This window comes from Methylophilus sp. YYY-1, from assembly GCF_029132825.1.
In the GTDB taxonomy this organism is placed as follows: Bacteria; Pseudomonadota; Gammaproteobacteria; order Burkholderiales; family Methylophilaceae; genus Methylophilus; species Methylophilus glucosoxydans.
The window spans coordinates 57672-115342 of record NZ_WOVG01000003.1 but is presented as its reverse complement, the minus strand read 5'-3'; the positions used below and the strand labels follow the sequence as shown (position 1 = coordinate 115342).

Below are 57671 nucleotides of genomic sequence, written 5' to 3'. Positions count from 1 at the left end.
CTGGGCCAATGCGGCCGGTACGTCTAGCTGGGTGATTCCCAAAGAAGCCAAGCTGGGCAACTATATGGTGACCATGATGGTGGAGGGCATGGAGGTAACGATGGGGCATTTCCGGGTTGAGCAATACCGCGTGCCCTTAATGCATGCCAGCCTCAAACCGCCCGCTGCACCGGTGGTTAACCAGCGTCAATTACAGGTGGATGTGCAACTCAACTATCTGGCGGGCGGGCCTGCGGCTGGCTTGCCGGTCAAGTTCCGTAGCCGGCTAGAGCCTTATACCATGCAGTTTGCGCAGTATGAGGCGTTTCGTTTTGGCGGTGAGCGGCCACAGGAAGGGCTGCACGCCATACAACCTTTTTCTTATGACCCGGAAGAAGGCTGGAGTGATGGGCAATCCTCGGATCCAGCATCTGCTGACAGTGACAAGCGCTACCCGCCCCGCACACAGGCAGTGACGCTGGATGGCAGTGGCGGCGCGCGTGTCACGTTTGACCGTTTACCTGATGTACGTACCCCCCATGCCTTGCAGGTGGAGATGGAATATGCCGACCCCAACGGCCAGATATTGACGGCAGCCACACAAGCACTGCTGCTGCCTTCGGCTGTGAATCTCGGCATTAAAATGGATAGCTATTTTGCGACGCAACAGAGTCTGGCGTTCAAGGTGCTAGCGCTGGATAGCACAGGCAAACCGCTGGTGCGGCAACCGGTAGCCGTCGAGGCCTACCAGCGGCATACCTATGCTTACCGCAAACGGTTGCTGGGCGGGTTTTATGCCTATGAACAAACCGCTGAGGTGAAACATGTGGGTGCGGTGTGCGACGGGCAAACCGATGGCCAGGGTTTGCTCAGTTGCAAGGGGGAGGCTCCGGCCAGTGGCGAACTGATTCTGGTGGCAACCACTAAAGACAGCAAAAAGCAGCCTGCCATCGCCAGCCAGGAAGTGTATGTCGCCGATGAAGACGGCTGGTATAGCGCAGGCGCCAGCGACCGCATTGATATTTTGGCTGACAAGCGCGAGTATGCCCCGGGCGAAACGGCGCAGTTTGAAGTGCGCATGCCTTTCCGCGAAGCGACGGCGCTGGTGACGGTGGAGCGCGAAGGCGTACTGGCCTCGTATGTCAGCAAAATCAGCATGCAGTCGCCCATCGTCAAGGTGCCGATCGCTGCCGAGTATGGGCCTAATGCCTATGTGTCGGTGATGGTGGTGCGTGGCCGTGTCGATCCGCAAGCGCCCGGACGCTTTGCCTGGCTCAAGCGCATGGTCTATCAGGTGGGCCAGTTTTTAGGCCTGGTCGATCATTTGCCGGTCGAGGTGGATACGCGGCCAACGGCCCTGGTGGATTTAAGCAAGCCTGCCTTCAAGCTGGGCATGACGCAAATCAAGGTGGGCTGGCAAGGCTATGCCCTCAAGGTCAAGGTGGACCCTGAACGCACGGTTTACCGAGTGCGTGAACAGGCCAGGGTCAAGCTGACGGTGACAGACCCGGCGGGCAAGCCGCTCTCGAATGCCGAGGTGGCGCTGGCTGCGGTGGATGAAGGCTTGCTGCAACTGGCCAAGCCTGATTCCTGGCAGTTGCTGGAGGCCATGATGCAGCGCCGGCCGATAGAGGTATATACCTCAACGGCACAGTCGCAAGTGATTGGTAAACGCCATTTTGGTAAAAAAGCCGTCGCCCCTGGCGGCGGTGGCGGGCAGGGCGCCAACGCGCGTGAACTGTTTGATACCTTGCTGCTGTGGAAGCCCGTGATCAAGTTGGATAAACACGGCCAGGCCAGTGTCAGCATCCCGCTCAATGATGCCTTGACCAGTTTCCGCATTGCCGCCATTGCCCATGCCGGTGCAGCGCGCTTTGGTTCTGGCAGTGCGCTGATCCGCACCACGCAAGACCTGATGCTGTTTTCTGGGCTGCCGCCGTTTGTGCGTGAAGGCGATCAGCTGCAGGCCATGGTGACCGTGCGCAATGCTAGCCAGCGACCCCTCACCACGCAAGTGACCGCCACCCCACTGGGCGTGGAGACCCCGCTTAAACCTCAGCGCGTCAAGCTAGCTGCTGGCCAGGCCGCGACCCTGGCGTTCCCGCTACGCGTGCCTTACAACGTGACCGGCCTGGATTGGCAAATAGATGCGGCGGTGGTCGGGGAGTCTACCGCGCAACCCCCAACTCGTTTGCAGATTAAAGACCGTTTAAAAGTGCACCAGCAGGTCGGTGCGGCTTATCCGGTTCGTGTCTACCAGCAGACCATACAGCAATTGCAAGCCGGTCAGCCCTGGCAGATGACGGTACAAGCGCCAGCGCAGGCGGTGCCGGGCCGGGGTGGCATAGACGTGCGGCTTAACCGCTCACTGGTCGGTAGTCTGGGCAGCGTGCGCGAATGGATGCAGCGCTATCCCTATATCTGCCTGGAACAGCGCGCCTCGGTGGCGGTGACGCTGGAGGATCAGGCCCGCTGGAATAGCGTGATGCTCAGTCTGGGCCAGCACCTCGATGGCGATGGCCTGGCGCGTTATTTCCCCATGGATTGGCTGCAAGGGGATGACAGCCTCACCAGTTATTTATTGCAAATTGCCGATGCTGCAGGCTATGACATCCCGGACACGGCACGTGAGCGCATGCTCAAAGGGCTGGAGGATTTTGTCGCTGGCCGCATTCACCGCTATGGCAGCATCCAAACGGCAGATGTCGTGTTGCGCAAGCTGGCGGCGATTGACGCCCTGGCACGCTATGACCATGCCAGACCAGAAATGCTGGATGCGCTGGAGATTCGTCCCGAGCTGTGGCCGACCTCAGGCGTGATTGACTGGTTATCCATACTCAAACGCATGCCAGCGCTGCCAGAGGCTGAGCAAAAGCGCGCCCAGGCCATGCAGGTGCTGCAATCGCGCTGGATGGTTTCAGGCACGCAGTTCACGTTTTCGACCGAGAAACAGGATGACCTGTGGTGGTTGATGGTGTCGCCCGACGTGAATGCGGCGCGTACGCTGGACTTGCTGGCGGCAGACCCGCAATTGCCTGCCGAGGATGCGGGCCGTCTCGCACGTGGCTTGTTGTCGCGACAACAGGCCGGCCATTGGCGGACCACCTTGGCCAATGCCTGGGGCGTGCTGGCGTTGCGGCATTTCCAGAAAGCCCATGAACAGGCTGCGGTGACTGGCCAGGTCGAGCTTAGCCTGGCCGGGCAAAGCCAGCATTTGCCTTGGTCACGTGCCGCCATTGCCAAGCCTGCTAAAGCAATGACTAGCGCCACCCAGCCCGCGCCTTGGACCGAAGCGGGGGGATTGCTGACGCAGTATGCCTGGCCGCAGGCGGCAGCTCCGCTGCAAATCCAGCAACAGGGTGAAGGCAAGCCTTGGGCATTTGTCACCGCCAAAGCGTCCTTACCGTTGCAAGCCCCGCTGTTTGCCGGCTATCGCTTGCAACGTGAGGTCACACCGGTGTCGCAAAAAACGGCTGGCCGCTGGCAACGGGGCGATGTCTACCGCGTCCGCCTTACGGTTGAGGCGCAAGCCGATATGACCTGGGTGGTCATCAATGACCCGGTGCCCAGTGGCGCGACCATCCTCGGCAGTGGCCTGGGCGGTGACAGCCAGCAACTGACGCAAAACGAGCAACGCCTGGGCTGGCAACGCCCGGCCTATGAAGAGCGCGCACTGGATGGTTTCAGGGCTTATTATGCCTACGCGCCCAAGGGTAAATTCACGGTCGAATATACGGTCAGACTCAATCAGCCCGGCCAGTTCAGCCTGCCTGGCAGCCGGGTGGAGGCCATGTATGCGCCAGAAGTGTTTGCCGAGCTGCCGGTGCCTGCCATGCAGGTACAGTGAGCGTGATGCGACGTTTCTTCCTGCCATTGTGGGTCAGTCTGCGCAGTCGTCCGTGGCTTTGCGTAGTGCTGGCCCTGCTGGCCGGAATCTGCCTGCTGATCCTGTGGGTGGCGACAGTGAAGGTGCCAGACTTCGGCCAGTTTAAGCAACACAGCCAGAGTTCAGAGGCCTGGCTGCTGGATCGACATGGCGCACCGCTGCAACGCTTGCGCCTGAATCATGATTACCGCAGGCTGGACTGGGTGCCGCTGGCACAGATTTCCCCACGCTTGCAGCAGGCCATGCTGGTGGCCGAGGACAAGCGCTTTTATCAGCATGCGGGGGTGGATCCGTGGGCCCTGTTGTCTGCCATTTGGGATAACCTGCATCGCCCGCATCGACGCGGCGGGAGTACATTGACCATGCAGTTAGCCAAATTATGGCTGCAAGACACCCAGCCTGGCTTTTCACACACCTCGCCATGGCGCTTCAAGCTGGCACAAATTCGCCTGGCACTGGCCATTGATCATGATTGGCAGAAAAACCAGATTCTGGAGGCGTATTTAAATCGGGTGACGTTTCGTGGCGAACTGGTGGGCATCGATGCGGCCGCGCGTGGCTTGCTGGCCAAAGGCCCGGCGGCACTGGATCGTCTGGATGCGGCCTTGCTGGCAGCACTGGTGCGGGCGCCAGCCGCCAGTGCTTCGCGTCTGGCCGGGCGCGCTTGCGATGTGCTGGCGCATACGCACACGCAGGATGCACGCAAAGACTGCGAGCGCTTGTGGATACGCGCCGCCTTGTTGCCGAAACGGCCTTTCCCCATGGCCGGGCAGGATGATGCGCCTCATGTGGCCAGGCGGTTGCTCACACAGGCCGGACAGCGTGACCGCAGCAGCTTGGATGCCAGTGTGCAACGTTTTGCCCGGCAAACATTGCAAACCCATCTGGCTCAACTGGCCAGCCAGCATGTGACCGACGGCGCGGTGCTGGTGCTTGACAATACCAGTGGCGAGGTACTGGCCTATGTTGGCTCCAGCGGCGATTTATCCGGGGCTGCAGCGGTGGATGGCGTGGCCGCGTTGCGGCAGCCAGGGTCTACGCTCAAGCCTTTTTTGTATGCACTGGCGATAGATCAGGGCTGGTTGCAAGCCGACTCAGTGCTGGATGACTCGCCACTGGCACTGACCACGCCCAGCGGCTTGTATATTCCACAAGACTATGACCGCCATTTTCATGGCGCGGTCAGTGTGCGCACGGCGCTCGCCTCATCGTTAAATGTACCTGCCGTACGCGCGTTAACCCTGGTGGGTGTGGACCGTTTTTTACACACCCTGCAACAGCTGGGCTTACAGGATTTGAAGCAGGACGCCGATTTTTATGGTTTTGGCCTTGCTCTGGGCGGTGCCGAAACCAGCTTGCTCCAGCTCACCAATGCTTTCCGGGCACTGGCCAATGGGGGCCATTGGCAGCCAATCCGTTTTCACACAGGCACCAAGCCTTTGTCCCCATCACGCCAGGTGTTCACTCCGCAAACCAGCTTTATCATCGGTGATATTTTGTCTGACCCGGTGGCACGCAGTATGACTTTTGGCTTGTCCAGCCCATTATCGACGCGGGGATGGGCGGCGGTGAAAACCGGCACCAGCAAAGGCATGCGTGACAACTGGGCGATCGGCTACAGCCAGCGCTATACGGTAGGGGTTTGGGTCGGTAACTTTTCTGGCGAGCCAATGTGGGATGTGTCAGGCGTGACAGGCGCAGCGCCGGTGTGGCGTGACATCATGGAATATCTGCACCGGGACAGCGCGTCTACGCCGCCTGTGCCGCCAGCCGGTGTCGTGGCGCAAACCGTGCATTATGTGCCAGCCATCGAGGCCCCCCGGCAAGAGTGGGTGCTAGGCAATGCGCCACTGCCAGCTACAACCACCCTTCGTCTGGCACCGCTACAAGCACAGCTGATTGCGCCACCGGCGGGGGCGGTGATTGCGCCAGATCCGGATATTCCCGACCGCAAACAAGCCTTGCTGGTGCAAGCCGCCTGGAGCGGGCAGGCTTGTCTGTATCTGGATCAGCACTTGATCAACCAATGCCGTTTGCCACAACTGACGATTCCTTTGCCGCCCCCAGGCAAACATGTCTTAAGCCTGCGGGACAAGCACGGCCAGCTATTGGATCAGCACCCGTTTGAAGTGCGGGCGATAGCCCTTAAAGCCCCGGCTTAAGTCTAGGGCCAGGCGGCCACAAGGCAAACTGTTCGCCATGACAATAAATATGGCTGTACAAGTGATTTATCCCTTATGATTCAGCCATACAATTCATCATTTACGGAAGAGCAGGATTTTAAACATGCGTGTATTAAAGTGGCTGTTATGGTTATTGTTGCCGGTGGCCTTGTTTGCACTCTATACCTGGGCTAGCTTGAGTTGGGTGTATTCATCGGGGGACCGGGTCGGCTATGTGCAAAAACTCTCGAATAAAGGCTGGTTGTGCAAAACCTGGGAGGGTGAGCTGGTGCTGGTCACCGTGCCCGGCACCCAGGCCGAGAAGTTTTACTTTACCGTGCGCGATCCGGCCGTGATTCCCAAAATCAATGCCTTGTCTGGTGAGCGCGTCCGGTTGCAATATGAAGAGCACAAGGGCGTGCCGTCAAGCTGCTTTGGTGAGACTAGTTACTATGTTTATAACGTGTTAAAGGTGAATGACGATTACAATTAACCGTGAAGCATAAAAAATGCGCCCAAGACGGGCGCATTTTTTATGCCTGGGGCTAGGCAAGCTTCAGGCACTTAAGCGCCACGTCTGTTGTGGCAGGGCGAGTGTTTCTTCTGGTGTTGCCTCCAGTTTGAACTGATTGACGGAGGCCACCAGGGTGTGCACCTGTTCCAGCATGCTTTCTGCGGCCGCGGCAGCTTCTTCTACCAAGGCGGCATTTTGCTGCGTGGTCTCGTCGATGGCGGTCATGGAGGCATAAATCTGCTGCATGCCGTCACTTTGCTGACCGGCTGCCTCGGAGATAGCGCCTATGCTACTGGAGACCTGTTGCACGGCCAGCACAATGTCCTGCATGGTGCGGCCGGCTTGCCCCACTTGTTTGGCACTGACATTGGTTTGGCTGACCGAGGTGGCAATCAATTCCTTGATCTCTTTGGCTGAAGCGGCCGAGCGGGTGGCCAGGTTGCGCACTTCGCCTGCCACCACGGCAAAGCCACGGCCAGCTTCACCGGCACGCGCAGCTTCTACCGCTGCATTCAGCGCCAGGATGTTGGTCTGGAAGGCAATACTGTCAATCACGCTGGTGATTTGGGCAATCTGGTCCGAGGTCTCATTGATACCTTGCATGGTGGTCGACAGTGCTTTAAAGGCATCGCCGCCTTGCAAGGCCATCTGGTTGGCTTGACTGGCCTGCTGGCGGGCCTGACGCGCATGGTCGGCCGTTTGCTTGATATGGCTGGTCAGGGTTTCCAGACTGGCTGATGTTTCTTGCAGGGCATTGGCTTGCGTCTCGGTGCGACGTGACAGGTCGTTATTACCTTTTTCAATTTCTGCGGCAGCCACCTGTATGGTTTCTGCCGCTTGCTTGACGGTTTCTATCGGCGCCACCATGCGTTGCAGAATCTCTTGTGAGCCTTGCAAGGCCAGCCTGAAATCGCCAGCATGCGCCGTCACATCCACCAGGCTATACAGTTGGCCTTGCTGGGCTTCATCGGCAATCTGGCGCGTATCGGCTACCAGTCGCTTCACGGACAGGATGCAGGTGTTCAGGTTGTTGATCAGCACCTTGAAGTCGCCATGGTACTGGTTATTGATAGGGGCGGGCAGATCTCCAGCCGCAATGCGTTTAACGCAGTCTGCCGCCACATGCAGTGGCGAGACCACCGCGTCCAGGGTCTGGTTGATGCCCTGGATAATCTGACGGAAATCCCCGGCGTGTGCTTCTACGTCTACCCGTGTATCCAGTTTGCCCTGTTGCGCGTCCGAGGCCAGGTGATGAACATCGCTGATCAGCTGGTGAATCGCCTGTGCGCAGTGTTGCAGGCTGGTTTGCATCAGGTTAAAGTCACCGGCAAACTGGGTGTCAATGCGGGTCGGAATATTGCCTGCCGCCATTTGATCCAGATAATGCGCCGTGGTCTGCAAGGGCGTGACCACGGCATCCAGCGTCTGGTTAAAGCCGGCCACAATCTGCCTGAATTCACCCTGATGACGTGATTCATCCACGCGTGTGGAGAGCTGGCCCTGTTCCGCGGCGGCTGACAGCGTATGCACATCTTCCATTAAGCGGTTGAAGTTTTGGCGCACCTGCTCAATGCTCTGGTTGATATAGCTGCGTTGACCAGGGAAAGCCGCCAGTGGCTGGTTGAAATCCCCTTCGCCAAAGGCTGTGACCACCTGCAAAGACTGGCTCTGCGCCTCAATATGCTCCTCGACCATCTGGTTAATGCCTGAAGTCAGTTGCTGATAGGCGCCCGCAAATTGGCTGCTGTCTATGCGGTAATCAATCATGCCGGCCCGGTGCTGGCTGGACATTTCATTCAGGGATTGCACGATGTTCTGAATATTGGCTTGCATGCGCTGCATTTCGTTTAATAGTTGGGCAGTTTCGTCGCTCCCTTGTACCGCTGCCTGCACAATAAACTGACCATTGGCGATATGCTGCGACATGCTCAGTGCCTGATCGAGCGGTCTGGTGATGGAGTGGGTCATTTTCCAGGCGATGAGCATGGCCATGACTATCGCTACCAGTAATGCGATTTCGATCTGCTTGTTCGCGCTGGCAATGGTGGATGCAAATTGCGCAGAAGCATCCGACACGCCTGCAGTGTTCATATCCATCAGCAGCCTGAGAGAATGATTTAATGGCTTGTCTGCGCCTTTGACTGTCGCATCAATCTCAGTCACGCCCATGCCTTCGTTTTTGAGCGCTTCGCAGCGTTTCATGGCGTCACGATAAGTGGTCAGGGCGAGGGTGATATTACCTAAAATCTCTTTTTCCTGGGCATTGAGCGCGCCGGTCGCGGCATAGGCTTGCATGGCTTGTTCAATATCGGTGAGGCCTTGTTCAAATTTGCGGGCTTCGCGGCCGCCTCTGAGGATGTAATTTTTAAAGTGATGTACCGCATCTCCAAGGCCTTTGCTGGCGTTTTCGATCTGGGTTCGTTTGGTCAGTTGTACGGTTTCAAACTGTTGCCAGGTCTGGTGGATATGATTAAACCCGCGCCAGGCAATCACAAAAATAAAGGTGGTAAATAAAATCAGCAATCCATAACTTAAAAACAAACGGGTGCCGACATTGAGATGGGCGAGAGACTTTTTCATACAATTCCTCAGGGACAAACTTGAACAACGGCCAGTCATCAGGCTGGCGTGGGCGTGCAGATTGCAACGCTCAACCTATTTACGTAAAACAAGGCCTGAACTAAAGCGTTTTCATCAAACTTTCACAAATGTTTCACAAAGGGAGGATGCAGCAGGCAAAAGCCTGTTTGGCAGATACTAGACCAATGTCGTTGTATGATATGCTCGGCGAGCATGGGCTTGCCTTTGAAGTCAGCGTGCGGGGTACAAAAAATGGATTTGGAATTGAATGGCTGAACAAAAAAACTATATTACGCCCGAGGGCTATGCCGCCCTGGAGAAAGAGTTTCAATACTTGATTAAAGTCGACCGGCCAGAGGTGGTCCGCGTGGTGAGCTGGGCGGCAGGCAACGGTGACCGCAGCGAAAATGGGGATTACATCTACGGCAAACGACGCTTGCGGCAGATTGATTCGCGTATCCGCTTTTTAACCAAACGCATGGAATCGGCCGAGATTGTTTACAGCCATACGCAAACCAATACTGAAAAAGTGTTTTTTGGCGCCTGGGTGACCTTGTTTAACCTTGGTGATGACAGCGAAAAAACCATACGCATCGTCGGCCAGGATGAGTTGGATCCTTCGCAAGGCTATATTTCGTGGGTATCGCCGATGGCGAGAGCGCTGCTGGGCAAAAATCTGGGCGATACCGTACATGTGGTGACGCCAGGGGCCGACACCGAGTATGAAATTATTGATATCCGTTATGCCTGATGGAAGCATCGCGCCGCTCCCGCTGCTGGCAGCATCATGTAAAAGTATCGACAAAGACTTGAACTAATCATGGCCAGGCCTTATCCTAAAGACATGCGTAAACGTCTCTGCTTGTTCCTGATTTTCTGGTTGCCATGCTTTGTCATGGCTGCCAACGTCATGTCATTGCAGATGACCTTGGCTGACCAGGCCTTCAATCTGGCCGCACATGCTGTGTCTTCTCATGAACGCTCTGCTCAAGTGCAATCGCAGGCCGAAGCCATGCCTTGCCACCATATGGCAGACGCGCATAAACATGCCATGCCTGAAGGGGATACTGAAGTCGCGCCCGGTCATCAGTGCAGTGTCTGCGGTTTTTGCATGGTTAGCACCGGTGTGGCCGATCTGCAAGCTTTTCCAGCTGTTGTCTTCTTCGCACAGTCTCATGCTGCCCCCTTGTTTGAGGCAGATCCTGTGCACTCACAAACTTACCCTCCCGCGATCAAGCCACCCATATTCGCTTAACGCCCAGGACAAATCCGTCCGTATCTAGCGTTTTTGCACAATGCGTTTTTGCATTTTGAATATGGAGGCTATATGTTTAAGCAACGTTATGTTGCCTGTGGCGCCTTCTTGCTCAGCCAGATTAGTTTGCCTGCCCACGCGGCGGCGCTGATGGGGTTTGAGGACAGCGCCATGCTCATGACCGAGATCGGTCGCTACAACCAGGAATGGATGTTGAATTACTCGCCCACCTTTGGGCATGCCATTGGCGTCGAGCAAATGCGCATGTCGGGGAAAGGCGAGCAAGCCACCACCATTTCCGGGATCAATTACACCGGCATCATCAAACGCTGGAACCTGCCGTCTGCCCAGGCCAATGTCTGGTTTAACGGCAGCGTCGGCGAGGCAAGCGGGCACTATGATGGCTTTGCCTATACGCCCAGTCTGCAATTTGATGTGGAGTCTACCCGGCTGTATTTTCTCGCCAAGGCGCGCATGATCCGCGCCCCTCACATGAACTATGACACCGCCGCCGTGCAAGCTGGGTTTTCATTTTATGAAACCGGCTTTAACGAGACCCAGCCATGGTTTGTCATGGAGGTTAAAACCATGCGCAACAACGATCCGTCCGTGCAGGTGACGCCTGCACTAAGGCTCATCAACAAAAACTACTTTCTTGAGTTTGGGGTGACCAACCCCTGGCAAGGCGAGGGCTTTGCGCCGCGCCTGAATGCCATGTTTGTGTTTTAACCCTGATTGAATATTGAATAAAAGGAATCTGAATCATGAAAAAATTACTGATTACATTAATGCTGTCTGCAATGACCCCTGCGGCTTTTGCCGTGACCACGATCAAGGCCGAAGTCAACGGCATGGTCTGCGCGTTTTGTGCCAAAGGCATCGAGAAAAAACTCAATGCCTTGCCACAGAAACAGGCTGCTTTTGTTGACCTGAAAAGCCGGGTGGTTGCCTTGCAACTCAAAGATGGCCAGGAGGTCTCCGACGCGGCCTTTAGCAAAGTGATTGAAGATGCTGGCTATACGGTGGCCAAGCTGGCCCGGGTGAACCAGACTGTTGAAGCGATTCAGGCAGAAGTGGCCAAGGCAGATCACCAGGCAGGTAGCAAATGATGGCCGCAGAAATCAATCATTTGCAGGCGAGCAAGCGCTTGAATCTGCTGTCGCTATTCACCAGTGGCTCGACGCTGATTTGCTGTGCCTTGCCAGCCACGCTGGTGGCGATCGGCTCGGTGGCAACCTTGACCAGCCTGATCAGCCATTTTCCGCAACTGATCTGGATCAGCGAGCATAAGCCGCTGGTGTTTGGCCTGGCCGGCAGCATGTTGCTGCTGGCCGGCATCATGCAGTGGCGTGCGCGCAATTTGCCTTGCCCAGTGGATCCACAGTTAGCCAAGCTATGCCAGCAAACCCGGCGGCAAAGCCTGTGGATTTACGGGTTTTCTGTGGTCATCTTTTTGGTCGGCAGCTTCTTTGCTTTTATTGCCCCCTTATTGATCGCTTGAGTTGCATCCCCTGGTGTTGGATGAATCAGGGGTAGGACATTCAGCCGCGTTTATGCGGCTGAATGTCAATAAGCGGTTGAAAACAAATGCTTTTAATTCATTTGCACGTCATATTCCTGCGTATAATTCTGTTTCATTAAAGAAGTCCGTCTTTTTGACGATGACTAAATTAGAAAAACAATGCAGAGAGTTGCCATGAATCCACCTATCATCATCGACATTGAAGCCTCTGGCTTTGGCGCGGGCAGTTATCCGGTCGAAATTGGCTATGTGGATAAAAGCGGGCAGACCTGGAGTGCGCAAGTACAGCCGCATGCGGACTGGCTGCACTGGGATGATGAAGCGGAAAAACTACACCATCAATCCCGTCAGTCGCTGGAAACTTATGGCGCGACGGCACGCGAGATTGCCTTGCATTTGAATCATATGCTCAATGGCAAAACGGTGTATACCGATGGCTGGTATCAAGACTTCGTCTGGTTACACGGCTTGTATGAGGCCGCCGGCTTGAGCCCCAACTTCAAGCTTGAAGATTTGAGCCTGACGCTCACGCTTGACCAGAAAGCCATCTGGCATGAGACCAAGCAGCGCCTGCGTGAGCAAATGGCTTTGGAGCCCCATCGCGCGTCGACCGATGCCAAGCTGTTGCAATTGACCTGGCTAGAAACCGCTGAAATGACTACCGCCTCAGCGGCATAAACGCGCCAGGCTGCCGACCACTGGCAAGATCGGGTAGACTAGCGCTTCCTGAGTTTCAGCGGCATTCCCCCGTTTTATTCCTCCTATGTGTGCGACTCATATACACCTTGTTGCGTCACTTCCACAAGCTTTGTCTGGCGCCCGCTGGGATATTTTTTGCAAAGTGGTGGATAACTTTGGCGATATTGGCGTGTGCTGGCGCCTGGCCAGGCAATTGGCCGATGAGTACGATATTGCATTGCGCCTGTGGGTGGATGATCTTGCGTTGGCCGAACGTTTTGCGGGTGCTGGACATGCCCGCATTGAGTTACAGCAGTGGACTGCAGACGCAGATTTTTCACCAGCGGCCGATATCGTCATTGAAACCTTTGGCTGTGGTTTGCCAGAGATTTATCAGCAAGCCATGTTGCGCGGCACTGCCACTTGGATCAATGTCGATTATTTATCTGCAGAACCCTGGGTAGAGGGGTTTCATGCACAACCCTCACCACAAGCCAATGGTTTGATCCGTTATTTCTTTTACCCCGGGTTTACGCAGCAGACCGGTGGCCTGCTGCGTGAGGCCAGCTTGCCCGCATGGCAGGCAACGGCAGATTGGTCAACCTTTGAACCTGCGCCGCCGATAGCCGCATCCCCTCAAGCACTCACGCTCTCCTTGTTTTGCTACGCGCATGCCCCGCTGGCCGCATTGGTGACGTCGCTTGCGCAGTCTCTCAAGCCAGTGCGTGTACTGGTGCCAGAAACCGTCGCGCCCATGCTGGCCGAGGCGTTGGGGAGTAGCCCATTGCGGGTGGGTGAGACGATCCAGCGCGAGCAGTGTAGGTTTCTCGTTATTCCGTTTTTATCGCAAGCGGATTACGACCGCCTGCTTTACCTGTGCGATGTGAATTTTGTCCGCGGGGAGGATAGCTGGATACGGGCATTGTGGGCAGGCAAACCCATGATCTGGTTGCCGTATCAGCAAAGCGAAGAAACGCATCTGGTTAAACTCAATGCCTTTCTCGATCACTATCTGGCACAAGCCGAAGCCTCGGTTGCCGAAACCGTGCGTGAAACCATGCTGGCCTGGGCACGCGGGCACTGGCGTCCTGACTTGTGGCAATCGCTGGTCACTGCATTGCCCGCGCTTGCCAGTCATGCGCAAGCGTTTAAAGCGCAACAATCGCAGCAGCCAGATCTCGCCACCAACTTGGTGCGTTTTATTGACAAAATCCGGCGTTAAGTGAGCGATGAGCATAAAGCGCAATGCGCTAACAACGCAGCAAGCAAGGCAGTCGATGAGATACGACTTGTGCACGGGTCCCGCGCAACACAGCAATTTGCAAGCGTGGTCACTTAATCCCTTGTTTTCTTGAGAAATGTCACGCATATCGGGTATAATCCGGCGTTTTAAAATCCCGCATACAAATTAAGGCTTATTATGAAAATCGCTCAAGAACTCCGCGTTGGCAACGTAGTGATGATTGGCAACGACCCGATGGTGGTTGTAAAGACTGAATATAACAAATCCGGCCGTAACGCGGCTGTGGTGAAAATGAAAATGAAAAACTTGCTGACTGAAGCGCCTAGCGAAAACGTCTACAACGCACAGGACAAGTTTGATGTGATCGTGCTCGAAAAGAAAGAAGTGACTTACTCTTACTTTGCTGATCCTACCTACGTATTTATGGATGCTGAATACAACCAATACGATGTGGACGCCGAGTTTATGGAAGACGCGCTGCCATACCTCGAAGACGGCATGCCATGTGAAGTGCGTTTCTACGAAGGCAAAGCGATTTCTATCGAACTGCCAACCACTGTGGTGCGTGAGATCACTTATACCGAGCCTGCAGTCAAAGGCGATACTTCAGGTAAAGTCATGAAACCAGCAAAAATCGCTTCCGGTTTTGAAATTCCAGTGCCTTTGTTTGTGAACCAGGGCGACAAAATCGAGATCGATACCCGCACAGGTGAATACCGCAACCGCGTGATGAAATAATTCATCTGCTTGCGATGACCAACCCCGGATTTTCCGGGGTTTTTTATTGCCTGCCACTGGAGATGACAGTGCGATGATGCCGGGTAGTGCGTCATTCTAGGAAATAATGCAATCGTTCAAGTGAATCATTCACTATCTGCGCTTAAAATTTTTCCATGACAATCGCTGACAGCTTTACATCATTTCAATCTTGGGGGTGTGCAATGCGTGATCAGCGAGTCAAAAAAACAAGCTTCTTCCTGTTGTCCGTGGTGTTGGGGGCGACGCTGTTCAGCAGTTTGTCTGTCCATGCAGAAGGAGAGGGGAAAGCAGACCCCAGATCACTCAAACATCCCCTGATCGGTTATTGGGAATCCAGATTGCCCGAGAGTGGTTGCCTCGAAACCTACTGGTTTAAAGAAGACGGCACAGCGGTTTTTACTAGCGGCGACGAGCAACTTGAAGCGCGTTATGAAGTCACCCCGCAACCGGATGAACATGGTTTTTTCAAGTTGAATCATCGCGTGACCTTAAGCAACAAGGCCCTGGATTGCACCAAACAACATTCTGAAATCAATACCGAGCAAACCAGTTTTGTGCTGTTTAAACCTGATGGCAGCAGTTTTATTTCTTGTGATGACGATGATCCTTCGCTTGAAAGCTGTTTTGGCCCCATAGAGTTAAAAAATAACGCTGCCAGAAGCTTGCACTAAGCGGTTTAATCCTGATGTGGTACATCAAGCAAGGCTTGCTCAGGCGGATTGCGCCTGTGCTCGTGGTGTGTCTGGGATTGACCATGGGCTATCCCACGCAAGCCATTATTCATGGGCTCACGTTTCCGGGCATGACGATTTCCACGGTCAAGCTCAGCATACAGCATGCACACTTTTTACAGTCTGTTGAAAAGTGGGAGTATTACGACTCGATTTGCAGTGCCGCCATTGTGGGCCTCAAACCATTGACGCTGATTACCGCTGCGCATTGCATGAAAGAAGTGCGGCTGACCGGCCCCAAAGATTTGCCCGTTGTAGGAATTGCGCAACCTGAACTGCTGGGGCTTGAGGACGTGCGCTTAACACAAGCCTTCTACCGGCCCTTTGACCGTGTAGCTGAAGATTTGACTCAGGATGTCGCGGTGCTGGTATTTGATGCCAAAGTTCAAAGCCTGATCCAACCGCTGCGCATTCGCATCGACGACCATGTGCCAGATGTGATTATGATTTGCGGCTATGGGCGCGGTTATGGCGAGGCGGATACGCGGCATCCGCGCTGCGGCGAACGCAAGCCTGTGCATGACCTGTCGGATTTTTATCAGATATTGCCCAAGCCCTATCGCGACATGGACGAGATGTTGCACCTGCAAGCACAGACCCAGTTTGCCTATACGCAAGAACTGGTGCATGCCGAAAAGGCGCTGCTGGCGGTAAACCGATTAAACGACCTCGACCAGTACGACCATACGATTCCCATGCCTACGGTGGGCGATTCTGGCGGGCCGTGGTTGGTGTTAAACGCACAAGGACAATACGAGTTATTGGCGATTACCAGCCTGGTTGAACGGTTTTACAATCCCAGCGCTAACTGGCCGTTCTTCCAGAAACAGGTGCCACTCTCAGAGTACCCCTATGTGGCTTATGGACTCAAGTTGAGTCACCATGAAGTTTTGGGATTTTTACAATATGCACAACATAGCGGTGCCGATATCCAGTTCACGTCGGCACCGCTAAATCATTACGGTAAGCGGCCAGCAAACCCAGGCCGCTGAGATTCAAGCATTCAGCTTGTGATCAATTTCTTTTTCAGCCTGTAGCCAGTAATCCATGTGGCTATCGCCAAAACCATTTTTCTCTGCGATATAGTAGGCCGCAACTTCAATCATCTTGTAACGCTCTTCGCTGGTGATAATAGAAGGTTTTACAGACTTTTTACGGGGGCTGGCAGATTTGGTTTTTGGGGTGTCAGTTTTAGGGGCCGCTTTTTTGGCGCTAGTTTTTTTTGCGGATACATCAGTGGTCTTGCTGGTTGCCATACATAACTCCTTGGTCTAGAGATGAATGAAAATAAAGCTTGTGGCCTTGTCATACTCATATTACAAACGGTAACCCGTCATCGTCAAGCGGCTAACTTCCTGAATATGCAGGGAATTTGATATGTGTCAGCTATTTTTGCTGTTTGAAGCATTTTTCACGATCAAGTTCACTCGCTTTGCAAATGCAGGGTGGCCCTTCCAAAGTCGCTGCAGATATGGTGTAGTGACAGCAATTCATCATTTTTAAAAATAAATATGTATAAAAAAGCGCTCACTTCACTGACCATCCTGTTCTTTATGATGGGCTTTATCACCTGCCTGAACGACATTCTGGTGCCCTATCTGAAAGCTATTTTTGCCTTGAGCTATGCCCAGGCGGCCTTGATCCAGTTCTGTTTTTTTGCGGCTTATGGCCTGACTTCTATCCCGTTTAGCAAACTGATTGAGCAAGTCGGCTACCAAAAAGGCATGGTGATCGGCTTTGCCTTGGCCGCCCTGGGCTGCCTGCTGTTTTATCCGGCGGTGCTATTGCACACCTATGGCTTGTTTTTGGCGGCCTTGTTCGTGCTCGCGTCTGGCATCGTGCTACTGCAAGTGGCCGCAAACCCTTGCGTGTCCATCATCGGGCCCAAAGAAACTGCGTCTTCCAGACTGACCATGGCTCAAGCCTTTAACTCTCTCGGCACCTTTGTCGCCCCGTTTTTTGGCGCCTATTTCATCCTCTCTGGCTTGACTAACTCCAGCTATGCCGAAGGCGTGGTTTATCCTTATTTCTTGATCGCTAGCGTATTGATCGTGATCGCAGTCGTGCTTTCACGCATCAACCTGTCAGGGATCGAAAGCGCAGAAGCAGACGAGAGCAGCTGGTCTGAAGTATTGCGAGAAAAAGGCCTGTTACTGGGCGTAATCGGTATTTTTGCCTACGTTGGCGCTGAAGTCTCGATAGGCAGTTTTCTGGTCAATTATGTGATGGAGATCAGCCATTTTGCAGAAACCCAGGCCGCACCGTTGGTGGCTTTGTACTGGGGTGGCGCCATGATCGGCCGCTTTATCGGCATCTTTACCCTTAAGAAATTTGCCCCTGCCAAAGTGCTCATCACCCACGCATTGCTCTCGGTCATATTTATCCTGGTCTCCATGCAAAGTACAGGCAATCTGGCGATTGCTACCATGGTGCTGGTGGGCTTGTGTAACTCCATCATGTTCCCCACCATTTTTACATTGGGCATCAAAGGCCTAAGAGCCGGGCAGGAGAAAAAAGGGTCGGGTCTGCTCGCAACGGCGATTGTGGGGGGCGCAGTGATCCCACTTTTAACCGGCTTGCTGGCTGACCGTTTGGGAATACATCATGCCTTTGTGTTGCCGGTGATTTGTTATGCGTATATCGCTTACTTTGGCATGCGTAATTTGAAGTCATAACCTCTAAGGCTGTAGGGTGGGCAACTTGTTGCCCACAAAACTTTTTTGGACAGGATTTAGGAAGTACCGCTTTCAACCACTTTGAAAGCTTTATTCATTACAATTTTGAATGATCCAAATGCCATTCTAGATTTGGTGATCTTCACCTTAAAATCTTCAGTTGATATATTTGAACTAACTTTCTCTGGTCTCGTATCATTTCGTGCACCAATGATCACCTCTCTAAGGTTAAGAGCATTACAGAAAGGAAGAAAATAATATTCTTTATCTTTCACAGCATGTTTAAGCTGTATGATCATTCGCACTTCTCGCTCATATTCCCAATGTTTATACTTGGTAGTAAGAAGTTGGTGGCCTAGAGTTTCCTTGTTTTCTCTCACGCCCTTTTCTGTATCTTCTTTAAGGCGGACGCCTTTATATGAAATGGGAAATGTCCAATCGTCCATTAAGTCGAACCCTAGGCATAGGCCTTTATGTCTATTGCCGTAATGGCTCCACATGACTGGGTTATGCCAAGTTTTGCTAAAGCATAAAATACCTATTTCTTCGTTCAACTCCTTTTTCAGTTGAAGAAAAACTGAGCGACTTTCCTTTGTCTTGAGAGAAACGCCAAGCAACTCAAAGGGATCGTTCATTTCGTCTAACCGAGATAGTTTGAGCCGACGTTTCTTTATTGCTTCTAATGCCCATTTTTCACTTGTTAGATAATAAGCACGCATTTATCTTAAATTCAACTAATTATAAAATTATAAAGAACGTAAGTTACGCCGACGTGCCACCGACCGTCAATCCATCAATCTTCAAGGTAGGCTGTCCAACACCAACTGGTACACTTTGACCTTCTTTGCCGCAAGTACCCACCCCACTATCCAGCGCCATATCATTGCCTATCATGCTCACACGTTTCAGTACGTCGGGGCCGTTACCAATCAGTGTCGCACCTTTGACCGGGTAGGTGATTTGGCCATTTTCAATCATGTAGGCTTCAGCGGCGCTGAAAACGAATTTACCACTGGTGATATCTACCTGACCGCCGCCAAAGTTGGCTGCGTAGAGGCCTTTTTTGACTGACTTGATAATCTCTTGCGGGTCTTTGTCTCCGTTGAGCATATAGGTGTTGGTCATGCGTGGCATGGGGATATGCGCGTAGCTTTCGCGGCGTGCGTTGCCGGTGAGGCTCATGCCCATCAGGCGGGCGTTGAGCGTATCCTGGATATAGCCGCGCAGGATGCCGTCTTCAATCAATACGGTTTTTTCCGGGGCGTTGCCTTCGTCATCCATAGTCAGGGAGCCGCGGCGGTCAGCGATGGTGCCGTCATCGACAATGGTGATGCCTTTGGCGGCGACTTGCTGGCCGATCATATTGCTAAAAGCGCTGCTGCCTTTGCGGTTAAAGTCACCTTCGAGGCCGTGGCCGATGGCTTCGTGCAGCAAAATGCCTGGCCAGCCGCTGCCGAGCACGACGGTCATGCTGCCTGCCGGGGCAGGGCGGGCATCCAGATTAACCAGGGCTTGATGCACGGCTTTTTGTGCGTAGTCTTGCAGCACTTCATCGGTGAAGTAGCTGTAATCAAAGCGGCCACCGCCACCGCTGGAGCCTTGTTCGCGGCGGCCATTGTGTTCGGCGATGACTTGCAGGGAGACGCGCACCAGCGGGCGCACATCGCCTGCCATGACGCCGTCACTGCGGGCGACCATGACGACTTCGTATTCGGCGGCCATGGAGGCCATCACTTGCGTGACGCGTGGGTCTTGGGCCTTGGCGTAACGCTCGAGTTTTTCAAGCAGTTTGACTTTGGCATCTGCACTGAGGCTGGCAATCGGGTCTTGCGGCAGATAGAGCGGCAGGTGGCTGCAGGTGACGATGCTATGGCCGGTTTTTTCTTGCCCCAGGCTGGCGATGGCGCGGGTGGCACTGGCGGCTTGTTGCAAGGCGTCGAGGTGGATGTCATCCGAATAGGCAAAAGCCGTTTTTTCGCCGCTGACGGCGCGCACGCCAACACCCTGGTCGATATTGAAACTGCCGGATTTGACCTGACCTTCTTCCAGGCCCCAGGATTCGCTGCGGCTGTATTGAAAATACAGGTCGGCATAGTCGATATTGTGCGTCATCATGCCGGAGAGCACATTGGTCAGCGCTTCTTGATCCAGTCCAGCAGGGCGCAGCAGTAAGTCGTTGGCTGTGGTCAGGTGTGTTTGCATAGTGGGTCTACTTTACTTTCAGCGTCTGGTGAGCGGGTTGTTTTGGTTTGAGTGACTTTTCACCAAGGAGTGCCGCTTGCATGCTCAGGGTTTTCATTAAATGGCTTTAATGGTTTTGTGTTTAAGCGCAGGCAAGCTTTCGCGCAGGTTTTTAATATAGTTGCGGTTAACATTGGCGATGACAATCCCGGAGCCACGTGGCAAGCGGTCAAGCACGACGCCCCACGGATCGACAATCATGCTGTTACCATGGGTTTCGCGGCCAGAGAGATGGTAACCCCCCTGCGCAGAAGCAACCACATAGCACAGGTTTTCAACCGCACGGGCGCGCACCAGGGTTTCCCAGTGGGCTTTGCCTGTGGTTTCGGTAAAGGCTGAGGGCACCACGACCATATCCACATCGCCCATGGCGCGGAACAGCTCGGGGAAGCGCAAGTCGTAGCAAATCGAGAGACCAATGCGGCCAAACGGGGTGTCTACGGTGACCACGGTATCGCCAGGTTCAATGGTGTTTTCTTCATGGTAATGCTCGGTGCCCATATCCATGCCAAACAGGTGAATCTTGTCATAGCGCGCGACTTGTTCGCCTTTGTCGTTATACACCAGGCAGCTGTTACGCACTTTATTGGCGTAATTGCTTTCCAGTGGCACTGTGCCAGCGACAATCCAGATTTTGTAGGCTTTGGCGGTTTTGCTCAAAAACTGCTGGATAGGCCCGGTATTGGGCTTCTCGCGAATGGTGACCTTGTCAAAATCTTTAAGCCCCATGATGCAAAAGTACTCGGGCAGCACCACCAGTTTGGCGCCCGCCTTGGCCGCCATTTCGATGAGCCGCTTGGACTCGACCAGGTTGGCCGACACACTGGGGCTGGACGCCATCTGGATCGCCGCAACTTTGACGATGTCATCATTGGCTGAGGATTTGAGTTTTTTGGTTTTATTGTCGGCCATGGCAAGTTTCCAGTTTAAATGCTTGATATTGACATTAATGCAGATTTTTTAAAGGTTGAACAGCAGGGGTGGCCGGGGCTTTTTTATCGGCGTCGGCTTCCTGCGGGTTATCCCAGGTGCCTGTAATCATATACTCACTGGCACTGATTTTGTTAAGTGGATCTTTGAGCAGCTTTTGTGCGACAAAGGCAGCCACACCGACAATTGGTCCGCCAGCCAGCGCTGCGAGCGATACCGAGTCGGAAATATGTGGGACGACCCGCACTTTGAGGCGCTGCGTTTCGGCCTTGAGGTTGGTCTCCCCCTTGATTCTGGCCTCAGCAGCGGGGCCGGTCATAAACAGGTCATCGCTGCGTAAAATTCCGTCGCGAATATTGGCGGTAGAGGTGATTTTGTCAAAGGCAAAGCCTTCGCTAAACAAGTCGTGGAAATCCAGCGTTAAGCGCCGTGGCAAGCTCTGCAAGCTCAACAGGCCGAGCAAGCGTCCCACGCCGGGTTGCACTTTCAGGATCTGGCCTTTTTCAAGCTGCATGGTGAAGCTGCCATCCAGGCGTTCAACCGCAAACTCGTGCGGGCTACCTGGCCAGCTTAGTTGGCCATTCATGTTGCCTGTGCCGCCCTTGACCATTTCCCCTCCGGGCTGAAAGCGCTGCAAGGTTTTGCCTAGGTTGCTGGAGTTCAGGTTGAATTTTAGCTGGGTTTGCGGGCTGCGCACCGAGTTGCGCCAGGTGCCGTCTGCGGTGAGTTGGCTGTCCGGATTGGTAATGCTCATGCGCTGGATCACCCAGCTCTCGCCGCTGTTAAAAGCTTTTAAGTCCAGACTGCCTAATTGCTTGTCGCCAAACTGGAAGTCCTGCGCAGTAATATCCAGCTCCGGGTAGGTCATGTCCAATCTGCGCGCCTCGGCGGGGGCTGGCGTATTGTCGTTATCCGGGGTGCGTGGCACACGCAGATAATTTAAACGGGCCACCAGTTTATTGGGTTTGCCCGCCAGCCAGTCTGCCTCGCCCGCCAGCTCCTGGCTTTGTATCAGCAGTTTGAGGCGTTCACTTTCGGGCGTGATATTCAGTTTGATCTGATGCAGATTGCGGTCAAACACATGCAAAGTGCCTGCGGTCAGTTCTACCTGATTGAGCGCCAGTGAAGAAGTGGCCGAGTTTTGGGGCGTGCCTGACTGATTAAGATAGGGCAGCCATTCATCAATGTTGAGCTTTTGAAAGTCGGCCCTCAAATTGATGCCATTGCCTGTGGGCAAGCGGGCTGGGGTGTTGATGGCAATTTCTCCTGCGGTAATGGTTGCCGTTTCGCCATTGACCTGGCGGAACAGGTTGGCGTGTAGCCACTCATTGTAGTCAATCGCAATTTTATCCGGCTGGTTGTTTTCCTGACGCACACGGATGATCAGGTTGGCAGGTGTGTCTGCCGTTTTCTTGGCGGGCTCGGGTAAATCAATCGTCATGCCTATCAGTTGCGAGCGAATATCCAGCCTGAGATTCGGTGCCTGAATCAGCACATTGCTTTTCCAGTCAGTGGTGCCATGCAAGGCACGCGTTAACAGGTTGTTATCCAGCTTTCTGAGGGCGGCATCCGTGATGCGGCCGCTGCCCTGAATCATCACAGATTTGTCCGGGCGGGTACTCAAGCTCAGGGTGGCCGGATTGTCGAACAGGCTGAGTTGTATGCCTTGCGCCTGCAAGCCCTTCTCGTTGAATTTGAGATGCCCGTTGATATTGCCCATTTCGGGCATGGCTAGTTGCGTATTGGCGGCGATATGGCCATTTTTGATCGCATAGTCGCCCTGAAACTGGCTGGCATCCACGTTATTGAGCGGAATTTGTAACGCCAGCTTGAGGTCTGCCGCGCCGGTGGCTTTGAGCGTATCAGTAAAGCCCATGGTGACTTGCTTGACCGGGCTGGTGTTGATGAATTTAATGCCTTGCTCCAGGTTGCCAGTTGCGACGGCCTTGACACTCAGAATGGGGTCATCTGCATCCAGTCTCGGAATCTCTACTTGTGCTTGCGTAATGTGCTGGCCGACCGTGGTGGCATTTTTAACGGCAATATCCATGCGCTTGCCTTCAAACTTGAGGAAGGCGTCGATGTCTTGCAGTTGCGGCCAATCGGTCCCGTATTCCAGGCTGGCACGGTCAAGCTGGGCTGTGACCCTGAATAAACCCAGTGACGGATCTGAATGAAACGCTGCATTCACATAGGGGAAGTCTTTGACCCGGCCTTTGACAATCACTTCGCCGTGTCGGATCTGGCCACCCAGAATCGAGGTATCCAGCCAGTGCAGGGTGGCCTGATCAAGCACCAGGGGATAATAGAACGACGCAAATTTGGCATCGCCACGTTCAATCTGGCTTTGAAGCTGTATGGTATCGCCACCGGTGGCACCCAATTGGTATTCCATGTTGGTGCGTAACGCCAGATGCGGGTTGGCAAAATGCAGATTGTGTGTGCTGATCAACATTTTTTGGCCGTTATTGCGCCACTCGATTTCGCCTTGTAGCTGATCAATCGGTAGCGGCCAGCGCAATAGACCTGCCAATTCAAGTGTGGCCTCTTTTGTGTCCAGCTCCAGGTTGCCTGCATTGGGTTTGACAGACAGCTGACCAGCCCAGTTTTGCAAGCCAGGGAGTTTTTCATACGCCTTGGTTTGTATATGATCAAAGCTGGCTGTGATGGCGTAATCCTGCCACTGCTTGTCGTGGTATAGCCAGCGAGCCTTGACTTTGCTGGCATTGCCCGTGGGGACCATGTTTTCGAGATAGCGGGTGAGGGCGGCGTCGGCAGGCAGCCATTGCGCCAGCAGGTTGCTATGCGTCAGACCCAGTTGTTTGAGGCTCAGTGTGCCTTCATGACCGTGCTGGTCCCATTGCACCTCACCATTGGCATCGCTGAGCATGAGGCCGGGCTCAATGTCGGCAGAAAAGTGCTTGAGTGTCAGCATTTGCCGTTGTTCTACGCGTTGCCAGCGCACTTCACCACTGACCGTTTTGGCGATAAAGGTTTGCGATGTCCGGGCGGGCGAGACTGCAACATGATTGAGCGCAACCTGTGCCGCCAGTCGCTGTAGCTGCAGCTTGTCAAAGGCCAGCGTCGCGGTCAGGTTGCCTTTGCCCGCTGTCAGCGCGACAGGCAGGTCAATCCAGGGGCTCCAGGCCGCCAAGTCTGTTTCAGGCAAACGGAGCGAGAGTTCGCCATGCCATGCTTCTGGCTTGGATACATCATCGCCAACCGCGACGGCTTCAAGATGAATACGTTGCTTGGTCCCTGTTGAAACCAGGCTATCAACATGAATGCTGTGACGGTGCAACAGGCGTTGCCAGACCGGTGTCAATATCTGGATGTTCAAATCCTTAAGCAGCAAAGGCGGAGCATGGCGTTGTTCATCAAGCCAGGTCACCGTGGCATTGGATATTTTGATGCGTCGTTGCGACAGCAGCCAGTTGGCAAACGCTGGATTCCCCTGTCCGGACATGGAAATGCCTGCCAAAAAGACTTGACCCTCTGCAGTTCTTCTCACTACCAGATTGGGTGCATCAATATTGAGGCTGACCAGAGAGGGTGAGAGTAGCGCCAGACTGCTCCATGACAGGCGGGTGGTGACCTGGGCCAGTTCAAGCGCCGGGCGTTGTTGCGTATCGTATAGCGTCACCTTGCCCAATGTGACTTGCGGTGCCAGGCCACGCCAACGGATGGCTATGCTGGCAATGGTGACATTTTGCTTGAGCGCGTCGCTCAAGGTGTGTTCGATCCGGCTGCGATAGTCGTCGATATGGGGAAACACGTAAAACTGGATAACCCCGACGATGCCTGCCAGCAGGATGAGGAGGCCGATCAACAAAGAGAGCAGCCAGCGTTTGATTTTTTGCAGGGGCATATTGAGGGATTTTGCAGGACAAAAAAGATATTATTTATTTATGTGACTATTTTACTCGAAAACAGTTGCGTCACTGTCAGCGTCACAACTACATTACGCGATTTTATCTGGCGTCACCGCTATTTCAGCGGCGCTTCAAGGATTTATCCGCCGAGCGGGCATGATTCGTTTAAAATGCGATTCTTTTGCTGTTCGATGACGTTCAAAGGTATTCAAGAGTGATTCAGTTTAAGCAGCTGACTTTTTCGCGGGCAGGCAAGCCCTTGGTCGAAGGCGCCAGCTTTCAGTTGCATCCCGGCCATCGGGTTGGTTTAACCGGGGCGAACGGCGCAGGCAAATCCAGCCTGTTCGCCTTGTTGCGTGGCGAGCTGGTGGCCGAGGCTGGTGAGTTACTGATTCCGCAGCAATGGGTGATTGCCCATGTGGCGCAGGAAACGCCTGCGCTTGCGCAGTCTGCACTCTCCTACACGCTCGAAGGCGATGAAGAGTTGCATGCCCTGCAAGTAAATCTGGCGCAGGCTGAGGCCAATGGCACACAGGATCCCATACAGGTGGCGGAGTGGCATCAACGATTGGCCGATATTGATGGTTACAGTGCCGAGGCTAGAGCCAGTGCCTTGCTGGCGGGGCTGGGCTTTACCCAGTCACAACTGAGTCAAGCGGTCAGTGATTTTTCGGGCGGCTGGCGGATGCGCCTGAATCTGGCACGCGCGCTGATGTGCCGCTCTGATCTGCTGTTGCTGGATGAACCGACCAACCACCTGGATATTGAAGCGGTGATTTGGTTGGAAGGCTGGCTGAGCGCTTATCGCGGCACCTTATTGTTGATCTCGCATGACCGCGAGTTTCTGGATAACACCGTTAACCATATCCTGCATATTGAGCAGCGGCAACTGAGCCTGTACCGCGGCGGCTATAGCGATTTTGAACGCCAACGCGCTGAAAAACTGGTGTTGCAACAAGCCAGCTACCAAAAACAGCAGCAGCAAATCGCCCACTTGCAACAATATATTGACCGTTTTCGTGCCAAGGCCACCAAGGCGCGTCAGGCCCAAAGCCGTATCAAGGCGCTTGAGCGCATGGAGCGCATCAGTGCTGCACATGTGGATTCGCCCTTTAGTTTCGGTTTTCGTGATCTGGGCGCCGCGCCAGATCCTTTGCTGGTGATTAATCAAGCGGCCTTGGGCTATGGTCAGCAAACACTGGTCAAGTTGGCGCATCTGGCGATTCGCCCCGGTGAGCGTATCGGATTGCTTGGTAAAAATGGCGCAGGTAAATCCACGCTGATCAAGGCGCTGGCGCAATCTGAAACCTTGTTGGCGGGCGAGCGGGTGGAGGGCAAAGACCTGCGCATCGGCTATTTCGCGCAACACCAGCTGGAGCAACTGATCGCCGAGGATTCGCCACTCATGCATTTGCAACGCCTGGACCCTAAAGCCAGGGAGCAGGAGCTGCTGGACTTTTTGGGCGGCTTTGATTTTAGGGGCGAGATGGCAAAAAGTCCGTGTGGCCCGTTTTCCGGCGGCGAAAAATCACGGCTGGCGCTGGCGATGCTCATCTGGCAACGTCCCAACCTGATTTTGCTGGATGAACCCACCAACCATCTGGATATCGAAATGCGCCATGCCCTGTCTATGGCCTTGCAGGCCTATGAAGGGGGGATGGTCATGGTTTCGCACGACCGCACACTGCTGGCGACGTGCTGCGAAAAATTTGTACTGGTTGCTGAAGGACAGGTCAGCGTGTTTGATGGTGACTTGGAAGATTACAAGCAGTCTTTACTGCAATCTGCGCCGTCTGCCATGTCCGAGCCAACAAGCACCGCCACTAAACAGAATGCCTATCATCAGCAAAAAGCAGATCGACAGGCGCGGTTGCAAGCGCGCAGACCGCTGCTCAAAAGTCTGGCAGCACTGGAGAAGCAGCTGGCCGAGCTGGAGCAAACCAAGCAATCACTAGACAGCCAACTGGCTGAGAGCGGTATCTATGAAGCCTCGCAACGGGAGGCTTTGCAAGCACTGTTGATTGCACAGGCACAAAACCAGAAACAGCTGGATACGGTTGAGAGTGAATGGTTGTCGCTACAGGAAGCACTTGAGGCATTGCCGGAAGTAGATTAACTGTTGTAGCAAACATATATATAGGAATCATTAATAAAGGAATAGTTATGGAAATGACATATGAAGAGCGGCTGAAGTGGTTACATCAGCTCTGTCAGGCCCAAGCCAACGCAGTGCCGCTGTCTGCTGAAGCGGCCAAGTCTGCCTATGCAAATGCCGATGTGGAAGAGGCTGCGCATTATCTGGCAAGTTTTTTAACTTTTCAGGCCATACGTTCTGCAGAGCGCCATCCGGCCGATGAGTTGCAAAGCGACTTTGATATGCTGGGGGTGTATCAGTGTTTTGGCTTGATGTTGTACGCTTTTTTGCTCATGCCATTAACGCAGGATGGGCACCAGCCAGATTATGCCCGGGCACAAGTGACGATAGGCAAAACCTTGTTTGCAGGGCTGGCGCCAGAAATGCTGGCAGAGATTATTGAGTCCGGGTTTCATAAGTTTGAATTGATTGCAGAAACCGATTCCGAGCACTGGCTGACCTACCGCGAAAATCTGGATAAAGTGACCATCAGCTACCTGATTGCAAGCACAGACGATGACAGTCCGCATGGCCCGGAGGATGTATTGCCCCTGTTTGGTCAGTTGCTCAGCCAGTTGTGTGAGGCTTTTACTGCGGATTAAATTTTGCATCGAACATATTTGCGGTATACTTTAAATTGATTTAACATTTTCGATTCAGTTTGAAAACTTGGGTAAAATGTCTCGCTTACGCTTGTTATTGAATTTGTTTGTTCGTTAAGATTCCGTGGCTAAAGTACATTGAGCCTAATGCAAATCTCAAAAAGGACATAAATGAGCAAGCTGCTGTTGATTGACGATGATGTTGAACTAGCCAACATGCTAAAGGAATTTCTGACGCAGGAAGGCTACACCGTGACAACTGCACATGATGGCCTGACGGGTGAGCAATATGTTCTGGCTGGCAAGTTTGATCTTGCTATTCTGGATGTGATGATGCCTGGCCAGGATGGATTGCAAACATTACGCAACATCCGTCAGCATTCCGATATTCCTGTGTTGATGTTGACCGCCAAGGACGACAACGAAGGCCGTATTGAAGGCCTGGAAGCTGGCGCGGATGACTATGTTCAAAAACCCTGTTTGCCACGCGAGTTGGTTGCCCGCGTGCGTGCGATCTTGCGCCGCCATACCAGCGACAGTCCCAAAGGGAATGATATTGTGGTTGGTCAACTGGTGGTTTCCAGCGAGCGCAGAAAAGTGTTCTGGGCGGATAAACCTATCATTTTCACCAGTACCGAATTCAGTTTGATTGAAATTCTTGCCAAACATGCAGGCACCATCGTCAGCAAAGAGGATCTGTCAGTCAAGGCCTTAGGTCGTCCGCTGGTCAAGTATGACCGTAGCATTGATGTTCATTTAAGCAGTATCCGTCAAAAAATCTCTGAAGTTTCCGGCGGGGTCAATGTGATTCAAACAATTTACCGCGTTGGCTATCAACTGGTAAGAGAGTAATTCGTTATTGCGAGGCCTATGGGGCGCCTGTTCTGGAAGTTATTTGCAGCACTTTTTCTGGCGCTCATTTCAACCGATATTATTGTTGGAAACATTGCAGAGTGGGAGCTGAATCGCAAGCTGATCGGCTACCATGAAGCGTTACATGCCGCGAGTGACCAGGTTAAAACACAAGCCCCGACGCAACCCTCTAAAGAGCTGATCGCAAAAACACTGTCACATGAACACCTGCCTATGGTGTTTAACCTTCCGGTTTGGGTGTTTGTTTTCGGCATTCTCGCCAATCTCGTCTTTGCCAGTTTGCTTGCCTGGGCCATCGCGCATCCAATCAAGCTGTTACTGATTCATCTTAAAAGTGCAGCAGAGGGCGATCTGCTCGTGCGTGTCAGCCCCAAGATCAAGGCCTCTTATGATGAGTTTTCCGGCTTGGGGCAGGCCTTTGATCTGATGGCGCTGCGCTTGAATAATATGATCAAAAGCCAGTCAAACATGATGCATCATGTTTCCCACGAACTGCGTTCCCCATTGGCAAGAATACAGATGGCTGTTGGTCTGGCCATGCAAAATCCACAAAAAATTCAGAGCTCTTTGCAGCGCGTTGAGCTTGAAGCTGTGCGCATGGAGCGCATGATCTCTGAATTACTCGAAATTTTTCGCTTTGAGTCGGATATTCACAAGCTGCAAAAAGTAGAGGTGGATTTGCAAGCTCTGCTGACAGGCATTGTTGGGGATGTCCTGTTTGAAAAGCATGACGCTAAGCTACGGTTGTTGATGCCTGATGAGCCCGTCATCCTGGATGGGCAACTGGAGTTGTTGCAACGTGCGATTGATAACGTGATCCGCAATGCGCTCAAATATGGTCCTGTGGATGGTGAGGTGACGATTGAGTTGCAACATAGTCAGCGTACTGGCGAAATTATTCTCGAAGTACAGGATCAGGGGCAGGGCGTAGAGCCACAAGAGCTTGAGCAGATATTCAAGCCTTTTGTGCGAGGTCGCCGCGCTTCGCAAGTCGAAGGGCATGGCATCGGCCTCGCCATGACCAAGCATATCGTTGAAGCCCATGGCGGCTTTGTCAACGCCACCAATCTAAGCCCGGACGGATTCATGATCCGTATTCATTTGCCCATCCAGCAAGAAACGACGTAGACGATCCTCTAAAAATCAGCGCTAACAATGCTAAAATAGCGCGTTTAAGATTACGCAGGCGAATGCCGGATACAATATGACAGCACAACACTCCCACCCAGATAACGCAACTGAGAGCGTGGTTGATGAAAATCATGTGATTGCAGAACGTCGCGAGAAACTACGCTTGTTGCGTGAACAAGCGCAGGCCAGCGAGAAGGCCGTTTTTCCTAACGATTTCAAGCCAGAGCATAAAGCCGCTGCGTTGCAGGCAGCATATGCCGAGACTGACAAGGAAACCCTGGATCCTCAAGAAATCCCTGTAGTGGTTGCCGGCCGCATGATGCTCAAGCGCGTGATGGGTAAAGCCAGTTTTGCTACGATTCAGGATAGCTCAGCACGTATCCAGCTTTACATTGCCAGGGATGAAATCGGTGAAGCCTTGTATGACCAGTTCAAGCACTGGGACATGGGCGATATCCTTGGCGCGAAAGGTCGATTGTTCAAAACCCGTACAGGCGAGTTGTCTGTGCATGTCACTGAATTGCGCTTGCTGACCAAGTCATTGCGTCCCTTGCCGGAGAAATTTCATGGCTTACAAGACCAAGAAATCAAATACCGCCAGCGTTATGTCGATTTGATCACCTCGGAAGAAACCCGTGAAACATTCAAGGCCCGTTCCAAAGTGGTGGCAGCGATTCGCCAGTTCATGAATGAAAACGAGTTTCTGGAAGTGGAAACACCGATGCTGCATCCTATTCCAGGGGGCGCCTCAGCCAAACCCTTTATTACGCATCACAACGCACTTGATATGCAGATGTTTATGCGAATTGCGCCTGAGTTGTATTTGAAGCGTCTGATTGTCGGCGGCTTTGAGCGCGTGTTTGAAATCAACCGTAACTTCCGCAATGAAGGCTTAAGCGTACGTCACAATCCTGAGTTCACCATGATGGAATTCTACGCCGCATACACTGACTACCAGTGGCTGATGGATTTTACCGAACAATGTATACGCGCAGCTGCCATTGCTGCTCGTGGCACGGCAGTGTTGAGCTATGCGGGTAAAGAGGTCGATTTAAGCAAGCCGTTTGAGCGTTTAACCATTTTGGGCGCCATTCAGAAATATGCGCCGCACTACACCGCTGAGCAACTGAATGACGCCGAGTTCTTGCGCAAAGAATTACTCAAGTTTGGCGTCAAGGCGTTTGACCATGCAGGACTGGGCGCATTGCAGCTATCATTGTTTGAAGAGACCGCAGAAAGCCAATTGTGGCAACCTACTTATATTATTGATTACCCGGTTGAGGTGTCACCACTGGCGCGTGCCTCCGACAAACATCCTGAAATTACCGAGCGTTTTGAGCTCTTTATTACCGGGCGTGAAATGGCCAATGGCTTCAGCGAATTAAACGACGCTGAAGATCAGGCCGCGCGCTTCCAGGCTCAGGTAAAAGCGAAAGAAGCCGGTGATCAGGAAGCCATGTATTACGACGCTGACTTTATCCGCGCTTTGGAATATGGCATGCCGCCGACAGGTGGATGCGGAATTGGCATAGACCGTTTGGTGATGCTGATGACTGATAGCCCCAGCATTCGTGATGTGATTCTCTTCCCACACATGCGTGCTGAGAGTTAACTCAGAGATGATGTGAAAAAGCCACCTTTAAAGGTGGCTTTTTTTATACTAGTCCGCTGTAAGAAATATGTAAGGTTTGTCATTAAAGTGTCATATTTGTTCTTCAAAATACGCCCCGTTGTTTATAGAAATATTCAATCAGGGAAAATTTATGAATTCAAAATTACACCGCATTTTATCTGCGGCGTTGGCTGGTGGCTTGCTTGCAGGTTTATCACTGACCGCAATGGCAGATTCCAACATTGATCTCGTGCAGGCATTGGTCGCCAAAGGCGTACTTACTGAAGAAGAAGGTGCCTTGCTCATGAAGGGCCGTACCAATGAAGTAGAAGTCCAAAAGAAAAAAGAGAGCAAAAGTTGGACAAGTCGCGTCAATATTCGTGGTTATGTACAGAACCGTGTGACCAAAATGATTGGTGATGACGGTGATAATCCAAGAAATCCTGTTGATTTATGGTCTGATCGTTCAGTAGGTACCGATGATTCTATTAACGCGGACAAGAATTTTCTGATTCGCCGAGCACGTATCATTGTTTTTGGTGATTATGGTGATCATTTAAGCTACTACATTCAACCAGACTTTGCTTCATCAGCCAGTGGCACTAACAACATTGCACAATTGCGTGATGCGTACGGTGACATTAATATTGATAAAGCCAAAGTACACCGAGTGCGTGTCGGTCAATCTAAAGTTCCTTATGGTTTTGAGAACTTGCAGTCCTCTTCAAACCGTTTGGCGATGGATCGTGTAGACGCATTGAACAGTGCGGTTCGCGACGAACGCGATACGGGTGCGTTCTATTACTACACACCAGAGAACGTTCAAGCTCTGTTTAAAGAGATTAACGACAAAGGGCTTAAGCACTCAGGTAATTACGGTATGTTGGCTTTAGGCCTATATAACGGTCAAGGTGCTAACCGTAGCGATGCGAATGATAATTATCATGTAGTGGCTCGGGCTACGTATCCATGGAAAACTGAAACTGGCCAGATTTATGAGGCGGGTATTCAAGGCTATCATGGACAATATGTACCGACGATTGGCCGTTACAACTCAGCTTTTGGTACAGGGTCTTCTTCCAGTGCACTGAGTAGTTCAACAGGTAGATCAACTGTAGCTGGTACAACTTCTGCTCAGCCCATTATTGGCGCTCAAAATGCCAAAGGTTATGAAGACCAGCGCGTAGGTGTATCATTTATTATGTATCCACAACCTTTTGGTCTACAAGCAGAGTGGAACTGGGGTAATACACCAGGTTTGGATATTGCTCAGAACAGAATTGAAGATAAACACTTGCAAGGCGGTTATGTTCAGGCCATGTATAAAATTGACAATTTCCAGTTCCTTGAGACGAATGGTACTTTGATCCCATTTATCAAATGGCAATATTTTGATGGTTACAACAAGGCAGAAACTAACGCTCCAGAAAACCATGTTAACGATTGGGAGTTGGGTCTTGAGTGGCAATTGGCACCAGAAGTGGAAATTATGGCCGAATACCACCGTATGAAGCGTAACAATCTGGTAACTGGTAACCGTACAGGGACCCAGGATTACCAAAGCTTCACCGCCGATGCTTTGCGTGTACAGGTGCAGTACAACTTCTAACTTTTTCCGTACGAATCTCAAACTCAAATCCCGCAGTGATGCGGGATTTTTTTTACTCCTTATATAGTTAAATGTAATATAAAAATAACGAATAATTATTTTTTAAAATATAAATAGTCTGAAATAATGCTGTTCATTCAATGTGGTGAGAGGCAGCATGTCTACAGAACAACACAAAACTGATAGCGCAGCAGATTCCGCAGTGTTGGCGGTGGTTGCTTCCGCGATCGCTGCGGTACAGCAGGATACTGGCTATGGTTCCATCGAAATCACGATACACGATGGCCGGGTGACGCAAATTGAGCGACGCGAAAAAGTCCGCTTTGATCATCAAACCAAATCCAAAAAGTAATTAATAGTTTAGTAAACACTGACCAGGCCGCTGGAAGTCATTCAATTTCGGGAGAATTACATGCAGTTTAAAAAAATTAGTCTCGCACTGGCGACCGCAAGCTTGTGGTGGTTGGGAGGGGGCGTGGCCTTGGCAGAAGAGGCACAGCTCGCGGAGGCACAAATAGAGGATACTGAGCAACAAAAGAAAATCAAGGCGCGTCTTGAGGAAATCAAGGCTGAGGAAAAGGCTGCAGCCAAAGCCGCGAATGGCTATTTTGTAGACCGTCGCAGCTACGGTACTCAGAAGGAAACCGAGCCACCTCGTTACGTCAAGCAGCTAAACAAAACTTGGCTGAAAGATTATGACGCATTTGCAGATATCGATTGGTTAGATATTGGGTTCGAATACCGTGCGCGTTTTGAACATCGTGACAACGATTTTCGTCGTGCTCAGCAAAATTTAGATGAACCAATTTTACTGCGTTCAAGAGCTTATCTGGGTTTGAAAAATATCTTGGATCCATTCAGATTTGCAGTTGAGTTGCAAGATTCACGCCGTAATCATAGTGATTACTCCCGTAGTAATGATACCCGTGATATTGATAAAGCGGATGTTTTGCAGGCGTATCTTGAGTTGTATTACAAAGACAGTGTTTTCGGTAAAGATGATCTTGGCAACAGTCGCCCTTTCTGGATCCGTGGTGGACGTTTGGCTTGGGAAGCTGTTGACAGACGATTGATTGCACGTAACGAATGGCGTAACACTACAAATACGTTTCAGGGTGTTCGCGCCAATATTGGCGATAAAAAGAATGACTGGCAATTGGAAGTGTTTGGCGTGCAGCCTGTACAACGATTCACCGATCAGTTGGATCAGGTTGACCATTCACAGAATTTTTATGGTGCCATTTTCGACTGGCGTGGTTGGTCTCAATATGTCAACGTCCAGCCATATTATTTCTTGTTAAAACAAGACGGTAGTGAGGTGAAGTACGATACCAACGGCGTTTCATACAGTGATCGTTCTGTCTACACTGCTACTCAACAAAGCCAAGCCAAAATTGATCGTGAAATCCATACGGCAGGTTTACGCGTATTTGGCGTAATCCCTGGAACCCAATGGGATTACGATGCAAGTTATATCAAGCAATGGGGGCATCAACAACGCTTCATTAGTGCTGCTATAGGCTATCGGGATGTCGATCATGATGCGCATGCATACAATGGTGAAATTGGCTATACCTTTAACCATTTATGGAAACCACGGTTAAGTGCTTTTTACGGCGTAGCAACAGGTGACAAAACCCCTGCAACCGGCAATGATTTTACTGCAAACCAACGTTTTGACCGCTTATTCGGTTTTGCCCGCCCTTGGTCTAACGATGACTACATTCAAATGGAAAACATCCGTACGCCTAAGATACGTTTGGAGTTTGATCCAAAATTTACCTGGCTTGAGAACCTCAAGGTAGACACTGGCTTTAGCTGGTATCGTTTGGACAGTGCCAGTGACCGTTGGAACGCTGGCGCCAATTTGAGAGATAGAACAGGTAATTCAGGCCGCGACCTTGGTAAAGAATTCGATTTACGTGTTCGCTTTCCGATTAATCAGTATGCATCTCTCAACCTTGGCTATGCACATTTTTGGGCGGGTGACTTTGTCAAGAATGCAGTGAAATTAGCCGCCAATAACAATGATCCTACTCGCTCCAGTGAGTCTGATTTCTTCTACACTGAACTGACACTTTTAGGTTTTTAATGGGGAATTGAATGAATTTTAAAATTAGTCTTCTCAAAGGCGTATTAACTCTTGCGCTCGCCTTGCCTGCAGTCGTTTGGGCGGCTGATGTCAACTTGCTCAATGTGTCCTACGATCCAACACGCGAGCTGTATCAGGATTACAACGCTGCATTTGCTAAATACTGGAAAGATAAAACCGGCGACAACGTCATCGTCAAGCAGTCACATGGTGGCTCTGGCAAGCAGGCTCGTTCGGTCATTGATGGCCTGCAGGCCGATGTGGTGACGCTGGCCTTGTCTTACGACATTGACGAGGTTGGCAGCAAAGGCCGCTTGTTTGGCCCGGACTGGCAGAAACGTCTGCCGCACAACAGTTCGCCTTATACCTCGACCATTGTGTTTCTGGTGCGTAAAGGCAACCCGAAAAACATCAAGGACTGGAGTGACTTGGTGAAACCAGGCACCTCGGTGATTACCCCTAACCCCAAAACTTCTGGTGGGGCGCGTTGGAACTACCTGGCGGCCTACGGCTATGCGCTCAAGCAAAACAATAACGACGAGGCGAAAGCCAAAGAGTTTTTGAAAAAACTGTTTAAAAACGTGCCGGTGTTAGATAGCGGTGCGCGTGGCGCAACCACGACCTTTGTGGAGCGTGGTATTGGCGATGTGTTGCTGGCTTGGGAAAACGAGGCTTTCCTCGCGCTCAAGGAGCTGGGGCCGGACAAGTTTGATTTGGTCGTGCCTTCACTGTCTATTCTGGCGGAGCCACCAGTGACTGTAGTCGACAAGAATGCCAAGCGTCATGGCACTGAAGCGGTATCCAAAGCCTATCTGGAATACTTGTACAGTGAAGAGGGCCAGGAAATTGCAGCCAAAAACTACTATCGTCCGACGTTGGAATCTGTGGCCAAAAAATACGAAAAACAGTTCCCTAAAGTCAATTTGATCAAGATTGATGAAGCGTTTGGCGGTTGGCAAAAGGCGCAGAAAACACACTTTGCCGATGGTGGTGTGTTCGACGAGATTTACCAGAAGTAAGCATTGAAATTCAGCAGTTCATTTTAGAAAAAGGCATTTACCCAATGCCTTTTTCTTTCTCTACAACAGGAGAATGTTTTATGTCAAAAGCATTAGTCATTGGTGGTGACCGTATCGAGGGAATCAAACAGGTGTTGCACGCACAGGGGATTGATAAAATTGACCACTGGACGGGCAGAAAACCCGGCGACGTCAAGCGCGAGTTACCTGTTAACGTCAACGTGATTGTGCTGGTCACCGGCTGGCTCAATCATTCCATGATGTACCGCATCAAGCATGTCGCACATAAGCGCGGACTCAAAGTCGTGTATACCCGTAACAGTGCCGATGGCATGCAGCGTGTGTTAGAAGCAGCTTGATTCTTGCGTGGTGATTGCGCCCAGCGAGACCCGCTTATTTTGAATCTGCTCTAAATATATCCCCTTTATTGACCGTTAAAACAGGTAAGTTTTAAGGTTTAATGACATTGCTCAAACATGTTTTTTAACATGTGCGCAACATTGAGTCGTCAAGGTTTTTAAGGGTTGATAATGAGTCAGAACGGGATTGGCGAGCTGGTAGCGCCACTCAACGAAAACACCACACAGCGGCAGTTTATGCGGCATCGTCTTGTCCGAAAGGTACAAGACAATACGCATTTTCTGGCGATGACCAGCATGGTATGCGGCTTGTTGGGTTTTCCCCATTATTTGCTGGATGTAGATAACAATATCTGGCTCGCACAGTTGTTGACTTACCTTACCTTTATTCTGGTCAGCTACAATCTGCTGCTCGAAAATGGCCGCAACAATCTGGCCATGTTGACCATGTCGCTGGTGACCATCAGTTTGTTTGTGGTGCAACTGTCACCCTATGCCGCCGATTTTAACGATACCGCCAGCATCTTGCGTGCCTCAGGCCAAACCGGCCTGCATGCGCCTTCCAACAGTTGGGAGTTTATTGCCGGTGGTGTGTTGGCCTGTCTGATTGCGGTCTCCTATCTTTTTCAGCGGCATCATTATGTTGCTGCCAGTCAGGGCATGCTGTGTATTGCGGTCATGATTCCTTTGATTCCGTTGCTAGGGTTGCTCTGCGGCATTGCCAATCCTTATGGTGTGATGTCCCCACTGACCACCTTGAGCGGCATGCTCTGTGCGTTTGGCTTGCTCGCCAAGCAGGCGTCTCACCCGCCCATGAGTTACCTGTTGCTGATGGACGATACCGGTAAACAGATTCGCTCCAGTATCTTGTTGCTAAGTATCTGCGCCATTTTGCTGGCGAGGGCCGGTGTGATGTTTGGCGACAATATGCGCGGCTTGCCCCTCGTGGTGCTGGTTTCCTTGATCGCCATCATTTATACCCTGTCGGTGACTTATTATCACCAGGGGCAGGTCAGCGAAAAGGTACTGCCCGCAACCGATATGGATTTCGCCAGCCAGGTCGAGACCGCGCTGGATAATCAGCAGTTTTTTATGATGTATCAGCCGCAGGTCGATTTTAAGACGGGCAAACTGAAAGGGGTGGAAGCATTGGTTCGCTGGCGCCATCCTGAAAAAGGCATTATTTCCCCGGAGAAATTCATTCGGGTGGCTGAGTTGACCGGGTTGATTGTGCCGTTGGGCAAATGGATCATGCAAACGGCCTGTGCACAGGCCGCTCAGTGGAAGGATCATCCGGTGCTCGGCAAGATAGAGGTGTCTGTCAACGTCTCTGCATTGCAACTTAAGTCTGGCACCTTGGTAGAAGAGATCATGCAGATTCTGCAAGACACCGGGCTCGCACCAGAACGGCTGGTGATTGAGTTGACCGAAAGCTCTTTTGTACAGGATGACGGCGAGAATGCGCGTCTGATGCATCAGCTCAAAGAAGCAGGCATTAAACTGGCGATTGATGATTTTGGGACTGGCTATTCCTGCCTCTCTTATTTGCGTGATATTCCGGGCGATTATCTCAAGGTAGACCGTTCATTCGTGATGGAGCTGCCTGGTCACAATAAAGCAGAAGCCGTGATTCAGGCGATCGTCAGCCTGGGCAAAAGCCTGGATTACCGCATTATTGCCGAAGGGGTAGAAACCCAGGCACAGGCTGATTTCCTCAAGTCAATCGGCTGCGATATTGTGCAAGGCTTTTTGTATGCCAAACCCCTTGAAGCCGATGCGCTGCCACAATGGGTCTCTGTGGCACAACCTGAAACGCTCACCTGATTTGCATTGACTGATCATGACTTGACCTGCCATGGTCAGGACTTTTTCCCTCGTTTAGCTTGCTTCCACTCTGCTATAAAAACTATCTGTTTTATAGCGAATCACTCATGAGTATCAATTAATTTGATATAAAGAGTAGAAATGTGCCATTTTATTTTACTTTGGTATCCATTCGTTTCGCCTATAGTGAATGACATGGCCTGTGCCCGCACAGGATCAGAATAGATCAAGATTAGGGGGAGCACTATGTCAGTTTCCAGTATTGACTGGTCTACTGAGCGTCATCACGCAACTTCAACACAGCAGTTATACATGCGGCACCGGTTTTTAAGAACTGTGCAAAAGTTTGCTCCCTGGCTGGCAATTGTCAGTATTGTCACTATGTTGTGGGGACTACCGTTTTTGCCAGTACACTCTGCGGCAAGCCTGTTTTTAGTGCAAAGCAGTGCATACCTGATCTTCATGTTCGCCAGCCTGGGGGTGGTGTACCAGACCTGGCATCAAAAGCGCGTGATTTGCGTCCTGATCCTGATTGTCGCTGCCGGTTTTCTGTTCCAGCTCTATCTCAGAAGCAGTGCCCTCTCATTCAACAACGGCTGGGTGACTCTCGTCGCGTTCTCCAGTGACCAGCAGGGCAATATGGTTTTTGATCTGGGCATGGCCTTGTTGGTGTTGCTGGCAGCGGTGCTGCATCATCGCCATTGCAATCGCGCCAGTCAGGTCTTGCTGAGTATTGCCGTTTTGATGCCGGTCACCGGCTTGCTGGCCTGGGCCTATCATATTCCGCACGCTTACGGTCAGCTGTCACTGTTGACCACTATTGGTGGCTCTCTGTGTGCGGCGGCCTTGCTGGCAAGGCAGATCACCGCTACCCCCATGAGTTACCTATTGTTGCTGGATGACACTGGCAAGCATCTGAGATGGATCGTCTGCATCTTGATTACATGCGCGATTGTTTTGGGAGGGGTGGGTGTTTTTTTTGATAACGATCTTCGCCTGACGCCCATCATTATCACTGCTGCACTGATTTTAATCATCATTGTGATGACCTTGACCTATTATCACAAAGGGGTGATGCATGAGCAGGTGTTGCCCCCAGAAGACCTGGCTTTTGCCAGCGAACTCGAAGCAGCGATTGCGCAAGAGGCGTTTTACCTGGTGTATCAACCGCAGCTGGATTTTCAGACCGGTAAACTGGTGGGCGTCGAGGCCCTGATTCGCTGGCAACATCCCGAGCGTGGGGTCGTGTCGCCGAATCAGTTTATCGGTGTGGCCGAGTTGACCGGTCTGATTGTGCCCATGGGTGCCTGGGTACTCAAAGCCGCGTGTGCACAAGCGGCCTCCTGGACTACCGGTGAATTGAGTCGGGCCAAAGTCTCGGTTAACGTCTCCCCCTTGCAGTTAAATACTCCCTGTTTTGCCGAGTATGTGTTGCTGGTACTGCAAGAGACTGGCCTGGCGCCTGAGCGCCTGGTAATCGAGCTGACCGAGAGTGCGTTTATTCATGCCGACTGCACGGGTAACGAGCGCCTGCAAAAACTCAAACAGCACGGCATTAAACTGGCGATTGATGACTTTGGCACCGGTTATTCCTGCCTGGCTTATTTGCGTGATATTCCCGGGGATTACCTGAAAGTGGATAGGTCTTTTGTGAATGACATTCCCGGCAAAGAGCGCTCAGAGGCGGTGATCAGTGCCATTGTGGTGTTGGGCAAAAACCTGCATTACCAGATTGTGGCCGAGGGGGTGGAAACCGAAGACCAGGCAGATTATCTGAAGGCGCTGGGCTGTGATTTTGTGCAGGGCTTTTTATATGCCAAGCCGATGACCGCACAGGCCTTGCAAGACTGGATGCGCAATCGGGCAGACCTTGCCTGAGCTTTGTGCGTTTAAGGCGTGTGCCTAAAACGTGCGCTGATTGAGTTTGGAGCGAACCAGCTCAATATGCGCACGCAACTCGTAAGCATATTGTGAAAAAGGCACCGGTAGCTTGACGTTGACCACCTTGGTTTCAATTTCATTGAGTTTATCCAGGCACTGACGGACATCTTCAGCCGATTTGATCTCTTGCAGCTGGGTATCCAGAAAGCGTAGCTCGCCGTAATAACGGAACAGTTTGCGCTTGACCAGCCACACATACACCATCGGGATAATTTTGGTGAGCGGGATCAGCAACGCCAACAAAGGCAAAATCACAATCAGCGTGCGATTAACAAAGGTGGCTGCCCAAAATGGCAGGTATTTATCAATAATCGGCAGGCCGGATTTGTAGAAATTCAGCGCCTGCGTGCTGATCGGAAAATCCGTATCCTTGGCAGAAGGGAATTCTCCCTTGCCGTTAAACATGCTTGGGCCACCATGCACCTCGGCAATCACTTTCATCATCAGGTAAATCAGCGCCGGATGCATGCTGTCCTTGATCACCAGCGTCGCGGTTGGCGCCACCAGATGCACATCGTGACTGGGAATATTGCGCGCCAGGTCCATGGCACCTTCTGGCAGCACCAGGTGATGCATAAACGCAAACTTGCGTGAAAAGGCTTCAGCGGTGTCCATACTTACCATGGTCAGATGCTTGTCTGCAATGAGCTCGCGGACCAGGCTGGAGTTGGCAACATCCACAAAAAAAGCGGCATCGAGCTTGCCTGACTGCAGGGCCGCCACTGCTTCTTCGGCACCTATGGTGACCAAGGTGCTGTTGCTGGCATTGATGCCACTTTCCGAAAGCAGCGTGTTGGCCAGAAAATGACTGCCACTGCCTGGGTAGCCGACGCCGATGCGTTTGCCTTTGAGGGCCGATAGATGGGTGGTTTCGGTTTTGCCGCGGCAAAAAATCCACACCGGCTGGTAGTACAGGCTGCCCAATGACAACAGTGAGCCTGCGCCTTCACTATGCGCCATGCCATCTTGAATGAATGCAATATCTACGTTGGAGTCAGGGTCCTTCAGCAAACGCAGGTTTTCATCATCCCCTGCTGTTTTGCGTATCTGCAGATGAATGCCTTCTTTTTTAAGATAGACGCCATAAATCGCGGCAAACGCATTGTAATTGAGGTCCGCTTCGCCGGTGGCAATCACAATATTGCGTGGGGGTGCAGGGTCTATGAATTTGTAAGCAAAAAACAGTGCCAGGCAAATGAGCAGGAAGGAGGGGAGCGTGGCTTCCAGCATTTCGCGGGTGAAGATGGCGGTAAATTTGTTGTTGCGCGGATCAAATTTCATCGGTTATCTGGCGTCTGGTTATGGAAATCACACTCACAGCGAGCTATGCATTGCGATTCTACAGAGGCTTGCCGCGAATGTCACAATCTTGGCGGGCAACATAAAAACAATCCCCTGCCTTTGCAACGCGCACGCTGCACGGGCAGGGGATGAGCTATGTTACGCGGCTAGACTAGGCGTGATAGGACGCCAAGCGCTGTAACACCGCAATCATGCGGTCGATTTCATCATAAGTGTTGTAAAACGCCAATGACGGCCGTACGGTGGTTTCAACACCAAAGCGACGCAAAATCGGCTGTGCACAATGATGGCCAGAACGCACGGCGATGCCTTCTTCATTGAGCGCTGCGCCCACCTCTTCGCTTTGATAGCCCTTGAGTGCAAAAGACAGCACACTGGCCTTATGTTTGGCTGTCCCGATCAGGCGCAGATTGGGGATCTGGCACATGGCTGCCGTGGCATACTCCAGCAGGGCATGCTCATAGGCGGCGATATTTTCGATGCCTAGCCGTTCCACATACTGCAAGGCGGCACCTAACCCTACCGCATCGGCGATATTACCCGTGCCTGCTTCAAATTTGGCCGGGGCCGCGTGATACACCGTTTTTTCAAAGGTGACATCTTGTATCATGTTGCCGCCGCCTTGCCAGGCAGGCATGTCTTGCAGCACGTCGGCTTTGCCATACAAGGCACCAATGCCGGTGGGGCCAAAGATTTTATGCCCGGAGAACACAAAAAAGTCAGCATCCAGCGTTTGTACATCGGTCCGCATATGTGACACCGATTGCGCGCCATCCAGTAGCACTTTTGCGCCCGCCCTGTGAGCCATTGCAATCATTTCCTGAGCAGGCGTGACCGTCCCCAACGCATTTGATACCTGGGTAAATGACACCAGCTTGGTTTTTGCCGTCAGCAGTTTCTGGTATTCCTCCAGCAGAATCTGGCCACTGTCATCCACCGGGATTACTTTCAGCACCGCCCCTGTTTCCTGACACAATTGCTGCCAGGGCACGATATTGGCGTGATGTTCCAGATATGAGACCACAATTTCATCGCCTTGCCCCAGATGTTTTTTGCCCCAGGTTTTGGCGACCAGGTTAATCGCTTCCGTGGTCCCGCGTACAAAAACGACCTGATTCACCGAAGGTGCATTGATAAAACGACGCACGGTTTCGCGCGCTTCTTCATACGCATCCGTCGCGCGCGCGGCCAGCGCATGGGCGGCCCGGTGAATATTGGAGTTTTCGTGCTGGTAAAAATAACTCACGCGGTCGATGACGACTTGTGGTTTTTGTGTGGTCGCCGCATTGTCAAACCAGACCAACTGGCGGCCATTCACCCGCTCATTGAGGATGGGAAAGTCACGCCGTACCGCATGCACATCAAATGCCGGATGCGCGGAAGCCGGCAGGCTGCCCGTCAACCCGGGTTCGGCTTGCAAAAAGTAAAACGATTGCGCGCCGGCTACCGACGGTTTAGCCGCAGTTTGGGAGGAGGCCGCAGACGGTGGGGACTGTATTGCACCCGCGCCCAGCCAGCGATCCAGCTCCTGCTGGTAAGGAATCTCAATGCCCGTCCCGGCAAATGAGCCAGGGGTCAGAAAAGCAGCCTCGGGCTGCAAAACATTCAGGTGGGCCGGATGGTTATGTAACGGGTCGCTACCCAAGGCTTCAATGCCAGGCACATACGTGAGCTGCTGCGCTTGCGCCTGCTGGGTGACGGGTTGCGCCTGCGTTTGCGCATAACTCGGTGACGCCACACCACCTGTGCCACCCACATTGACCAGCTTGGTAGTCAATGAGTCTGTAGGCGGGACAGATGGCTGTGGGGCATGCGAAGCCGCCAACGATTGCGCCAGGTCTGCTGCCGCAAACGGTGCCGTCGCCGGAAACCCTTCAGCGTAGAGGTCGTTGACCAGTTGCGTCAGCGTGGCGGTATCCAGCACACCTGTGTTTTCCAGTTCGCGTCCTACACCCAGCGCAGCAGTCATCTTGGGATGCTCACCCGGCAATGAGGCCAAGATGGCCTCAGGCTCAAAACTGGCGCCATCAGTTAAAGTCAGGCCGAATGAATTACTTGTAGTCATAGTAATGATCAACTCCGACATCTTCCAGGACGGCAATCGCGTCTTCGGTCAGCACGGCCAGTGAGCAATACAGCGAGACCAGGTAAGAAGCAATCGCTTTATGGTTGATGCCCATAAAACGTACTGACAGGCCCATGGTTTGCTGGCCTGGCAAGTTCGGTTGATACAACCCGATCACGCCTTGCTTGCTCTCGCCTACACGCAGCAGCAGGATTTTGGATTTGCCGTTGACGATAGGCAGTTTGTCGCTAGGAATCAGCGGAACGCCACGCCAGGTCAAGAATTGTGAGCCGAATAAGGAAACGGTTGGGGGTGGCACGCCACGGCGGGTGCACTCACGGCCAAAGGCGGCAATTGCTTTCGGGTGCGCCAGGAAAAACGCAGGTTCTTTCCAGACTTTGGTCAGCAGCTCATCCAGGTCATCCGGTGTTGGGTAACCATTACGGGTTTTGATGGTTTGTGATTTGGCCACATTGTTGAGCAGGCCGTACTCTTTGTTGTTGATCAGTTCGCTTTCCTGGCGTTCTTTGACTACTTCAATAGTCAGGCGCAGTTGCTCTTTGATCTGGTTGTGCGGGCTGCTATACAGGTCAGACACGCGGGTATGCACATCGACCACGGTATTCACCGCGTTTAGCACATATTCACGGCCCCATTCTTCATAATCGACAAAGGTTGCTGGCAGTTCTTTTTCATCTTTGTTGGAGCAGTCGACAGTAATGGCGTTGGGGTCTTTGGCCTTGTTGACACGGTAAATACCGGCTTCAACGGGTACCCAGTTGAGCAAATGCACCAGCCAGCGCGGGCTGATGGTGCTGAGCATGGGTACCGATTTGGTAGCATTGGCAAGCGTGCGGGCAGCGACATCGCCCAAAGCGCTCTGAAAAGGTTGTTCTGACATAAGGTCTCCTTAAAGTGCAACTATGAATAGGTTGCAATAGTTAAAAATCAAGCGGCAGCCGGAATCGGTTTGGCATCCGAATGCGCTTGTGTGAGGTGACTGTTGGCAGGCACGCTGCGCGTAACCCAGACATTGCCGCCAATAATCGAATGTTTTCCTATGGTGATGCGGCCCAGAATGGTGGCCCCGGCATACACCACCACGTAATCCTCCAGAATGGGGTGGCGTTCAAATTTCTTCACCAGATGGCCATTGGCATCTTTGGGAAAGTTTTTTGCACCCAGGGTGACTGCCTGGTAAAGGCGGACGTGGTTACCAATAATCGCCGTCTCACCAATGACCACGCCGGTGCCATGATCAATAAAAAAGTAATCGCCGATACGTGCGCCAGGGTGGATATCAATGCCGGTTTGCGAATGGGCGATTTCAGTGATCAGGCGTGCAGAAATGGTCAAACCCAAGCCGTGTAAAACATGCGCCAGCCGGTAATGAATCAGCGCCAGAATGCCGGGATAGCTGACCAGAATTTCATCCACGCTGTCAGCGGCCGGATCGCCTTGATAAGCGGCTTCGAGATCGGTATCCAGCTGCTGGCGAATCGCAGGCAATTGCTCGGCAAAGGTTTGCGTGAGGGCATGTGATTGTGCATTGAACTGGCTGGCGGCGGTCCCCTGCGCTTTAAACGCAAGCTCAAGACGGATTTGTTGCTGCAATTCACGCAGGGCTTTATCCAGCGTGGTCCCCACATAAAAGTTAATGGCATGTGGCTGAATGTCTGAATCACCCAGCCGGTTGGGGAACAGCGCCGCAGCCAGGCCTTCCACGCACTTGGCCAGCACTTTACGTGAAGGCAGCTTGGGTGGTTGCGTCAAGCGCTGGCGTTGTTGCAATGCATGTTCGCGGATGCCCGCCAGTTGTTGCACGATGTGCTCGATGGCAATTTCTTGCATCGTGGATTCCTTGTCATGGTAAGTACGCGATTGCTGACAACAGGCGAAAAAAAAGCCAGTGGCCCTGGCGGGTCACTGGCTTCCAGTTGTCTGGTCAGCATGAATCTTTGCTCACTATAAAACACTCTTTCGTGATTGAACAGGGTAAAGCCTAGAATCATTTATTATTTTATTATCAGTATTTGTTATTTAAAGCAGTTTTAAAATAACCAAAAAGGTAGGGTTATAACTATTAAATATATTTATCCAACAAAATGTTATTTTTAATTTATTTCAGCGCTTTTTAAACTACAGTCACTGTTTTTATTTGAAGAGCGCTTTATGTCACACTGGTTTAATGACAATGCACAGTCCATCGGCAATACGCCCTTAGTGCGCCTGAACCGCCTGACCGCCCCTGGTCAGGCCACCATTTTTGCCAAAATAGAAGGCCGTAACCCGGCCTATTCTGTCAAGTGCCGCATCGGTGCGGCTATGATCTGGGATGCCGAACAAAAAGGCTTGCTGGGTCCTGGGAAAGAAATTGTAGAGCCTACCAGCGGCAATACCGGCATCGCGCTGGCCTTTGTGGCTGCGGCACGGGGCATCCCCATTACCTTAACCATGCCGGAAACCATGAGCCTGGAGCGGCGCAAATTGCTGATTGCTTATGGCGCCAAGCTGGTACTGACCGAGGGCGCCAAAGGCATGAAAGGCGCCGTGGCCAAGGCAGAAGAAATTGCCGCCGCGGATCCAGCACGTTATGTGTTGTTGCAACAGTTCAAAAATCCGGCCAATCCGGCCATTCATGAACAAACCACAGGCCCCGAAATCTGGCGCGATACCAATGGCGAGGTGGATATTCTGGTTTCAGGGGTGGGCACCGGCGGCACCATTACCGGTGTTTCCCGCTATTTCAAACAGACGCAGCATAAGAACATTCTCTCTGTTGCGGTAGAACCGGCAGCCAGTCCGGTGTTGACGCAGTTTAGGGCAGGGCAAGCACTCGCGCCGGCACCGCACAAAATTCAAGGCATAGGCGCAGGCTTTGTGCCGGATATCCTGGATTTAAGTCTGGTGGATGACATTGCACAAGTGACCAATGAAGAAGCGATTGCATTCGCCAGAAGACTGGCACGCGAGGAGGGCATTCTGGCCGGCATTTCCTGCGGGGCGGCGGTCGCGGTAGCGGTCAGGTATGCGGCTCTGCCTGAGCATGCGGGTAAACACATCGTGGTGATTTTGCCGGATTCCGGCGAGCGCTATTTGAGTTCAGTGTTGTTTGACGGCATATTTGACGAGCAAGGGCTCAGTGTGCCAGCCGCTTAAATTGCTCGCTGTTTCCCGCTTTTCGCCTTGCTGCGACCATGCGATTAAGACGCCAGTGCTTGCACTGGCGTTTTTTATCATCTTCAGTTTTATATTCTTTAAAATTATAAATATATTATATTTTATTCTTTTTAAAAATATAAAACTCCCGCTATAGTGCCTCCCTATCAAGTTCAGGGAGTTGTTTATGTCGTCTTTTATCCGTCACTTGCTGGTCTGGGCTGCGCTGCTACAAGCACCTGTGCAGGCTGCTGAATTGCTGAATGTTTCTTACGATGTGACCCGCGAGTTTTATAAAGAATTCAACCCGGCTTTTGTCCAGTACTGGAAAGAAAAGACCGGTGAATCGGTGACCATTAACCAGTCACACGGCGGCTCGACCAAGCAGGCGCGTGCGGTTGTGGATGGCTTGCCTGCGGATATGATTACCATGAACCGTAGCGCCGATATTGATATTCTGGCGCAAAAAGCCAAATTGATCCCGGCAAACTGGCAGAGCAGATTACCCAATAACAGCGTGCCAAGCGCTTCACCCACAGTGTTTCTGGTCCGCAAAGGCAATCCCAAACAGATTAAAGACTGGGACGACCTGATCAGACCCGGTGTGGCGGCGGTGATTCCTAACCCTAAAACCTCGGGTAACGGCAAGTATAGCTATCTGGGCGCCTGGGGCTATATCACGCAAAAAGGCGGCGATGCCAGCAAGGCGCGCCAATTTGTGACCCAGGTGTTTAAACATGTGCCGGTGCTGGATACCGGTGGCCGCGGCGCCACAACCACGTTTGCCCAGCGCGAGATTGGCGATGTGCTGGTGACGTTTGAAAACGAGGCCTATCTGCTGCAAAAAGAGCTGGGGGAAGACAAGTTTGAGCTGGTGTACCCGTCCGTGACCGTGCTGGCAGAGAACCCGGTGGCGCTTGTAGACAAGGTGGTGGATAGAAAAGGCACGCGCAAGCTGGCACAAGCCTATCTTGAGTATCACTTTTCACCTGCGGGTCAGGCTTTGGCTGCCAAACATTACTTGCGCCCGCAAGTGGCTGAGGTGGCGCAACCCAGCTTTAAAAAGCTCAATACATTTACGGTCAAACAGGTGTTTGGCAGCTGGAACGAAGCCGAAAACACGCATTTTAGTGATGGCGGCATCTTCGACCAGATTTATCAAAAGTAGCGTTTAAAAATCATTGCCTAGCGCATGCTTAAACGCAGAAAGGAGTCATGATGACACAAAAACAGTTATCCCCAGAGCCGGAGCACATTGTGCAATTGCGTGCCGAACTCAAACAGGTGCTTGCGCTGGACCTGGAAGAGCTTGGCTTGCTGGAGGCCAGCTCGGGCGAGTATGAAAGCACCTTTATCGGTGTTCATCTTAAAACCGCTTTTCAGCCGATCTACGATGCCAAACAAGGGGATATTTATGGCTATGAAGCCCTGATTCGTCCCTCATTGTTTGGCACCCTGGGCAGCACCCCCGAGTTTGCGTTTACCTATGCCGAGCAGTCCGGCAAGCTGGTGCAGTTTGACCGCGTATGCCGCTCGCAGCACGTGCTCAATTACCGGGCCATCCATCAGGAAAACGGCTTGCTGTTTTTAAACGTGCATCCAAAATTACTGCTGGAGGTCAGCGCCCACGGCAAGGTGTTTGAGCAGATCCTGCATAAGTATTCGGTGCCTACGCATCGCGTTGTGCTCGAGATCAACGAGTCTCTGATCGAGCAGGACAAGCACCTGATCGCTGCCGTGGAGAACTATCGCGCTTTGGGCTATCAGATTGCGTTTGATCATGTCGGCGGCCACCAAAGCAAGCTGTACCGCTTGTGGAGCGTGCAGCATGACTTTATCAAGTTTGATATCTCTGTGATTCAGCAGGCCGCGCAACAACCGGGCTTGGCCAAGGCACTCAAGGGGCTGGTGTCCAGCGTGCAGGATTTGGGCAGCACGCCGGTGATTGTGGGCATTGAAACCCAGCAGCAACTGGATATTGCGATCTCAGCCGGGGCGACCGTGTTGCAGGGCAACTTGCTGGCCGCACCGGTGGTGGCCAAGGTCATTAATGACCAATACCAGCACCGCACGCCAAAAGTTGCCTAATCCATCACGCTTTATATAACAGGCGCTTATAAATTAATGATTATTCATTCTTTAATGATTTAAAAGAATGCAGCTATATTAGCGCCTGTTTAACGGATCACCATACACCATGGCATCACAAAAAAAGAAACATTTACTCCCCGGATTTGGCTTGTCACTCGGCTACACGCTGGTCTACCTAAGCCTAATCGTTCTCATCCCTTTAGCCGCTGTTTTTCTGCGCACCACCGAGCTCAGCTGGCATGAGTTTTGGGCGGTGGTCACCACGCCACGCGTGGTTGCTACCTATAAACTAACCTTTGGCGCCTCATTGATTGCAGCGCTGATCAATCTGGTATTTGGCCTGCTCACTGCCTGGGTCTTTGTCAGGTATCAGTTTTTTGGCAAAAAAGTGTTCGATGCACTGGTCGACTTGCCGTTTGCCTTGCCGACGGCGGTGGCCGGGATTTCACTCACCGCGATTTATGCGCCGAATGGCTGGTTAGGCCATTGGCTGGAGCCGCATGGCATTAAAGTCGCGTTTACCCCACTCGGCGTGGTGGTGGCGCTCACCTTTATTGGCTTGCCGTTTGTGGTGCGTACCGTACAACCGGTGCTCGAAGACTTTAGTGCCGAGGCCGAAGAAGCAGCGGCCAGCTTGGGCGCCAACCGCTGGCAAACCTTTTACAAAATTATTCTGCCCGCCATCTGGCCGGCGCTACTTACCGGTTTCTCGCTGGCATTTGCTCGCGCGGTGGGTGAGTATGGTTCTGTCATCTTTATCGCCGGCAATATGCCGATGATTTCCGAGATTACGCCGCTCATGATCATCACCAAACTTGAACAATATGATTATGCGGGCGCCACGGCCATTGCCGTTGTGATGCTGGTGATTTCGTTTGTGTTGCTGTTATTGATCAACTTGCTGCAATGGTGGAGTAGTCACCGCCATGGCGCTAAATAATGGGCGGCCGCTCAAAGCATAGCGTTGCGTATATTTTGATAAACCATAGGTAGGATGATGCAAACCACACAATTTCAACAATATCAGGGCAAAGTGGCTTACAAACGCGCCACCTCTGAACCCACTTGGGTCCGCTGGGGCTTGATTGGCCTGGCGCTGGCGTTTTTAGGGCTGTTTTTGCTGGTGCCGCTGGCCGCCGTTTTTACCGAGGCCTTGCGCAAAGGCTGGGACGTCTACCTGGCTGCGATCACCGAAGCTGATGCCTTGTCCGCGATGAAGCTGACTCTGATCGCCTCGCTGATCTCGGTGCCTCTGAATCTGGTATTTGGTGTGGCCGCCGCCTGGGCGATTACCAAGTTTGACTTTAAAGGCAAAAGCTTTTTGATTACCTTGATTGACCTGCCGTTTGCGGTCTCGCCGGTGATCGCCGGGTTGATCTTTGTGCTGATTTTTGGCCTGCAAGGCTGGTTTGGCGAATGGCTGATTGATCATGACCTGAAAGTGGTGTTTGCCGTGCCAGGCATTGTGCTGGCGACGATTTTTGTGACCTTCCCGTTTGTGGCGCGCGAGTTGATCCCGCTCATGCAGGCGCAAGGCAAAGAAGAGGAAGAGGCTGCACTGGTGCTGGGCGCCTCTGGCTGGAAAATGCTTTGGCATGTGACCCTGCCCAATGTGAAATGGGGGCTGATTTACGGCGTGATCTTGACCAACGCACGTGCCATGGGCGAGTTTGGCGCCGTGTCAGTGGTCTCAGGCCATATCCGCGGCCTCACCAACACCATGCCTTTGCATGTCGAGATTTTGTATAACGAATATAACTACGCTGCGGCCTTTGCAGTGGCTTCATTATTGACGCTGCTGGCCCTGGTAACCCTGATTTTGAAAACCTATGTTGAATGGCAGGCATCCCGCGATGCCGCCGCGATTGAAAAGGAAGTGACGGCTTAAGATGAGCATTACCATACAACAGATCAATAAAGGGTTTGGCCAGTTTAGTGCCCTGCGCGATATCAATCTGCAAGTCCCCTCAGGCGAGCTGGTGGCCTTGCTTGGGCCTTCAGGCTGCGGCAAAACCACGCTGTTACGCATTATCGCTGGCCTGGAGACCCCTGACAGCGGCCAGGTGCTGTTTGATGGTGTAGACACCACCCACCGTGATGTGCGCGAGCGCCAGGTTGGTTTTGTGTTCCAGCATTATGCGCTGTTCCGCCATATGACCGTGTTTGAAAACGTCGCCTTTGGCCTGCGCGTGCGCCCCAAAGAAACGCGGCCGTCAGAAGCCGAGATCAAAAAACGCGTGCATGACTTGCTCAAACTGGTGCAACTCGACTGGCTGGCTGACCGCTATCCACCGCAATTGTCTGGCGGCCAGCGCCAACGGATTGCCTTGGCACGTGCCTTGGCCGTCGAGCCAAAAGTACTGTTGCTGGACGAGCCATTTGGCGCGCTAGACGCCAAAGTGCGTAAAGACCTGCGCCGCTGGCTGCGCCGCCTGCATGACGAACTGCATGTGACCAGTGTATTCGTCACGCACGACCAGGAAGAAGCCCTCGAAGTCGCCGACACCATCGTCGTCATGAACCACGGCCAAGTAGAGCAGGTGGGCTCACCACAAGCTGTTTACGATAATCCGGCCACGCCGTTTGTGTATGAGTTTTTGGGCAATGTAAACGCCTTTGAAACCCCGCAAGGCAAAGGCTTTGTACGCCCCTATGAAATTGCAGTCAGCCGTGAGGCCGACGCACAAACCATCGCCGGATCGCTCACCTACGTGCATTCTGTCGGCTCACTGGTGCGGTTGGAAATCAAGCGCGCAGACAACGAGCAATATGTGGATGTGGAACTGGGGAGAGAGCAGTTTAATCAGTTAAGTTTTAAGCAGGGCGAGACGGTGTATTTGAAGCCGACGCAATTGCGGGTGTTTTAATCTGAAGTAGTAAACAAAAAGCGTAGCGTTGCTGAATGCCAAATGTCATAGAGATTTAATAGATGCATTTATCAGTAGGTGATATGATTAAATAAAAATTAATTAAACTTAACGAGGCATTGCATGAAAAAGCTATTCTTACTTTTTTTATCTGTTAGCGGAATTTTATTGTCACCTGTTGCATCAGCTAGTACATTCACTTCTATATCTGCGAATTATCATGAGGCAACCATAAGCGATGGGTTCACCTACAACAACTATTATTTTGGCGCGGACGCCTTACCTATTGCGCCTGTGCTTGGTACTCATCTTGAATCTTCGCTAAGCTTTGATAATTCAGTAACTTCAAATTTCACAGGTGATGTATTTGTTCAGCAAGTGACAGATTGGAGTTTTACTTCTGGCTCATACACTTTAACTCCAGATAACTCTACTCTGGTTTTTGGCATATTTAGTTTCAATAGCGGTCATTTGACCAATGTCTTTACTATGTTTTCTCAACCTCGTACCTCGCCGGTTTGGGCAGATATCCAAATTGCCTTTGGCACTATTTTCATTACTGCTAAAGACCATGAGCTTGGAATTACTAAGTCAGGCACAAATGGTCCATGGGTTTCTACAGAGGTTGCACCGGTGCCGGAACCTTCCACCTATGTGATGTTATTAGCTGGTTTTGCATTCATTGGTTTCTTCGCGAGGCGTAAAGTTTAGGCGCTAAGTGTAGTAGGGTGGGCAACTCGTTGCCCACGCGTCACAATTCCAAATACGCTCCAACTATTCCCAAATTCACTCTCTTCAAACTCTGAGCTACTTTCCCAATGTTCAGCAAAATTCCCCACCTTTGAGTCGATGAAAAGTGGAGTGGCCAGTCTCTTGATTTTCTAGCGTGCGAATGAATAAAAAAAACCGCCCAAAAAAACAGGCGGATAACACAGAGAGATTTAAAATCGTTTGGTAAATCAGGCGTTAGTCAGGGTTATGAGGTGCAACATATGGCCGTTTACCAATAAAATTCATTTGATGTTGATTATGTTTCATCAGTTTCTTTTCAGCTTGTTCCGGGTCCTCAGCCACTAAACCAGTGCCTTCCCAGGCTTGATCAGCACCCTTGGCTGGCTTATCAATAATTTTGTTGTAGGGACGTTTCCCGATAAAGTGATTGTGATGCGACTGGCCTACACTTTGCTCGTTATCTGGTAAGTCAGCTGCATTTACTTGCGCCACAAAGCCTAAAGCCAATACGGTTAAAAATAATTTTTTCATTTGTAATCTCCTAAATTTGTCCTAAAGCATTTGGGGCGCTTCACCTGTTCACGTGGACCCTATGCCGTGGATTAAAAAGCGCGTTTACCAAGCATGTGCAGTTTTTGCACTTCATGAACGTTCGCACGTCCGTTGTTACCATCCACCACCAGTGTCGCGCCTACCCAGGGTTGCTCACCGTCAGCTTTGGCAACCACTGGTTGAGCATATGGACGCTTACTCAAAAAGTGTTGAGCAGTTTGTACTTTTTCAATCCCACCATTTTGTTCAACCGCCACCACTGGGGCAGCAACAATAAAACCACTTACTAAAGCCATTGCAGAAATAACGTTACGCATGTTTGTTCTCCTATCTGTTAGTCAATGTGATGGCAATCTTTTAAAACTTTGCTCAATCACGATGGTTTGCATTATGCGCGGACTTTTTCCATAAATCGTCTATAGATGTAGGTAGGTTGGTATATACCAAACAGCATACTTGGATTGCTTTAAGTATAGGAAAAATCAGAGCTGAGATGAGCTATTGTCTAGTCTCAACGAGGATTCGATAGTCACAATAACGGTGTAGCAATAGGGTAGCTACCCGTAGCGCAAAGCGCACATCGTCATCACATAAAAACCGTTGCTTACTGTAAGTGACTACTGTGAAAGGTAACTTGCTTTAGAAGGGTTGGCGCGTTGGTGATCCGACATTGAATCAATTTGCGTGGGATTGAACACGTGGGCAACAAGTTGCGTACACTACAGGGCTGATATCTAACGCCCAGTTAGGCCTCATCGTCACCAAACGCAAGCTCGAACTCCTGTGCATGAACAAGCAGGTTACCAGGTTCAGCATTTATGCTGAGGCGATGGTACAGCTGCTCCAGTTCTTCATACGGAACCGGCCGGGAGCCTACTTTGTTGTAGGTGAACATGTATTCGAACGCAGTTCCAGACAAGGACGTGCGACGAACCCCATCGAAGTCAAGGACGGGTGTATTAAAACGATTCGTCTTTGCGCACTCTTCAATCTTGCATATAGGAAGATGCTCTCCGCTGCTAATCAATTTTTGGTCCGGATTCTGAAGTTTGTCTGTGGGGCGCAAAAATGCAGCACAGTGGGGGAATCGGTACGGTGCTTTAACACTTTCGATGGTGCAAAGACCACCGTCACAGACTACAGATTTGAGTTTCGCTAATTGTGACTGCATGCGCGGATCATTTAGGCTGAGACTCTGCTTCTCCCAAATTTTGTACTGCACAAACACCAATGTGGCGCTATCGGTAGAAGGATCATGTCGCTCATACAGAACGTCCGCGCCAGACACGTGTTCAGGTTTGTCGGGATGAAAGATATGCACTCGAAGCGCATTCCCATCGGGTAGCTCAAAGGCTTTGTAACCTTTGCCATTGCCGAGAGTCGGAAGTCCCGCAGGAAACGCGTTTGTATCCCGCGCAATAAGTTGGGTTTCAGTGTGCGCGGGCGGAGCAATCTCGTCGCGCGCTCGACGGAGCGTCTTGAGCCGATTTTTTAATTGATCGACACGTCCCTTCTCTTTGGACTTTTTGGCCAACTCAAGTAATTGCACGAGTTCTGAAATATCTTCGTCAAGCAAGCCAAGCGGGTGAATTGGGTTGCCCGCTGCTTCGCTTTTCAATCGGGCACGCTGCCGGTATTCCCGTGCAGTATTTGATTCATTCGCCTGGCGAAGAATGCTTGACTCATCGCCCAAAAGTGCTGGGTAGAGGGCGGCACCGAACTCAAACGCTTCAGCGTAAGTAGACTTTGACATACTGCCTTTGGTCGAAATCTTCAAAAGTTCACGGAATGCGCTGAGCGCTATCCATTCTGCGTCTATACGAGGGTCGGGTTGCAATTTGTTCATCCGTTGAATTTCTCGTTTAGGACTGTAAAAGGCCTAACGTTTGATATAATGGGCGCGCTTTAGCGCGTCACGCTTGATGGATAAGGCCACATTAGTGGAAGAAATTCTCTGGCCAGAATTGCTCAGGGAGATGGTGTCGAATCAGTGCTGCCTGTTGTTGAAAGCCTCTATTTTCCAGCTCCCTAAGAAAGTGAGGCCAAGGAGGGATATTGCTCATGTACGGCTTAGAGTCTGGTCCAGCGTACATTCCACCACTGGGGCCAGCGTAAAGGCCGCCGCCTACTCCTGTATACAGTCCCCCGCCAACACCTGTGTATAAGCCACCACCTACACCAGTATACAGTCCCCCACCTACACCTGTGTAAAGACCTCCCCCAACTCCGGTATACAGTCCCCCACCTACACCTGTGTAACAACCACCGCCAATCCCAGTGTATGCCCCGCCACCAACACCAGTGTACAAGCCACCACCTACGCCAGTATATGCACCCCCGCCGACACCTGTATATATGTTACGTACCCATTTGCTATCTGTCATATCACACCTTTAATGTAATGTTTTAGGCATAACGTTTGAGATAAGGGGCTGGCGACAATTTATCGCATACCCTCGTTATTGAAAACTGGTTCATCGAAGAACTCTTTCGCCAGTCCCGCTTAATTGATGGGTTAGGGATTGCGACCATATTGACCAATTATTTTGATTTTACTTTCTTGGACCCAACCGATGAAATCTTCTCCATCCTTGCTAATAAACATAACATTTGCCCAGTTGCCGTAAGATTTATAAACGGTAAGTGAATCACCGTTAATTACAAATACTCCTTTGATTTGGCACTTGCTTTTTGGAGCGCTATGGAAATAAAGTCGGCTATTTCCAATGACTTTGGCCACCAATGGAGGGCGATAGTTTTTTTCAGCATTATCTACTGTGGATGCAAGTTTGGAACATTCATATTCGCTCGCATAACCGAGTGATATAACAGTGCAAAGAAAGGACAAGATAAATACACGAAAAAACACTTTAACCCCTAACGTAATATATATAACGAAATCGGTGTATAACTTATTCTCTATATTCGATATTTCTATGAATATCTAGCATGTGTTTATATTAATAGTTTTTATTTACATATCATGCATGAAACACACCTGCTGGTTGCACCATTTAAAGCTTTTTATGATTACTAAAGTCAAACTGATTATCTTCAAGCTTTTACAAAAATGCAATATTAAATATATGCTGGTAAAAGCAGTCGCGACTATTAACCCTCAAGGGGTTGCTGTTCATTTCTGATCAAGCTAACTGATTGTTGGAAAACAGCCATGTGCTGTTAATTTAAGAAAAAAGCGCAACATCTCTGCTGCGCTCTTATAGTTAGCCACAATATCAAAACTGACATGGCCGATTTGCGATCAATCTTAAACTTTAGACAACGCCTGCTCCAAATCCGCAATCAAATCATCAATATGTTCAATGCCTACCGATAATCTGACCATATCTTCACTTACGCCAGCGCGTGCCAGTTCCTCAGCATTAAGCTGACGGTGGGTGGTAGTGGCCGGGTGACAAGCGAGACTTTTGGCATCGCCGATATTGACCAGGCGCGTGAACAGCTGCAAGGCATCAATAAAGCGGGTGCCGCCTTCGCGGCCGTCTTGCACGCCAAAAGACAAGATGCCTGAGGCGTGGCCGTTGAGGTATTTTTTCACCAGTGAATGATCGGGATGGTCTGCAAGCCCGGCGTATCTGACCCATTTTACTTTGGGGTGTTGTTTCAGGTAATTTGCGACGGCCAGCGCGTTGGTGCTGTGGCGCTCGATTCTGAGGGCCAGCGTTTCCAGGCCTTGCAAAATCAAAAAGCTGTTAAACGGGCTGATGGCGGCGCCGGTATTGCGCAAAGGCACGACGCGGGCGCGGGCGATGTAGGCGGCGGGGCCTAATGCCTCTACATAGTTGACACCGTGGTAGCTGGGGTCTGGGGTGTTGAGGCTGGGGAAGCGCTCAGCGTGTTCTCCCCACGGGAATTTGCCGCTATCGACAATGATGCCGCCTATGGAGTTGCCGTGACCGCCGATATATTTGGTCAGCGAGTGCACCACGATATCCACGCCATGCTCAAATGGCCGCGACAAAATCGGCGTGGCGACGGTGTTATCGACAATCACCGGCACGCCATGTTTGTGCGCAGCCGCGCTGATGGCGGCGAGATCGACCACATTGCCGAGCGGGTTACCTATGGTTTCAGCAAACACCAGTTTGGTACGGCTGTCGATGAGTTTTTCTAAAGAGGCCGGATCGCGGTAATCAAAAAACCTGACTTCAATGCCTTGTTTGGGCAAGGTGTGCGCAAAAAAGTTATAGGTGCCGCCATACAGCGTCGAGACTGAGACGATATTATCGCCTGCCTCGGCAATGGTTTGAATGGCATAAGTGATGGCGGCCATGCCGGAAGCCAGCGCCAGTGCGCCTATGCCGCCCTCCAGTTGTGCCAGGCGCTCCTCAAGTACTGCAGTGGTCGGGTTCATGATGCGCGTATAAATATTACCTTGCACCTTGAGGTCAAATAAATCTGCGCCGTGTTGCGTGTTATCAAAAGCGTAAGAGGTTGTCTGATAAAGCGGGACCGCAACCGCCTTGGTGGTCGGGTCCGGGCGATAGCCGCCATGAATGGAAAGGGTTTCTTGTTTCATCGCTCAGCTCCTGTAAGGATTGTTGTGATTTATTGTATTGGTATTAAAGTATAACCCCGGTGTTAAGCTGGGGTTATACCGTTTGCTTACATGCTTATAACCAAGGGTGACGGGGCGGATTTACCTGGTTTAAATAGTAG

General features: G+C 51.7%; 49 protein-coding genes (2 of these 49 cut by a window edge). 33 read left to right on the top strand and 16 right to left on the bottom strand.

The annotated features are described in order from the left end of the window. The 3 genes from GOC95_RS09750 to GOC95_RS09740 form a co-directional block, all read left to right on the top strand. A protein-coding gene (locus GOC95_RS09750; protein WP_275356882.1) for an MG2 domain-containing protein crosses the window boundary here: on the top strand, positions 1-3826 show its 3' portion. The gene continues 2165 nt to the left of window position 1, outside the view; only the last 3826 of its 5991 coding nucleotides appear in the window; its start codon lies off the left edge, out of view; its stop codon occupies positions 3824-3826. Positions 3827-3831: 5 nt separating this feature from the next. Then, positions 3832-6027 carry a penicillin-binding protein 1C gene (gene pbpC, locus GOC95_RS09745; protein ID WP_275356881.1) on the top strand — a complete coding sequence of 732 codons (2196 nt, stop codon included), beginning with the start codon at positions 3832-3834 and terminating at the stop codon, positions 6025-6027. 124 nt (positions 6028-6151) lie between these two features. Next, the gene (locus tag GOC95_RS09740; RefSeq protein WP_275356879.1) at positions 6152-6520 is read left to right on the top strand and encodes a hypothetical protein; all 369 of its coding nucleotides are present in this window, start codon (positions 6152-6154) and stop codon (positions 6518-6520) included. A gap of 63 nt (positions 6521-6583) precedes the next feature. Here GOC95_RS09740 and GOC95_RS09735 read toward each other — a convergent pair whose 3' ends face one another. Then, the gene (locus GOC95_RS09735; RefSeq protein WP_275356878.1) at positions 6584-9121 is read right to left on the bottom strand and encodes a methyl-accepting chemotaxis protein; all 2538 of its coding nucleotides are present in this window, start codon (positions 9119-9121) and stop codon (positions 6584-6586) included. A 268-nt stretch (positions 9122-9389) separates the two neighbouring features. Here GOC95_RS09735 and greB point away from each other — a divergent pair, with 268 nt between their 5' ends. The 10 genes from greB (at position 9390) to GOC95_RS09685 (ending at position 16301) form a co-directional block, all read left to right on the top strand. Next, complete coding sequence (gene greB, locus GOC95_RS09730) at positions 9390-9872, top strand: transcription elongation factor GreB (protein ID WP_275356877.1); 483 nt, start codon at positions 9390-9392, stop codon at positions 9870-9872. Positions 9873-9941: 69 nt separating this feature from the next. Then, positions 9942-10376, top strand: a complete 435-nt coding sequence (locus GOC95_RS09725; RefSeq protein WP_275356876.1) for a hypothetical protein — start codon at positions 9942-9944, stop codon at positions 10374-10376. 72 nt (positions 10377-10448) lie between these two features. Beyond that, complete coding sequence (locus tag GOC95_RS09720) at positions 10449-11105, top strand: hypothetical protein (RefSeq protein ID WP_194747072.1); 657 nt, start codon at positions 10449-10451, stop codon at positions 11103-11105. Between the two features lie 35 nt (positions 11106-11140). Then, complete coding sequence (locus tag GOC95_RS09715; RefSeq protein WP_275356875.1) at positions 11141-11485, top strand: heavy-metal-associated domain-containing protein; 345 nt, start codon at positions 11141-11143, stop codon at positions 11483-11485. Continuing rightward, positions 11485-11877 (top strand): hypothetical protein, encoded by a 393-nt coding sequence (locus GOC95_RS09710; protein WP_275357220.1) that lies wholly within the window; start codon positions 11485-11487, stop codon positions 11875-11877. The genes GOC95_RS09715 and GOC95_RS09710 overlap by 1 nt, the downstream gene beginning before the upstream one ends. A gap of 195 nt (positions 11878-12072) precedes the next feature. Further along, a complete protein-coding gene (locus GOC95_RS09705; RefSeq protein ID WP_275356874.1) occupies positions 12073-12576 on the top strand; it encodes a 3'-5' exoribonuclease in 504 nt (167 codons plus the stop codon). 85 nt (positions 12577-12661) lie between these two features. Further along, complete coding sequence (gene earP / locus GOC95_RS09700) at positions 12662-13798, top strand: elongation factor P maturation arginine rhamnosyltransferase EarP (protein ID WP_275356873.1); 1137 nt, start codon at positions 12662-12664, stop codon at positions 13796-13798. A gap of 198 nt (positions 13799-13996) precedes the next feature. Continuing rightward, positions 13997-14557, top strand: a complete 561-nt coding sequence (gene efp / locus GOC95_RS09695; RefSeq protein ID WP_018986563.1) for an elongation factor P — start codon at positions 13997-13999, stop codon at positions 14555-14557. A 203-nt stretch (positions 14558-14760) separates the two neighbouring features. Next, complete coding sequence (locus tag GOC95_RS09690) at positions 14761-15249, top strand: hypothetical protein (RefSeq protein ID WP_275356872.1); 489 nt, start codon at positions 14761-14763, stop codon at positions 15247-15249. Between the two features lie 14 nt (positions 15250-15263). Then, positions 15264-16301 carry a hypothetical protein gene (locus tag GOC95_RS09685; protein ID WP_275356871.1) on the top strand — a complete coding sequence of 346 codons (1038 nt, stop codon included), beginning with the start codon at positions 15264-15266 and terminating at the stop codon, positions 16299-16301. Between the two features lie 3 nt (positions 16302-16304). On the opposite strand, the gene GOC95_RS09680 is transcribed toward GOC95_RS09685, so the two are convergent. Next, the gene (locus GOC95_RS09680) at positions 16305-16565 is read right to left on the bottom strand and encodes a DUF2934 domain-containing protein (RefSeq protein WP_275356870.1); all 261 of its coding nucleotides are present in this window, start codon (positions 16563-16565) and stop codon (positions 16305-16307) included. Between the two features lie 255 nt (positions 16566-16820). Here GOC95_RS09680 and GOC95_RS09675 point away from each other — a divergent pair, with 255 nt between their 5' ends. After that, a complete protein-coding gene (locus GOC95_RS09675) occupies positions 16821-17984 on the top strand; it encodes a sugar MFS transporter (protein ID WP_275356869.1) in 1164 nt (387 codons plus the stop codon). 56 nt (positions 17985-18040) lie between these two features. On the opposite strand, the gene GOC95_RS09670 is transcribed toward GOC95_RS09675, so the two are convergent. The 4 genes from GOC95_RS09670 to GOC95_RS09655 form a co-directional block, all read right to left on the bottom strand. Next, complete coding sequence (locus tag GOC95_RS09670) at positions 18041-18703, bottom strand: DUF2971 domain-containing protein (RefSeq protein WP_275356868.1); 663 nt, start codon at positions 18701-18703, stop codon at positions 18041-18043. A gap of 43 nt (positions 18704-18746) precedes the next feature. Continuing rightward, entirely contained in the window at positions 18747-20186 is a 1440-nt protein-coding gene (gene tldD / locus GOC95_RS09665; RefSeq protein ID WP_275356867.1) for a metalloprotease TldD, read from the bottom strand. A 96-nt stretch (positions 20187-20282) separates the two neighbouring features. Beyond that, positions 20283-21137, bottom strand: a complete 855-nt coding sequence (locus GOC95_RS09660) for a carbon-nitrogen hydrolase family protein (RefSeq protein ID WP_275356866.1) — start codon at positions 21135-21137, stop codon at positions 20283-20285. A gap of 34 nt (positions 21138-21171) precedes the next feature. Beyond that, positions 21172-25023, bottom strand: coding sequence for a YhdP family protein (locus tag GOC95_RS09655; protein WP_275356865.1), 3852 nt, complete (start codon positions 25021-25023; stop codon positions 21172-21174). 218 nt (positions 25024-25241) lie between these two features. Here GOC95_RS09655 and GOC95_RS09650 point away from each other — a divergent pair, with 218 nt between their 5' ends. The 12 genes from GOC95_RS09650 (at position 25242) to GOC95_RS09595 (ending at position 40160) form a co-directional block, all read left to right on the top strand. Then, positions 25242-27143, top strand: coding sequence for an ATP-binding cassette domain-containing protein (locus GOC95_RS09650; protein WP_275356864.1), 1902 nt, complete (start codon positions 25242-25244; stop codon positions 27141-27143). A gap of 47 nt (positions 27144-27190) precedes the next feature. Beyond that, positions 27191-27763, top strand: a complete 573-nt coding sequence (locus GOC95_RS09645; protein WP_275356863.1) for a hypothetical protein — start codon at positions 27191-27193, stop codon at positions 27761-27763. Positions 27764-27934: 171 nt separating this feature from the next. Beyond that, complete coding sequence (locus GOC95_RS09640; protein ID WP_194747059.1) at positions 27935-28615, top strand: response regulator transcription factor; 681 nt, start codon at positions 27935-27937, stop codon at positions 28613-28615. Positions 28616-28633: 18 nt separating this feature from the next. Next, on the top strand, positions 28634-29764 hold the full coding sequence (locus GOC95_RS09635) for an ATP-binding protein (RefSeq protein WP_275356862.1): 1131 nt from the start codon (positions 28634-28636) through the stop codon (positions 29762-29764). A 76-nt stretch (positions 29765-29840) separates the two neighbouring features. After that, entirely contained in the window at positions 29841-31379 is a 1539-nt protein-coding gene (gene lysS / locus GOC95_RS09630) for a lysine--tRNA ligase (protein ID WP_275356861.1), read from the top strand. A gap of 151 nt (positions 31380-31530) precedes the next feature. Then, positions 31531-32988 carry a porin gene (locus GOC95_RS09625; RefSeq protein WP_275356860.1) on the top strand — a complete coding sequence of 486 codons (1458 nt, stop codon included), beginning with the start codon at positions 31531-31533 and terminating at the stop codon, positions 32986-32988. Positions 32989-33145: 157 nt separating this feature from the next. After that, positions 33146-33340, top strand: coding sequence for a YezD family protein (locus tag GOC95_RS09620; RefSeq protein ID WP_275356859.1), 195 nt, complete (start codon positions 33146-33148; stop codon positions 33338-33340). Positions 33341-33400: 60 nt separating this feature from the next. Then, on the top strand, positions 33401-35080 hold the full coding sequence (locus GOC95_RS09615; protein ID WP_275356858.1) for an alginate export family protein: 1680 nt from the start codon (positions 33401-33403) through the stop codon (positions 35078-35080). Positions 35081-35091: 11 nt separating this feature from the next. Then, on the top strand, positions 35092-36099 hold the full coding sequence (locus GOC95_RS09610) for a sulfate ABC transporter substrate-binding protein (protein WP_275356857.1): 1008 nt from the start codon (positions 35092-35094) through the stop codon (positions 36097-36099). Between the two features lie 80 nt (positions 36100-36179). Next, positions 36180-36458 (top strand): DUF2325 domain-containing protein, encoded by a 279-nt coding sequence (locus GOC95_RS09605; RefSeq protein WP_194747052.1) that lies wholly within the window; start codon positions 36180-36182, stop codon positions 36456-36458. A 171-nt stretch (positions 36459-36629) separates the two neighbouring features. Next, positions 36630-38282, top strand: a complete 1653-nt coding sequence (locus GOC95_RS09600; protein WP_275356856.1) for an EAL domain-containing protein — start codon at positions 36630-36632, stop codon at positions 38280-38282. A gap of 246 nt (positions 38283-38528) precedes the next feature. After that, positions 38529-40160 carry an EAL domain-containing protein gene (locus GOC95_RS09595; protein WP_275356855.1) on the top strand — a complete coding sequence of 544 codons (1632 nt, stop codon included), beginning with the start codon at positions 38529-38531 and terminating at the stop codon, positions 40158-40160. A gap of 24 nt (positions 40161-40184) precedes the next feature. On the opposite strand, the gene GOC95_RS09590 is transcribed toward GOC95_RS09595, so the two are convergent. The 4 genes from GOC95_RS09590 to epsC all read right to left on the bottom strand — a co-directional run bounded on the left by GOC95_RS09590 (position 40185) and on the right by epsC (position 45441). Next, positions 40185-41504 carry a TAXI family TRAP transporter solute-binding subunit gene (locus GOC95_RS09590; protein WP_275356854.1) on the bottom strand — a complete coding sequence of 440 codons (1320 nt, stop codon included), beginning with the start codon at positions 41502-41504 and terminating at the stop codon, positions 40185-40187. Positions 41505-41676: 172 nt separating this feature from the next. After that, on the bottom strand, positions 41677-43590 hold the full coding sequence (locus GOC95_RS09585; RefSeq protein WP_275356853.1) for a family 2A encapsulin nanocompartment cargo protein cysteine desulfurase: 1914 nt from the start codon (positions 43588-43590) through the stop codon (positions 41677-41679). Continuing rightward, positions 43577-44491: a family 2A encapsulin nanocompartment shell protein gene (locus GOC95_RS09580; protein WP_194747048.1), complete on the bottom strand. Its 915-nt coding sequence runs from the start codon at positions 44489-44491 to the stop codon at positions 43577-43579. The genes GOC95_RS09585 and GOC95_RS09580 overlap by 14 nt, the downstream gene beginning before the upstream one ends. Positions 44492-44538: 47 nt before the next feature. Beyond that, the gene (gene epsC / locus GOC95_RS09575; protein WP_275356852.1) at positions 44539-45441 is read right to left on the bottom strand and encodes a serine O-acetyltransferase EpsC; all 903 of its coding nucleotides are present in this window, start codon (positions 45439-45441) and stop codon (positions 44539-44541) included. Positions 45442-45762: 321 nt separating this feature from the next. Here epsC and cysK point away from each other — a divergent pair, with 321 nt between their 5' ends. The 7 genes from cysK (at position 45763) to GOC95_RS09540 (ending at position 52418) form a co-directional block, all read left to right on the top strand. Beyond that, positions 45763-46749 (top strand): cysteine synthase A, encoded by a 987-nt coding sequence (gene cysK, locus GOC95_RS09570; RefSeq protein WP_275356851.1) that lies wholly within the window; start codon positions 45763-45765, stop codon positions 46747-46749. A gap of 187 nt (positions 46750-46936) precedes the next feature. Next, entirely contained in the window at positions 46937-47917 is a 981-nt protein-coding gene (locus GOC95_RS09565; protein WP_275356850.1) for a sulfate ABC transporter substrate-binding protein, read from the top strand. A gap of 50 nt (positions 47918-47967) precedes the next feature. Further along, entirely contained in the window at positions 47968-48837 is an 870-nt protein-coding gene (locus GOC95_RS09560; RefSeq protein WP_275357218.1) for an EAL domain-containing protein, read from the top strand. Positions 48838-48946: 109 nt separating this feature from the next. Further along, positions 48947-49780: a sulfate ABC transporter permease subunit CysT gene (cysT, locus tag GOC95_RS09555; protein WP_194747044.1), complete on the top strand. Its 834-nt coding sequence runs from the start codon at positions 48947-48949 to the stop codon at positions 49778-49780. 57 nt (positions 49781-49837) lie between these two features. Beyond that, positions 49838-50728, top strand: a complete 891-nt coding sequence (cysW, locus tag GOC95_RS09550; protein ID WP_275356849.1) for a sulfate ABC transporter permease subunit CysW — start codon at positions 49838-49840, stop codon at positions 50726-50728. Between the two features lies 1 nt (position 50729). After that, positions 50730-51707 carry a sulfate ABC transporter ATP-binding protein gene (locus GOC95_RS09545; protein ID WP_275356848.1) on the top strand — a complete coding sequence of 326 codons (978 nt, stop codon included), beginning with the start codon at positions 50730-50732 and terminating at the stop codon, positions 51705-51707. A 123-nt stretch (positions 51708-51830) separates the two neighbouring features. Further along, positions 51831-52418, top strand: coding sequence for a PEP-CTERM sorting domain-containing protein (locus GOC95_RS09540; protein WP_275356847.1), 588 nt, complete (start codon positions 51831-51833; stop codon positions 52416-52418). Positions 52419-52673: 255 nt separating this feature from the next. Here GOC95_RS09540 and GOC95_RS09535 read toward each other — a convergent pair whose 3' ends face one another. The 6 genes from GOC95_RS09535 to GOC95_RS09510 all read right to left on the bottom strand — a co-directional run. Beyond that, positions 52674-52970, bottom strand: coding sequence for a hypothetical protein (locus GOC95_RS09535; RefSeq protein ID WP_275356846.1), 297 nt, complete (start codon positions 52968-52970; stop codon positions 52674-52676). Between the two features lie 71 nt (positions 52971-53041). Next, complete coding sequence (locus tag GOC95_RS09530; RefSeq protein ID WP_275356845.1) at positions 53042-53308, bottom strand: hypothetical protein; 267 nt, start codon at positions 53306-53308, stop codon at positions 53042-53044. A 428-nt stretch (positions 53309-53736) separates the two neighbouring features. Continuing rightward, on the bottom strand, positions 53737-54837 hold the full coding sequence (locus GOC95_RS09525; RefSeq protein ID WP_275356844.1) for a hypothetical protein: 1101 nt from the start codon (positions 54835-54837) through the stop codon (positions 53737-53739). A 669-nt stretch (positions 54838-55506) separates the two neighbouring features. After that, on the bottom strand, positions 55507-55860 hold the full coding sequence (locus GOC95_RS09520; RefSeq protein WP_275356843.1) for a hypothetical protein: 354 nt from the start codon (positions 55858-55860) through the stop codon (positions 55507-55509). A gap of 399 nt (positions 55861-56259) precedes the next feature. Further along, positions 56260-57531: an aminotransferase class I/II-fold pyridoxal phosphate-dependent enzyme gene (locus tag GOC95_RS09515; protein ID WP_275356842.1), complete on the bottom strand. Its 1272-nt coding sequence runs from the start codon at positions 57529-57531 to the stop codon at positions 56260-56262. A gap of 94 nt (positions 57532-57625) precedes the next feature. Beyond that, positions 57626-57671, bottom strand: partial view of an SfnB family sulfur acquisition oxidoreductase gene (locus tag GOC95_RS09510; protein ID WP_275356841.1) — the 3' portion only. The gene runs 1184 nt beyond the window's last position; the window shows 46 of its 1230 coding nt (coding positions 1185-1230); its start codon lies beyond the right edge, outside the window; its stop codon occupies positions 57626-57628.

What these genes read in the sequence shown, in the direction of transcription:
- cysT (WP_194747044.1), top strand. Translation starts at nt 48,947, where the DNA reads ATGGCATCACAAAAAAAGAAACATTTACTCCCCGGATTTGGCTTGTCA.
- cysW (WP_275356849.1), top strand. Translation starts at nt 49,838, where the DNA reads ATGCAAACCACACAATTTCAACAATATCAGGGCAAAGTGGCTTACAAA.
- GOC95_RS09565 (WP_275356850.1), top strand. Translation starts at nt 46,937, where the DNA reads ATGTCGTCTTTTATCCGTCACTTGCTGGTCTGGGCTGCGCTGCTACAA.
- GOC95_RS09655 (WP_275356865.1), bottom strand. Translation starts at nt 25,023, where the DNA reads ATGCCCCTGCAAAAAATCAAACGCTGGCTGCTCTCTTTGTTGATCGGC.
- GOC95_RS09525 (WP_275356844.1), bottom strand. Translation starts at nt 54,837, where the DNA reads ATGAACAAATTGCAACCCGACCCTCGTATAGACGCAGAATGGATAGCG.
- epsC (WP_275356852.1), bottom strand. Translation starts at nt 45,441, where the DNA reads ATGCAAGAAATTGCCATCGAGCACATCGTGCAACAACTGGCGGGCATC.
- GOC95_RS09660 (WP_275356866.1), bottom strand. Translation starts at nt 21,137, where the DNA reads ATGGCCGACAATAAAACCAAAAAACTCAAATCCTCAGCCAATGATGAC.
- GOC95_RS09735 (WP_275356878.1), bottom strand. Translation starts at nt 9,121, where the DNA reads ATGAAAAAGTCTCTCGCCCATCTCAATGTCGGCACCCGTTTGTTTTTA.
- GOC95_RS09675 (WP_275356869.1), top strand. Translation starts at nt 16,821, where the DNA reads ATGTATAAAAAAGCGCTCACTTCACTGACCATCCTGTTCTTTATGATG.
- cysK (WP_275356851.1), top strand. Translation starts at nt 45,763, where the DNA reads ATGTCACACTGGTTTAATGACAATGCACAGTCCATCGGCAATACGCCC.
- GOC95_RS09585 (WP_275356853.1), bottom strand. Translation starts at nt 43,590, where the DNA reads ATGACTACAAGTAATTCATTCGGCCTGACTTTAACTGATGGCGCCAGT.
- GOC95_RS09560 (WP_275357218.1), top strand. Translation starts at nt 47,968, where the DNA reads ATGACACAAAAACAGTTATCCCCAGAGCCGGAGCACATTGTGCAATTG.
- GOC95_RS09680 (WP_275356870.1), bottom strand. Translation starts at nt 16,565, where the DNA reads ATGGCAACCAGCAAGACCACTGATGTATCCGCAAAAAAAACTAGCGCC.
- GOC95_RS09535 (WP_275356846.1), bottom strand. Translation starts at nt 52,970, where the DNA reads ATGAAAAAATTATTTTTAACCGTATTGGCTTTAGGCTTTGTGGCGCAA.
- GOC95_RS09595 (WP_275356855.1), top strand. Translation starts at nt 38,529, where the DNA reads ATGTCAGTTTCCAGTATTGACTGGTCTACTGAGCGTCATCACGCAACT.
- GOC95_RS09530 (WP_275356845.1), bottom strand. Translation starts at nt 53,308, where the DNA reads ATGCGTAACGTTATTTCTGCAATGGCTTTAGTAAGTGGTTTTATTGTT.
- GOC95_RS09690 (WP_275356872.1), top strand. Translation starts at nt 14,761, where the DNA reads ATGCGTGATCAGCGAGTCAAAAAAACAAGCTTCTTCCTGTTGTCCGTG.
- GOC95_RS09515 (WP_275356842.1), bottom strand. Translation starts at nt 57,531, where the DNA reads ATGAAACAAGAAACCCTTTCCATTCATGGCGGCTATCGCCCGGACCCG.
- pbpC (WP_275356881.1), top strand. Translation starts at nt 3,832, where the DNA reads ATGCGACGTTTCTTCCTGCCATTGTGGGTCAGTCTGCGCAGTCGTCCG.
- GOC95_RS09625 (WP_275356860.1), top strand. Translation starts at nt 31,531, where the DNA reads ATGAATTCAAAATTACACCGCATTTTATCTGCGGCGTTGGCTGGTGGC.
- GOC95_RS09725 (WP_275356876.1), top strand. Translation starts at nt 9,942, where the DNA reads ATGGCCAGGCCTTATCCTAAAGACATGCGTAAACGTCTCTGCTTGTTC.
- GOC95_RS09710 (WP_275357220.1), top strand. Translation starts at nt 11,485, where the DNA reads ATGGCCGCAGAAATCAATCATTTGCAGGCGAGCAAGCGCTTGAATCTG.
- GOC95_RS09645 (WP_275356863.1), top strand. Translation starts at nt 27,191, where the DNA reads ATGGAAATGACATATGAAGAGCGGCTGAAGTGGTTACATCAGCTCTGT.
- GOC95_RS09580 (WP_194747048.1), bottom strand. Translation starts at nt 44,491, where the DNA reads ATGTCAGAACAACCTTTTCAGAGCGCTTTGGGCGATGTCGCTGCCCGC.
- GOC95_RS09620 (WP_275356859.1), top strand. Translation starts at nt 33,146, where the DNA reads ATGTCTACAGAACAACACAAAACTGATAGCGCAGCAGATTCCGCAGTG.
- GOC95_RS09635 (WP_275356862.1), top strand. Translation starts at nt 28,634, where the DNA reads ATGGGGCGCCTGTTCTGGAAGTTATTTGCAGCACTTTTTCTGGCGCTC.
- GOC95_RS09740 (WP_275356879.1), top strand. Translation starts at nt 6,152, where the DNA reads ATGCGTGTATTAAAGTGGCTGTTATGGTTATTGTTGCCGGTGGCCTTG.
- GOC95_RS09540 (WP_275356847.1), top strand. Translation starts at nt 51,831, where the DNA reads ATGAAAAAGCTATTCTTACTTTTTTTATCTGTTAGCGGAATTTTATTG.
- earP (WP_275356873.1), top strand. Translation starts at nt 12,662, where the DNA reads ATGTGTGCGACTCATATACACCTTGTTGCGTCACTTCCACAAGCTTTG.
- GOC95_RS09600 (WP_275356856.1), top strand. Translation starts at nt 36,630, where the DNA reads ATGAGTCAGAACGGGATTGGCGAGCTGGTAGCGCCACTCAACGAAAAC.
- efp (WP_018986563.1), top strand. Translation starts at nt 13,997, where the DNA reads ATGAAAATCGCTCAAGAACTCCGCGTTGGCAACGTAGTGATGATTGGC.
- GOC95_RS09640 (WP_194747059.1), top strand. Translation starts at nt 27,935, where the DNA reads ATGAGCAAGCTGCTGTTGATTGACGATGATGTTGAACTAGCCAACATG.
- tldD (WP_275356867.1), bottom strand. Translation starts at nt 20,186, where the DNA reads ATGCAAACACACCTGACCACAGCCAACGACTTACTGCTGCGCCCTGCT.
- GOC95_RS09670 (WP_275356868.1), bottom strand. Translation starts at nt 18,703, where the DNA reads ATGCGTGCTTATTATCTAACAAGTGAAAAATGGGCATTAGAAGCAATA.
- greB (WP_275356877.1), top strand. Translation starts at nt 9,390, where the DNA reads ATGGCTGAACAAAAAAACTATATTACGCCCGAGGGCTATGCCGCCCTG.
- lysS (WP_275356861.1), top strand. Translation starts at nt 29,841, where the DNA reads ATGACAGCACAACACTCCCACCCAGATAACGCAACTGAGAGCGTGGTT.
- GOC95_RS09590 (WP_275356854.1), bottom strand. Translation starts at nt 41,504, where the DNA reads ATGAAATTTGATCCGCGCAACAACAAATTTACCGCCATCTTCACCCGC.
- GOC95_RS09685 (WP_275356871.1), top strand. Translation starts at nt 15,264, where the DNA reads ATGTGGTACATCAAGCAAGGCTTGCTCAGGCGGATTGCGCCTGTGCTC.
- GOC95_RS09705 (WP_275356874.1), top strand. Translation starts at nt 12,073, where the DNA reads ATGAATCCACCTATCATCATCGACATTGAAGCCTCTGGCTTTGGCGCG.
- GOC95_RS09615 (WP_275356858.1), top strand. Translation starts at nt 33,401, where the DNA reads ATGCAGTTTAAAAAAATTAGTCTCGCACTGGCGACCGCAAGCTTGTGG.
- GOC95_RS09545 (WP_275356848.1), top strand. Translation starts at nt 50,730, where the DNA reads ATGAGCATTACCATACAACAGATCAATAAAGGGTTTGGCCAGTTTAGT.
- GOC95_RS09605 (WP_194747052.1), top strand. Translation starts at nt 36,180, where the DNA reads ATGTCAAAAGCATTAGTCATTGGTGGTGACCGTATCGAGGGAATCAAA.
- GOC95_RS09720 (WP_194747072.1), top strand. Translation starts at nt 10,449, where the DNA reads ATGTTTAAGCAACGTTATGTTGCCTGTGGCGCCTTCTTGCTCAGCCAG.
- GOC95_RS09715 (WP_275356875.1), top strand. Translation starts at nt 11,141, where the DNA reads ATGAAAAAATTACTGATTACATTAATGCTGTCTGCAATGACCCCTGCG.
- GOC95_RS09610 (WP_275356857.1), top strand. Translation starts at nt 35,092, where the DNA reads ATGAATTTTAAAATTAGTCTTCTCAAAGGCGTATTAACTCTTGCGCTC.